The sequence below is a fragment of the Roseovarius sp. A-2 genome (assembly GCF_002072155.1).
Lineage (GTDB): Bacteria > Pseudomonadota > Alphaproteobacteria > Rhodobacterales > Rhodobacteraceae > Roseovarius.
This window is the reverse complement of sequence record NZ_BDIY01000024.1, coordinates 1-57671: the sequence shown is the minus strand read 5'-3', so window position 1 is coordinate 57671 and position 57671 is coordinate 1. Positions and strand designations below refer to the sequence as shown.

Sequence of the window (57671 nt, the reverse complement as noted above, 5' to 3'; positions counted from 1 at the left end):
TGGGGCTCCTGCTGGAGCTACATGACGAGGCGGTGCTGCCCAAGCGTTACCTGGAGATCGCGCTGGTCACCGTCTCGACCATCAACAAATGCGAGTATTGCATCGGCCATCACGCGCCGCGCGCCGTGTCGCATGGGCTGAGCGCGGCTGCGGTCGAGGATATTCTTGTCGACGAGCCGGAGGGGTTCGATGCGGTTGATCTGCTGGTGCGCGACTATGCCGTGCAGGTGACCAACAGCTTCAACTACATGAAGGACGCGATCTTCGACGAGATGAAACGGCATTTCACCGAGGAGCAGATCGTCGAACTGACCCTGCGCATCGCGCTGTGCGGCTTTTTCAACCGGTTCAACGATTCGCTTCAGATCGAGACCGAAGAGGGCGTCGGGCAAATGCTGGCCTGAAGGGTTGCGGCAGGGGAGGACCGGGATGACGGATCAGCTGGATGAGGGGCTATGGGCCTGGAAGCAGAGCGAGAATAACAACCGCATGATCGCGCGGCAGCAGGCCGCGCCCGCCGAAGGGCCGGTGCGGCTGGCCTATTTCGGCGGCTCGGCGTTCCGGATCACCACGCCCTCGGGGCTGACGCTGATGATCGACCCGTGGCGCAACCCGCCCTGGGGCACATGGAACTGGTATCTGTTCGATTTCCCAGAGGTCGAGGTGGACATCGGCCTCTCGACCCATGCCCATTTCGACCATGACGCCCTGCACCGACTGCACGCGAGCACGTTGCTCGACCGGCTTATCGGGCGCTATGAGTTCGCTGATGTTGCGATCACCGGCATAGCCGACAAGCATGTCTCGGACACCTCGCACGCGGATGTGGACTGGGCCGGGCTGACCCGCAAGCTCACCCCGATGGAGACGCTGCCGCCCGATAATTGGCGTTCGTTCGACAATACGCTCCTGCTGATTGAAACGGGGGGTTTGCGCATCCTGCATTGGGGTGACAACCGCCCCGACCCGTCACCGGAGATCTGGGAGCGCTTGGGGCATGTCGATGTGGCGCTCTTGCCTATCGACGGTTCGCAGCATGTGCTGGGATATGAGCAGATCGAGACGATCCGCGACCGGCTGCGGCCCCGGGTGATCGTGCCGCATCACTATTTCATCTGGAACGTGACGCATCGCGCTTCGACGCTGGGGCCGCCGAATGACTGGATGGCAGGGCAGGCGCGGCGACAATGGACGACGAGCGGCGAAGTCACCCTGCCGGCGGATTGGGTGGCGCAGCAGGACGGTCTGGCGCTCTGCTTTGGCGAGCATGTCTGCTTTGACCCGCCCGATCTGACGCAGGCCGCGGACCGGCAGGACAGGGCCTGACGGCCTTGCCGTCACCGCCGTGTCGACCAATCGTCACGGCCCGCGCATCATCGTTATCTGCATCGCGATGGCACAGGCATAGAATGCAAGCAGCGCCATGCTTTCTGCCCCGATTCGGGCCGGTCCGACCCGTTGACGCAGGACCAGTCCACCCAGCAGAGCCTGTTCGACTTTTTGCGATAGAGTCGGGGATTGGCGTTATGGGCATTGAATGGCCTGTTACGAACCTTGCCCGTGCAAGAGATGTGCCGCGAGGGTGGACAAAAATCAACGGCGGCACCTGGCCATCCACTCCATCCTGCCCCCTCAGATTGGATGCTTCACGCCTGTTTGCGCAACAGCCTATCACGCCGGTTGCGGTAGCGTTGCTGGTTGGGCGCGATTTCGGCGGCGCGGTCGAGCGCCGTGACGGCGGCATCCTCGTCGCCCATTCTGCGGCACACCTCGGCAAGGTAAGCATGCAGTTCTGCGGTACTGTCATCCATCGCCGAGGCCTGCTCGAAACGCGCACGCGCCGCCGCCATGTCGCCCGCCTGCTCGTGGATCTGCCCGGTCAGGAAATGCCAGAAGGCGTGATCGGGGGCGCTAGTGCGGCAGGCGTTCATCTCGGACAGCGCCGCCTCGTGATCGCCACGCAGCAGCAGGATTTCTGCCTGCCGCTTGCGCACAAGCGGATCGTCCGGGGTCAGCGCCACCGCCTCGGTATTGTGCGCAAACGCATCATCGAGCCGCCCCATCCGCGCCTCAAGCAGTGCGCAAAAGCTGAACGGTCCGGCCCCGGGCACGCAAGTTTCATGCGCCAGAAGGCGTTTCCGCATTGCTTCAAGTTCCTGCGTTGACTGCAACAACCGCCCGGTCTTGCCATCGAGCGGGAACCATGGCCATTCGATGGCGATAGTTGACAGATCCGCCGCCCGTCTGCGCAGGACCTTGCCCTGCTGTACCACGATATTGGTCTGCTGATAGCGCACCGGCAGCGCCATCAGCGTGGCCCGGTCAAAGGGCAGCGTCGCACCCGGCTTGAGCCGCCCGCGCTTGATCATGACCGACCCCAGAACAGTCACATCTGGCAGCATCGGCTTTTGCCAGAAGGCGCGCAGGAACGACCGCCGCGCGCCAAATCGCTTGCCCAATGCGCCCAGGATATGCGCCCTTATGGCAAGGCCGGAGATATAGTTCTCCTGCCATTGGTTCGGATTGGCGAGGGCGATCTCGACATAGGTGAGCGCCTCGTCCCATTTGCTGAGATATATCCCGTTGGTGGCGTGCATCAGCGCCATGAAGGCGTTGTCGGCACCTGCATCCAGAATGCTCTGCCCGATCTCCCATGCCTCGGCCTCGCGCCCGGTTTCTTGTAGCCGACGCGCGAGTTTCACATAAACATGCGCGGCCTCGCTTGGGGTGATGAAATTCTCCACCCCGGCGTTGAACCGGTTCACCAGATGCTCATAGGCGGCGTCGCGTTCCGCAAGGGTCATCACCTCGTGAAAGCATTTGCGCTCCTGTCCGCTCAGGCGGGCGGCGGCGCGGCTGAAGGCGCTGATCGGCGGGGCCACGATCTCAGAGGCGCGTGACATCGCGAAAAGTTCTAGAAAATCGCGCTGCACCGGCTTGCACCCCTCAAGATCAACCAGATCGGTGATGCTGCGCACTTGGCTGTGCGCGGTGGTAAAACGCGCGATGCTCTCGGCCTGATCGGAAAACACCAGCGCCCCGGCCCCGGCGTTCTTTTCCAGGTAGGCCGAGTAAAGCTCGTCCGGCTCGATCTTGGCGGGCCATTCCTTGTGCTTCCACGGGTCCTCGTTGAGAATGTCGCCGCGCCGGATGTGATAGGCCACGACGCGCCCACAGCCCTGCGCCATCGCCGTCTCGATCTCCCCGATATGGCGCTGCACGACCGGGTTGAAGGCGATGCGGCTGATGAATCCGCGAAAGCGGCCGCGCAGATCGCTGCCATCTTCCCACGGGAATTCCACGATCTCAAACCCTTCGTCGAGCAGGACATGCCCGCCCTCGGCCAGATGCTCCTCCAGCCGCGAGGGGGACTTGTCCTGGAGGAAGGACCAGAGCGGCTTGGTCAGGCTGTCCAGCGCCTCGAAGCTCTCGTTGTCGATGAAATGCCGGTTGATGAATTCCTGCGCAAAAAGATCCGACGGCGTGTCGAGTTTCGGGGCCATCGCCCCGCGCGGAAACCAGTTGATGCGAAAATCAGTGCCGTAATCTTCGGCGAGGCGGATGCTGTTGAGCATCATCAGCAGCCGGGCACCCAACTGATCCTTGCGCAGACCGATGAACCATCCGCGCTCGTTATTGCCCGCCCTCGCCATAAATCAACCTTTTCTACATCCTGGAAATTTTATACACTCAACGGAAACAGTCGCAAGCGCTCCCGCTGCCGGGCAGTGGCGAAGGAGTTGGTGAGTTCATGACAACGCGGCCGAAACTGTTGCTGAGTGCCTTTGCGGCGCGGCCTCGATCGTCGTTTCTGGAATGGCTGGCCTATCACCGGGCGATCGGGGCCTCCGATGTGCTGTTGTTCACGGATCGCAGACAATCAGGCAAGCAGCCGCTGTTCGACGCCCTTGTGGCGGCAGGGGTGCTGCGCTTGATACCGGTCGCGGTCGATCCCGACATGAAGGAAGAGATCCACAATTCGGCGATCCGTGCTGCGGCGGTCGAGGCCGGGCAAAGTGGTGGCTATGGGCTCTATCTCGGGGTGGATGAGTATTTCTGTATCCTGAACTCTTCAAAGAGCGTGCAATCGCTAATGCGATCCTCCGGCGGGGCGGATGTGCTCTCCGCCCCGCTTCAGATCGCGGGCATGACGGCGCAGCACGAGCCCGGCCCGATCCTCTTTGCCGCACGCCAGACCGCCGCCGTGACATCGGATGCCCCGTTGCGCAGCGTCGTCCGGCTTGGTCTTTTCGCCGCGCGCAACCCCGAGGTGCCGACCGGCCCCGCGCAGGGAAAGGCGGCGCTCAAATGGGTGAACGGCGACGGCACGCCGATGCCCGAGCCGCATAGCCGCGTGACTTGGGCGAACGATGCAGGCGCGCGCGGCACGTCCAAGGCGGCGATCCTGAAGATAGCCGCCCCAAGCGTCGAGGCGTATCTTCTGCATATCGGTACCCTGCCCGAGAAGCAGCGCCCCGATGCCGACACGGTGATCGCGTGGCTGGAGGTGCAGCGCGCGATCACGGGCGAAGGTCCGGACCTGACGCCGCGCCTGGCCGACACGGCGCGCGAACTCGCAACCCTGATGGCCCTGCCCGGCGTCGCCGAGGCGCAAGAGGCGCTCTGCGCCGGGGAACGCGAAACGCTGGAGCAGATGCGCACCGGCGACATGGCCCGAGTGCTGGGCGCAGTCGGCTCAACGGCCCCGCAACCCACGCCCAAAGCCAAAGCCCCGCCCGCTGTAACGCCCGTGGCGGAGACCGCCGAGGTCGCACCGGACGCGGAACCCGACTCGCGCCCCGACGCCCCCGCTGCCCTGCCGCCCTGGTTTGCCGAAATCCACACCGGCGGCGACACTGAAGGGTTCTACACCCGGCTCAAGAACCATGCCGTGGTCGGCATCCTGCGGGATCAGGCGCGGCTGGTGGTGAGTTTCGACAACCTCTCGAACGTCAATGATCTCTCGCCCGAGCGCGAGCCCTGGGCCTATAAATTCGTGCGCGACAATGGCTGGTCGCACATGGCCGTCATGGCGCGGCGCAAGGATTGGTTTCGCTGCCCGCAACTGATCGCCCATCTCGAAAAGCTGGCCGCCGACGGCTTCTTTGCCGGGTTCGACAAGGTCATCCTGACCGGCACCTCGATGGGCGGTTTCGCGGCCTTGGCCTTTGCGTCGCTGGCCCCGGGGGCGACCGTCATCAGCTTCAACCCGCAAACCACGCTCGACGAAGCGTTGGTGCCGTGGGAAAAACGCTTTGGCATGGGCCGCGCGCGCGATTGGTCGCTGGCCCATAGCGATTGCGCCTTCGAGATCGACGAGGTCGAAAAGGCCTTCGTGCTCTATGACCCGTTCTTCGAGCCCGACCGCCGCCATGTCGACCGGCTGGAGGGCGACAACGTGATCCGGCTCAAGACCTGGTGCTCTGGGCATTTCTCGCCGGTCTTCCTGCGCCGGGCGGGGCTGCTCAAGCCGCTGATGCAGCACGCGCTTGACGACACGCTGACGCCGGACGTCTTCTACAAGATGTATCGTGACCGCCGATTTTTGCCGTGGTATCGCAAGGCGCTGCAAACCAACCTGCAAGAGCGCGGCCATGACAAGCTGGCGCGCATCGTCAGCCCCGCCTTTCGCAAACTCAAGAGACAGGCCGCCGAATGACCAAGCCCGGAGCGATCACCGCCGCCCTGCCCATCCCCGCCCTCGGCGGCAGCCATGTCATCATGACGACCATGAAAAACGAGGGGCCTTTCCTGCTGGAATGGATCGCCTATAACCTGACCATCGGCTTCACCGGATTCGTGATCTTCACGAACAACTGCGATGATGGCACCGACCTCATGGCCGAGCGGCTGGAGGAACTGGGCTATTGTAGTCACCGGCCCAACGATGTCTCAGACGGATCGCCGCCGCAGCACAAGGCGCTGCGCCGGGCGGTGGCACACCCTTGGGTCGAGGGGGCCGAGTGGCTGATCTGTCTCGATGTGGACGAGTTCATCAACCTGCGCGAGGGGGTGCAGACGCTGAATGAGATGATCGCCACGATGGGAGATTGCGACGCGGTGTCGTTCGTGTGGAAACTGTTCGGCTGCGGCGGGGTCGAGGACTATGCCGACACCCCCGTGACCGATCAGTTCGTTCTCGCCGACAAGGAGGGCGACCCGGCCAACGGGCGCGCCATCGGCTTCAAGACGATGTTCCGCAACAATGGTCTCTTTCGCAAATACAATCCGCACCGCCCCAAGGGCGTGCCAGAAGGGCGCGAGGACGCGGTGCGCTGGTGCGATTGCGGCGGCAACATGCGTCCGATGGGGCAGATCGGCTGGCGTGCATGGCCGGGGTTCAGCAACCGTTATGCGCGGCTGCATCACTACTCGGTGCGCTCGCTCGACAGCTTCTTGGTCAAGCGCGACCGGGGCCGCACCAACCACATCGCCCGCGAGCAGACCGAGCATTACTGGTCCGACATGAACGTCAACCGCACAGAGGATCGCAGCATCCTGCCCCATGCCGAACGCGCGCGCCCGGTTCTCGACGCGCTCAAGGCCGATCCGGTTCTGGGCCGCCTGCACCAGGACGCCTGCGACTGGCACCGCGCCAAGATCGCCGAGTTGAAGGACCGCCCCGGCTGGGACGAATTCCTCCGGTGGTTGAAGGTCAACAAGATCGAGACAAAGGACGAGGTCACTGAGAAAGATTATTGACAAGAACCCCGGCCTGACCGCTTGATAAGAGGCCGGTTGACCATGCGCAACATAAGCGCGGCACCCGACGGGCAGCAGTCAGGAGGGCGCGAAGCGGTGCCTCCGGCATTTTACAGGACCATTCGCATGAACGCAGACACAATGCTTCATCCCAAGAAGAAACACCGCCTGCAAATCGCCGAAAAAGGCGGGCCGATGGGGGCCGTTGCACGGCTCTCGGAATATTCCGAGCGTCGCGGCGCGGTGCTCGATGTGGGCGTCAATCGCGGCACCATGGCGCTGCATCTGTGCCGCCTCTTTTGCGATATGCCGATCCACCTGATCGATCCGATCCCTGCGCAATGCGACTACGTGCGCGAGCGTTTCTCTCGGTTTCCGACGGTCGAGGTGCATCAGATGGCCCTCTCGCACGAGACCGGGCAGAGCGAGTTTCACCTTGCCGATCATGTCGGCAGTTCCTCGCTCTTCACCAATACCGGCGACGAGGCGGCGCAGCATTCCGGGCACTCCATCGCCGAGACGATCACTGTCGAGACCAACCGCCTCGACGACTGGTGCGCGGTACACGCGGTCGATCATATCGCCTGCATGAAACTCGACACGCAAGGCAGCGAATTCAACATCCTCACCGGCGCGCAGAACCTGCTGTCGCGTGACGCCATCGACATCATCATGCTCGAATGGTTCGCAATTCCGCATTATGACGGCGTGCCCCTGCTCGATGAAATCCTGACCCTGATGCGTGGGCATGGCTACCTGCTATACGACATTTTCCCGTCGCGGCGGCTCAAGAACGGGCAGTTACGCTTCGGCGATGCGGTGTTCATCTCCGAGACGTTCCGCAAGACCCGCCTGCCCGCCGCACAGGGCACCTGAGCCACGGCCCGCACTCACTGAACGGAAGGACGACGCATATCCGATGGGACGTTTTGTCATTGTCACCCCGATGAAGAACGAGGGGCCGTTCATACTGGAATGGGTCGCGCATAATCTGGCCATCGGCGTGGACGAGATGGCGATCTTCTCGAACGATTGCACCGATGGCTCGGATGCCCTGCTCGACCGGTTGCACGAGATGGGCAAGCTGCATCATGTCGACAACAGCTCCAGAAAGCCCGCGCCGCAGCGCCGCGCCTATCGCCGGTTTCTCAAGATGGATCTTGCTGGACCCGAGGATTGGGTGATCCCGATCGACGCCGATGAGTATATCAACGTCAAGACCGGCGACCACACGCTGCGCGCCCTGACCGATGCGGTGCCGCAGGCGCGCACGCTGTCGATAACATGGCGGCTCTTCGGGAATGCCGGGGTCAGATCTTACGAGGATACGTTCCTCACCGATCAGTTCCGCATGGCCGCCGCCGACATGACCCGCCGCCCGCCGCAGGCTTGGGGCCTGAAAACCATGTTCCGCCGCGATCTATGGGGCCATATCGGCGTGCACCGGCCTAAGCGGCCCACCGTCGAAACCTTTGCCGAAACGCAGTGGTATAACGGCTCGGGACAGCCCATGCCCGAGCGCTATATGGAGGGCAGCTGGCGCTCGGGGCCGGATTCGCTCGGCTACGATCTGGTGCAGCTCAATCACTACGCGCTCAAGTCCTGCGAATCCTATCTGGTGAAAAAGGCCCGCGGCCGCGCCCATCACGGCGGCGAGGCGCTTGGCCTCGACTACTGGAACAAGATGAACCACAACCGGATCGAGGATCGCAGCATCGACGGCATCCGCGCGCGCAAGGCCGAGGTCTATGACGAGTTGCTATCCGACCCTGAATTGCGCCGCCTGCACGACGCCTGCTGCGACAATCACCGCGCGCTGATCACAGAACTGCGCGAGCGTCCCGATTTCAGCGATCTGGTGCAGGGCCTCTTGCCCGAGACGGCGGGCTGATCCTCAGAACGGGTTGGCAAACGCGCCGATGATCTGGGTCAGGTCCTCGCGCGGCAGGGCCATCTTCTTCAACTCGAACCGGGCCATCCGTCCGCGCATCTCGACCGGTTTGGCAAAGCGTTCCACCGCGTGATAGCGCGGCCGGTCGCCGTAATCGTCGAACAACACCACGGTCTTGCGGGTGCAGCGCAGCATCACCGCGTAAAAGCACGCCTCGCGAAAACGCCCGTCGATGAGCACGGTATCGGGGGCCTGAAACTCGGGATGATCCCAGATACCGAGCGCGTATTCGTGGTAGCGCCGATAGCCGTTGCTATCCACCGGGCGGCCCCATTTTCCGGTCTTTCCGATCGGGGCATAGTGCAAGTGCACCGGCGACGGCGCGCCCGCCTCGTCGAGATAGGCCTGAAGGCGGCGTGTCCAGCGGCGGTCGTTCTCGACGGAAAAGACCGTCTTGCCGGGCATCTCCGAGGCCAGCACAGTCGAGCCGCCGCTGCCATATTCGAGAATGACCTTGGCATTGGCATAGGTCTCTCGCACCCAGTCGCCCACCTCGGGCGAAAACGTCAATTCGGGGCGTTCCAGAACCGTCTTGTCCATCACTTGCACTCCTTCACCATGTCGCTGGACCATCGCCCCGGCAGTGCGAGGGCGGGTTTGCGCGGGTTGTGCCGCCGGTCAAGCGGGTGCGGCAGCGCGCCTGCCGGGCGCAGGCCCTGCGCCCGGTCACGTCGCAACAGCGTCGCCTCGACCACGCGCGGGATCGGCTCGCCGTCGATCTCGACACTGCCCGACACGTTGTTGGGATGCAGATGCACCGTCACGAAATCCTCACGCAGCTTTTCGATCGCGGCGCGCGCCGGGCCCATGAAGCGCGGCTTGGTCAGGATCGAGGGAAGGTGGTGCCATTCGATCACGATCATCCGGAACCGGCGCAACAGATCACGCGGCGCGGCAGACAGCGTGGCATATTCCGCCCCCTCGATATCCATCTGCAACAGCAGATCGGCGTCGGGGTCGGGATCGGTCGCCGCGACCCAGGAGGCCAGCGTCATGACCTCGCCCTCATCCTTGTCACCAAGGAACTTCCGCACGAATTCAGCCCCCGGCACGTTCAGCGGGGGGTGCTCGACCGAGGCGTCGGCCATGAAGGACGCAATGCCGCGCTTGGCCATGTCCATCTCGAAGCTGGCCTGTTCGGACACGCCGGGGGAATAGCAGGCCGCGATGCCCCGCAGATCGTCAGGCAACAGGTAGCCGCCATCGCCGAAATCGCCCATCCGGATCAGCGGCGTGTCGGTCTCATGGGGGCGCATGAAGGCGTCGATCACCGCTGCCCCCTCCGCATCATGAACGGAACGGATAGCGGGGGCTTGGGTGCTCATGACGCGGGTCTCTGCTCTGGTAACGGCCTGTGGGTGGGTGCGGGACATGCCCTGCCACCTCTATTATCTGCTATTCACACGACAATAGCACATCCGCGGCGCATTGCAGCCCAGTAAATGCCGCCTCAGACCGCCTTGGCGCGCATGCCGCCCTCTGCCGCCCCGGTGGGCACCAGCGCGCGCACCAGTTTCTGCATCTCCAGTGCGCCCACCTGCTCGCCGTCGCGCATGACGCGGTAACACAGCCCGGTATTGCCCGCGGAAATCGCGATGACCGATTCCAGCGTGTCGTCCGGGCCGACCTCGCCCGCAAACTCACGGTCCTGTGCCTTGGCTTCCTCCATCACCGACCGCACCCGCAAAACCCGCGCGCGATTGATGTCGCTGATGAAATCCACGATGTAAGGGTCGTTGGGATGCAGCAAAATCTCCTGCGGCTCGCCCTGTTGCACGACCTGACCATCCTTTAGAATGACCAGGTGATCGGCCAGTTTCAGCGCCTCGTCGAGGTCGTGACTGATGAACACCACGGTTTTTTGCAGTTCCTCCTGCAACTCCAGCAGCAGGTCCTGCATGTCGGTCCGGATAAGTGGATCGAGCGCCGAGAACGCCTCGTCCATCAGCATGATGGGCGAGTCCGAGGCCAGCGCCCGGGCGATGCCGACCCGCTGCTGCATCCCCCCCGACAACTGATGCGGATACTGCCCACCCTGCCCGCCAAGGCCCACGCGATCCAGCCATTTGAGCGCATCGTCCTGATAGTCGGCCCGTGTCTCGCCCCGCACCGCGCGGGCCATGCCGGCGTTTTCCAGCACGGTGCGATGCGGCAGCAGCGCGAAATGCTGGAACACCATCGACATCTGCTCGCGCCGCAGGCGGCGCAGGTCACCCTCGCCGTAAGCCAGCACGTCCTCACCATCGAGCAGGATCTGCCCCGCCGTCGGTTCGATCAGCCGGTTGACGTGGCGGATGAGGGTGGATTTGCCCGAGCCTGACAGGCCCATGATTACGGTGATATCGCCGCCGCACATATCGACATTGATGTCTTGCAAACCCAGCACATGCCGGTGCTTTTCCATCAGCTCCGGCTTACCCATGCCAGCGCGCACGTGTTCGAGCGCGCCCCTGGGGTCCGACCCGAAGATCTTGTAGAGATTGCGGATCGAGATCTTGACCTGTTTTTCCATGCCTGCGGCCCCGTTCATGAGTTTCTCTGCACCGCACTGGCAGCATTGACGCGGGCCAGCGCCGCCTTGGTCACGCGGTCAAGGATCACCGCCAGAAGCACAATGCCAAGACCGGCGATCAGGCCGACGCCCAGTTCAAGATTGCGGATGCCGCGCAGGACCAGCACACCCAGACCGGGAGCCGACACCAGCGAGGCGATCACAACCATCGCAAGGCTCATCATGATGGTCTGGTTCACGCCTGCCATGATGTTGGGCAGCGCCAGCGGGATCTGCACCCCATATAGCTTTTGCCGGTCGGTCATGCCGAACGCCTCGGCAGCCTCGATCACCTCCTTGTCGACCAGCCGGATACCGAGATCCGTGAGGCGAATGACCGGCACGATGGCATAGAGGATGATGGCGATTCCGTAGAGTTTCGGCTCTGTCACCGAAAAGAGGAAGATCAACGGAATGAGATAGACAAATGGCGGCAGCGTCTGGAGCATGTCCAGCACGGGGATCGTCAGCCGTTGCATCGTGTCGCTGCGCGACATGGCGATACCGATGGGCACACCCAACAACACGCATAGAAACGCACAGACAAAGATGATCGCCAGCGTCTGCATGGCGAAATTATAATGGTCAATGAAGGCCAGAAACAGGATCGAAAAGGCGACAAACCCCACCAGCTTCATGGATTTCGAAGCAAAATAGACGACCGCCAGCAGGATCGGGATCATGATGAACCACGGCGTGTTCTGGAACGCGTAGAGTGCGCCCTCCAGAAACCAGCTCAGCGGTTGGGTGATCGGGTCGAGCAGCACCTTGAGCGAATCCTTGACGCCGAGAAAGCCGGTTTCGACCCCCTTGGTCAGGTCGCGGGTCCGGGCAATCGCCGGGCACGCCTCGTTCAGCGCATCGAGAGAGGGAAAAGGCAACTCCCGGATGGGGGTGCCCTCACCGCCGCCCGAGCCCTGGGCGAGCAGGTCGGCCATGCTCATCGGGCCGGTGGTCGCATCCTTGTCGCACCACTGTCGCAGGCCGAGCCCGTCAAAGATGAAATCATATGTCGCCATGTCGGCTCTCCCTGCGCAGGCCCTTTTTCGGGCCTTGTCGTGCCTATTGGGCTGACGGGGCCGTGCACGTCGCACGGCCCCCCCCCGAAGGTATCGTTTACTTGATGATGCCGCTCAGTTTCTCGGCAGCGGCGTCATTCACCCAGCCTTTCCAAGTGTCGCTGTTCTGCGTCAGGAAGTAGACGGCGGCCTCTTCTGCAGAGGCACTGTTGTCGGCCTGCCATGCCAGCAAGTTGCTCAGCTCCTGCGTGCCGAAGGAGATGTTGCCCACCAACTCGAACACCTCCGGGTTACGCTCTGCGAAATCCGAGGTGACGACGGTCAGAACCGGAGCCGCCGGGTAGGCGGATTTGCCGGGGGTGTCGCAATCCTGCGTCTGGTTGCAGTCGTGGATTTCGGCGATATGCGGCCCCATGTCGACGGCGACCATGTTATAGCGGCCCAGCACGGCGGTCGGACCCCAGTAATAGCCGAACCACGGCTCCTTGTTCTCGTAGGCCGAAGCCATCGCGGCGGGCAGCGTGTCGCCCGAGCCGTGATTGAACACCTCGATGCCGTGGCCCTGGAAATCGAACGCCTTGACGAGGTTGTCATTGGCGATCCGGCAGCCCCAGCCGTCGGGGCAGTTGTGAAAGCGACCGCCGACCAGTTCGGGATTGGCCAGAACGCCCTCGATAGTGGCCAGTTCGGGATGCTCTTCGACCAGGTAGTCGGGCACCCACCAGTTCTCGCTGCCGCCCTCAGAGAAGACATCGGCGGCCTTGACCACCTTACCCTCTTCCTCAAGCTTGAAATAGGCGGGAGCCGAGTTGACCCAAAGTTCGGGCACCACGTCAGGCTCGTTGTTTTCGGCCAGCGAGGTGATGGCAGTGGTGGTGGCCGAGGGCACCAGTGTCACGTCACAGCCATAGCCCTGTTCCATCAGGAATTCGGTGATCTTGGAGATGATCGAGCCCGAAGCCCAATTCATTTCCGCGACAGAGATTTCGCCGCATTCGGCATGGGCCGCGACGGGCGCGGTCAGCGCGCCGAAGGCCAGTGCAAGTGTCAGTTTTTTCATGGTAATTCTCCCGGTTGAGTGATCGTTGTCATGGTAGGTCGTCTGATCGGGGGTCAATCATTGTCATCCCCCGCAGCCCCCGCCCTGGCGCGCGAGGCGTCCGAGGGCGGGGCGGTGACGCGCAATGCCAAGGCATCGAGCGCCCGCCAGTCGGTGAGTGCGATGCCCTGCGCGGGCACGCTGTAAACTGTCGGTATCGCGTCGGTATCGCGTCGGTCCGGAGTGTCGATGCGCAGATCGGCGGGGGTCTCGTCCGGTTGCCCCGGGGGCAGGGTGAGCGGCCCTCCTGTGCCTGCCGGTCGAAGCGTGATTTCCGCGCCCGCCCATCCGATCCGCAGCGGCAGGTCGAGCCGGGTGGCTGCCCGCGCGACGAAGGGCAGGATGAGGCGCGGATGCGCGACGGTGTCGATGTGCAAGCCATCGGGGCCTGGTCCCTCGGGAAGCCCCGCGTGATCGGTAAGCGCCAGCCCCGCGCGCAGCGGGCAGAGCGGTCCAGAGGTGGCCTTCCAATGGCCGGTCGCGGGCAGGGGGCGGGCCAGCATGGCGCAGTCGCGCAGCCAGTTCAGTACGATAGACGGCCCGGCCAATCCCGCGCGCGTCAGCCAGACGGCGGCCCATCCCGCCTCTTCGGCCTCGCCCCAGCTCAGCCCGGACCCGCGCGCCGCCTTGACGCACAGCGCGTTGATTTCGGAGAGCGACAGGCAGACGCGTGCCGCGTCGTGGCCATCGCGAGAGGACGCACTGTGCGCTGGATCGTTGAAAGACATCATCACGGCGCATCCCCCGGGTTCAGGTCATTGGGATAGGGCGCGCCCTGAAACAGGTTGATGCGCACCCAGCGATCCGAGCGCGGGTCGAACCGCGTGGCCCCGAAGAACGCCAGCTTGCAGCGCAGAAGGTCGATGGGCAGCATGTTGGCCGCAATCAGGTTGTCGCGTATCTCGGCGAACGGGTGCCGCGCGGTGGCCTGCACGCGGCGCACCATCAGGCGATGCTCAGGGCGGGTCAGCAGGAACCGGGCCAGCGGGGTGTCCTCGCCTTCGTCCTGCAAGGCCTGCCAGAGCGCGGCGGCCTGCCGTCCGGTATCGAGCGGCAATTCGCGGCTTGCGCCCTCTTCCTCAAACCGCTCACCAAGGCGCGGCTCCAGCTTTTCCTCGGAGATGTACCAGAACCGCGCGCATTGCGCCGGATCGCTGTAATCGGTGTGGATGGCCCAATCGTAATACGCTTGCAGGATGCCGCGCAACGCGGCCACGGTCATCGCTCCGTCGATGCCGAATTGTGCCTCTTCATCGGCCTGCATGCATTGGCCCAAGCCGTCGATCAGAGGCCCGTGCGGCTCCAGCATCGCGGCAAGCAGTGCCTCCTGCGCCTCGAGCGGCAGATGCGTTTGCCCCCAGTGCCAGAGCGTGTCCCAGGGCTGCGGCGCGCTCACGTCCCAACCCTCTGCCACGAACCGCCCAAGCCGGTCCAGGCCATCGCGCAGATCGGTCAGCTTGGCCTGTTGGATGGGGTGCGCGCTCTGCCAGTCGGTGGCGTTCTGCACTGCCGCCGCCAGCGTCGCGCGAAAGCCTGCGAGCGTCATCTCATCCGCAGACGCCTGCGCCCGCACCCGCGCGTCTTCGCGCGCCATCATCCAGTTGTTGAGCAGCACCGGGTGCCGAACGAGAAAGGGCGCCATGCCGAGGCCGGTGGAATTGCCCACGCCAAGCCCCCGGCGCAGATCCTCGCGCAGGGGCACCGCAGCGTCGCCACCCCGGGCGCGCGCCAGATGCTCGACCAGATCGACGGTAAAGGTGCGGGTGAGCCAGACCGACAGCATCTCGGCCTGAAACGGCGCGCTCAGTGCAGGCCGCCCGGCGATCATTGCGCGGTCGGCCGCCCCGAATTTGCCCGAGCCGTAAACGGCCGTGGTCCGCATCAGATACCCCGTCTCGCGCAGCATCTGCGCATCGGGCTGCTGCCCCGCCGCCAACCTCTCGACGACGTGATCGAACAGCCGCACCGAGCGGTTGGCGCGGCTCAGCGATAGCTCTTTCGGGCTGACGCGCCCGGCCTCCTGCAGCGGCACATTGGCCTGCAATCCGGTCCAGATCATCGGCATCCGGCGTGCCATCGAAGAGTGCGAATGTCGCGTCCCAGGCGGTGGCGATCACCCGGTCGGAGCGTTGGTCGGCGGGCAGATCATGGGCAAAGGCCACAAGGCTCAGGCTGCCGCCGTCAAAGCGCATCCGGTAGACGGCGCGGCCCACGCCACGCGCGTCCATCTCCCAGACCGGGCGGTCGAACACCCAGCCCTCGGCCTCGACCCGGCGCAGCAATTGCCGCAGGAACGACAGCCGCGTCGGGTGGCTGCATCCCATCCGCGAGAGTCGCATGACCTCGCCGGGCGGGCGCCGGAACGCTGCCGCTTGCGGCATGGGGTTCCGGCTCTCGCAACTCACTGTGCGGCCTCGTTGTAGCGGGGCGCGCGGCTGCCGAAACTTTCGCCAAAGAAGCGCGACCAGTTGCCGCCCATGATGCCCGCCACCTCTGCTTGGCTCATGCCTATGACGCGCAAACCCTGCGCGATATTGTCGAAATCGCGATTGTCCCGAAACCAGTCGGGCATCGGCGGGAAGCCGGGCGTGGCGGCGCTGCCCTCGCCGAAATCGACGGTCTTGGTCCACCGGCCAGAGCGCATCCACGCGACCACGCTGTCGGGCTGATCCTGACACAGGTCCGAGCCGATGCCGAGCCGGTCGACGCCCATCCACTCGGCGGTGCGCGCAACCATCTCGCAGAATTCCGTCAGCGTGCAGTCGCCGCCGCCCTTAAGGTGATGCGGATAAAGCGAAAAGCCCAGCATCCCGCCGCTTTCCGCCAGCGCCTGCAACACCCGGTCGGATTTGTTGCGCCGGGCGGGGTGCCAGCGTGCCGGGTTGGCATGGGTGATCGCGATGGGGCGCGTCGAATGCTCGATAGTCTCAATGGTGGAGCGGTCGCCGGAGTGGCTCATATCCACCACCAGCCCCACCCGGTTCATCTCTGCCACTACCTCGCGGCCCATGCGCGTGAGGCCGGTATCCTCGGCCTCGTAACAGCCCGTCGCCAGCAGGGATTGATTGTTGTAGGTCAGCTGCATGAAGCGCAGGCCGAGCCGGTGCAGCACCTCGACAAGGCCGATATCGTCCTCCATGCAACTCGGGTTCTGTGAGCCGAAGAAGATCGCGGTGCGATTGGTGGCCTGCGCAAGCGCGATATCGTCGGCGGTGAAACCCTGAAAGATCAGGTCCGGGTATTGCTCGAACCAGCGGTTCCACGCCTCGATATTCAGCACCGTCTCGCGGAAATTCTCATGGTAGGTGATGGTGACATGCACCGCATCGACATTGCCCGCGCGCATTTGCCGAAAGATATCCCCGGACCAGTTGGCATATTGCAGGGCGTCGATGCGGGGTGTCGTCATGCGGGCGCCCCCGAGAAGATGTAGGAGGTCTTGACCGTGGTATAGAATTCTTCGGCGTAGCGGCCCTGTTCGCGGGGGCCATAGCTCGACGCGCCGCGCCCGCCGAAGGGGACGTGATAATCGGTGCCTGCCGTGGGTAGGTTGACCATCACGCAGCCTGCACGCGCGTTGCGGCGGAAATGTGTGGCGCGCGAAAGCGAGCGGGTCATGATCCCCGCCGTCAGGCCGAATTCGGTGTCGTTGGCCATGTGAAGCGCCTGCGAATAGCTGCCCGCCTTGAGGATGCAGGTGACGGGCGCGAACATCTCCTCGCGGTTGATGCGCATGGCGTTGTCGGTGCCCGCGAACACGGCAGGGGCCATGTAATAGCCGTCGGTTGCGCGCTCCAGCCGGGTTCCGCCGCAGAGCAGTTCCGCGCCCTCGGATTGGCCGATTTTGATATAGTCGAGGTTGCCGTTGAGTTGCCCCTCGCTGACGACGGGTCCGATCTGCGTGCCGTCCTCCAGCGCGTGGCCGACCTTGAGCGCCTGCGTCGCCGCGACCAGCTTCTCGACAAAGGCGTCGTGGATGCCGTCCATCACGATCAGCCGCGAGGCGGCAGTGCATTTTTGCCCGGTGCCACCAAAGGCCGCGTTCGCCGCGTGGGCCACGGCCAGATCGAGATCGCAATCGTCGCAGATCACCATCGGGTTTTTCGATCCCATTTCCATCTGGATCTTGGTCATGTTGACCATCGCCGCGGCCGCGATGCCACGCCCCACGGGGACCGAGCCTGTAAAGCTGATCGCGTCCACTGCCGGGCTCTCGACCAGTCGCTGCCCCACCTCGCGCCCCGGCCCCATGACGAGGTTGAACAGGCCCTCGGGCAGGTCCTGCTTTGCTATGATCCCGGTCAGCGCAACGGCGCTCGCGGGCGTCTGATTGGCGGGCTTCCAGATCACCGCGTTGCCGAAGGCCAACGCCGGCGCGATCTTCCACGCGGGCGTGGCGATGGGGAAATTCCACGGGCTGATGATCGCCACCACGCCCACCGGCTCGCGCCGCACGTCGATCTCGATATCCGGGCGCACGCTGTCGGCGGTCTCGCCCAGCTGGCGCAGCGCCTCGGCGGCGAAATAGGTAAAGAACTGCCCGGCGCGATAGGTTTCGCCCTTGCCCTCGGCCAGCGGCTTGCCCTCTTCGCGGGCAATCATTGTCCCGATTTCCTCAGCGCGGGCCATCAACTCGGTGCCAATGGCCATCAGCACATCGTGGCGCTTCTGCGGGTTGGTGGCACCCCATGTCGCTTGCGCCGTGCGCGCGGCGGCGAGGGCCGCGTCAAGCTGCGCCGCATCGGCCTGCGCATAGTGGCCGATCACGTCCGACAGGTCCGACGGATTGCGGTTCTCCACGGTGGCGGCCCCGTCTTGCCATTGGCCTGCGATGAAATTGCGCGTCTCGAGTGTCATGCCTGTCCTCTGTCCTTCGCCGCCGACCACCGCGCGGCGCGCAGGGTCGCGGTCAATCTCAGGCACGCAGCTTGTGAGGCGCAGTCAATTAAATCAATCGCAAATTTCTTTATAAGATTTCAATATATCTGAATTTCAACTCCGCCGGTAGCGGAACACGCCCGTGCCCGTGGCGATCAGGCTGCCGGTCTCATCGCACACCGTGGCTTCGGCGAAATAGGTGCTCTTGCCTCCCCCTGTGCGCCGTGCCTCTGCGATCAGCAGCGCCCCCTGCGCCTGCCCGAGGTAATTCACCGTGAGCGAAAGCGTCAGCGCCATCTGCGCCCGCTCCGGATCGCCGGTATAGCACCCGGCAAAGCCCATCGCGGTATCGAGCAGCGTCGCATGCATCCCGCCATGCGGCAGCCCCTGCCGGTTCATCAGCACGGGCGTCAGCGGCAATTCCACCCGCGCGAAATCCGCGCGCCATTCGGTCAGGCGATAGCCCAGATGGGTTTGCAGCGCCGAAGGTGCCTCCAGCAACGCAGGGTCGATCTTGTCGCTCATGTCTCATCCTTTGCTGTTCGCAGCCCCGCCCGCGCGAATTCCGGCACGTATTGGCCAAGCGCCAGACCGCGTGTGGGGTCCGAGGCGTTGCCGTCCATCGCGCGTTTCTTCACCCCCTGCAGGATCGCCGCCATGCGAAAATAGGTGAAGGCGAGGTAGAAATTGAATCCCTCAATGGGCGCAATCCCCCGCCGTTCGCAATAGCGCGCGATGAAATCCGCATCCGACCACAGGCCAAGGGCGGCACGATCCACCCCCGCCAGCCCGCGCCCCTCGGTCGTGGCGGGCATCGACCATTGCATGATAACAGCAGCGAGATCGGCATAGGGGTGGCCGATTGTCGATAACTCCCAGTCCAGCACGGCGACACACTCCGGGCCCTCGGGGGCAAACAGGAGATTGTCGAGCCGGTAGTCGCCATGCACCAGACAGCGTTGCCCGTCCTCGGGTGGCACATGCGCGTCCAGCCAGACGATCAGCGCCTCCATCTCCGGCTGAACCTCGGTGGCGGTCGCGTGGTACTGCGCCGTCCAGCGGTCGATCTGACGGCGATAGTAATTGCCCGAGGGCCCGTAATCCGTCAGCCTCGTCGTCGCCAGGTCGACGTCGTGAATGGCGGCCAGAACCCGGTTCATCTCATCGATCACGGCATGGCGCGCGCGCGGTTTCAGTCCCGGCAGCGACGGCGCATCAAAGGTCCGGCCTGGCACCGCGTCCATGATGTAAAAGGGCGATCCGATGACGCTCTCATCCTCGCAGAGCACATGCATCTGCGCGACCGGCACGCCTGTACCCGCCAACGCGCGCTGCACGCGAAACTCGCGCTCCACCGCATGGGCGGATTTGAGCAGCACCCCGGGCGGCTTGCGGCGCAGCACATAGTTGCGCGCGGGCGTCTTCAGCAAATAGGTCGGGTTCGACTGACCGCCGCTGAATTTCTCGGCCTTCACCTGCCCGTCAAAGCCCGGCAGATGCCCGGCCAGCCAGTCTGCGACGCGGGCGGTGTTCAATGCCTCGCTCATGCCCCCGCCTCGCGCAGATCGGGATGCACGTAATCGGCAAACTGCTCGCGCAGCGTCAGCTTTGACACTTTGCCCGTCGCGGTCAGCGGCAGTGCCTCGATCCACAGCAGGTCATCGGGCAATTGCCAGGCCGCGAAATGCGCCGCCATATGTTCCTGAACCTCGGCCAGATCAGGCCGTGCCTGCCCTGCGGCCACCGCCACCAGAACCGGGCGCTCATCCCATTTCGGATGCGGCACGGCGATCACCGCGCAAGCCCGGATACCCGGATGAGAGAGGGCGGCGTTTTCAAGGTCGATGGAGCTGATCCACTCACCCCCCGACTTCACCAGATCCTTGGCGCGGTCCCGGAGCATAAGACGCCCCTCGGGGCTGATCGAGGCCACATCGCCGGTGCCGAACCAGCCCTCGGCATCCATCGCGTCGCGTGTGGCCTGCGGATTCTCGAAATAGCCGCTGATCACGGTATTGCCCCGCACGTATAGCTCTCCGCTCGCCTGACCGTCATGCGGGATGCGGCGGCCCTCATCATCCACGATCTTGAACTCCACCCCGAAAAGCCGCTGCCCGGCCCAGCATTTCGCGGCGATGCGCTCGGACTGCGCGGCACCCTCCATCATGGCGGGCAGCATGCCATGCGTGCCGATCGGGCTCATCTCGGTCATGCCCCAGGCTTGCGCGACGTTGACACCGCGCGACTCAAAGGCCTCGATCATGACCTTGGGCGCGGCAGAGCCGCCGACCACCAGATCGCCAAAGCCCTCGGGCACCCTGTCCCGCGCCCTGATCTCATCGAGCAACCCAGCCCAGACGGTGGGCACGCCCCAGGCCGACCAGACCCGTTCCGCCTCCATGAGGCGAAACAGGCTCGGCCCGTCCAGATGCGGCCCCGGCATGACCAGCGTCATGCCGGTCAGCGGCGCGGTATAGGGCAGGCCCCAGGCGTTCACGTGAAAGAGCGGCACCACCGGCAGGATGCGCGCCCCGGCCCGGAAACTGCTGGTCTGACACAGCGGCACCTGCATCGCATGCAAGAGCGTCGAGCGATGCGAATAAAGCGCGCCCTTGGGGTTGCCGGTCGTGCCCGAGGTGTAGCACAGCCCCGAGGCGGTTTCCTCTGGAAATTCCGGCCAGTCATGGCTTTCGGGCTGGCCCTCCAGCAATTCCTCGTAGCAGAGCGCATCAAGCACTGTCTCGGGCATATTGGCGCGGCCGGTCATCAGCACGAACCGCAGCCCCTGCGGCAGATCCGGCAACAGCCCCTCGACCAGCGGCACGAAGGTCAGATCGAGAAACAGCACCCGGTCGCCCGCATGGCGGATGATATAGACCAGCTGTTCATGTGTGAGGCGCGGGTTGATCGTGTGACAGACCGCGCCCATCCCCGCCACCGCGTAATAAAGCTCGACATGCCGATACCCGTTCCACGCGAGCGTACCGACCCGGTCGCCCATGCCGACGCCCAGCCCGTCCAGCCCATGCGCCAGCTGTGCAGCGCGGGCCAGCGTCTGGCCGTAGCTTTGGCGGTGAATACCCCCCTCGACCTGCGCCGACACAATGCCCTGATCGCCATACGCCTCAGCCGCATGGGTCAGGATGTCGATGATCCGCAGGTCACGGTGCATGATCTGGCCCTGCATGCTGCTCTCCTCCCTCGCCCCTCGCCCGGCGACGGTGGCATGAAAGGCGCGAGGGATCAATCGCGTGCTCCGTCGCCCTCCGGTTTGACCCGAGGATCACCGGGAAGGGACGAGAGACCCTGTGTTCAAGCCGGAGGCTGACGGATAAAAAGATACGGCAACCGGGCCGCTCTTGACCTTCGCTGCCCTAGCGCGCATGTCCCCAACATCCAGTCCTGAGAGGAGCCACGCCATGACCGTCACCCGTTCCATCAAGATCGCGCCGTCGATCCTGTCGGCGGATTTCGCCAATTTCGGGGCCGAGATCCGGGCCATCGAGGATCAAGGCTGCGACTGGGTGCATGTCGATGTGATGGACGGTCATTTTGTGCCCAACCTTACCTTCGGCCCGCCGCTCTGCGCCGCCATCCGCCCGCATATCAAGACGGTGATGGACGTGCATCTGATGATCGCGCCGGTCGATCCTTATATCGACGCCTTCGCGCAGGCGGGCGCGGATGTTCTGACCGCGCATCTGGAGGCCGGGCCGCATACCCACCGCACATTGCAGGCCATTCGCGGCGCGGGCTGCAAGGCGGGGCTGGCGCTCAACCCCGGCACAGGGCTCGACGGGGTGGAGCATCTGCTCGACATGATCGACCTTGTCTGCGTGATGACCGTGAATCCCGGCTTTGGCGGGCAGAAATTCATCCACAGCCAGATCGACAAGGTAAAGCGTCTGCGCGCGATGATCGGTGATCGGCCCATCCATATCGAGATCGACGGCGGCATCACGCCCGAGACAGCCCCTTTGATGGCTGCCGCCGGGGCCGATGTGCTGGTGGCGGGATCGGCGGTGTTCAAGGGCGGTAGCGTTGATAACCCCGGCGTATACGGTGAGAACATCCGCAGCATCCGCACCGCCGCAGAGGCGGCCACTGGCGCGATGGCATGAACCGGGGCATGGCACGCGCGGTCATTTTCGACCTCGACGGCACGCTGATCGACAGCGCGCCCGACATTCACGCCGCCGCCAACACCCTGATGGAGCGACACGGCTTTGCCCCCTTTACGCCTGCCGAAACGCGCAGCTTTATCGGCAGCGGCGTGCCGCATTTCATCACCTGCTGCCTGCGCGCCCGCGACCGGGCCGGGGATGCGGCCCTGCGCGCGCAGCTGATCGCGGAATTCATCGAGCTTTACGAGACAGCGGTGACGCTGACGCAGGTCTATCCCGGCGTCGCGGACGCGCTGACGGTGCTGGCTTCCGAACCCTACGCGCTCGGCGTTTGCACCAACAAGCCGGTCGGCCCGGCGCGCGCGGTCCTGGCGCATCTAGGCTTGGCGGCGCATTTCCCGGTGGTGATCGGCGGCGACAGCCTGACCGTGCGCAAACCCGATCCCGCACCCCTGCGCGCAGTGGTGGCGGGGCTGGGCGCGCGCGACGTAGTCTATGTCGGCGACAGCGAGGTCGATGCGGAAACGGCAGCCCGCACGGGCCTGCCCTTCGCACTCTATACCCAAGGTTACCGCAAGGGTCCGGTCGCGGACATCGCCCATGACCGCGCCTTCGACGATTTCGCCGAATTGCCGGGGATCGTCGCTGACCTCTTGTCCTGAGCGTGGCCTCGCGCGCATACTGCGCCCATGCGCACCCGTCTTACCGATGCCTTTGACCTGACCCATCCGATAGTCTCGGCCCCGATGGCCTTTGCCGCCGGGGGGCGGCTTTCGGCTGCTGTCAGCCATGCCGGGGGGCTGGGCCTTATCGGCGGAGGTTATGGCGATGCCGACTGGCTGGACGGGGCCTTTGCCGAGGCCGGTAATGCGCGCGTCGGCTGTGGGTTCATCACCTGGAAAATGGCCGAGAGACCGGATGTTCTGGATCAGGTGCTTGCGCGCGATCCGGCGGCACTTTGCCTGTCATTTGGCGACCCGGCCCCCTTCGCAGGCCGTATCGCCGAGGCGGGCGTGCCGCTGATCTGCCAGGTGCAGACCCTGCGCGACGCGCAGCGCGCGGCGGAGTGTGGCGCGCGGGTGATTGTGGCACAGGGCTCCGAGGCCGGCGGCCATGGCGAACGGCGCGGCACGATCACGCTGGTGCCCGAGGTGGCAGACTGGCTGGCGGGCAACGCGCCTGATGTGCTGCTCTTGGCGGCAGGCGGCATCGCCGACGGGCGCGGGCTGGCGGCGGCCCTCATGCTGGGAGCCGATGGCGTGCTCATCGGCTCGCGGCTCTGGGCCTCGGAAGAGGCGCAGGTGAGCGAGGCGATGACCGGGGCCGCGATTGCCGCCAGCGGGGACGAAACCATCCGCTCTACCGTGATGGATGCCGCGCGAGGCCTGCGCTGGCCCGACCGCTACACCGCGCGAGTGCTGCGCAACCCGGTGACCGAGCGTTGGCACGATGATCCCGATGCCTTGCGCGCCGCCCCCTGCGCGCAGGCCGACTGGGCGACGGGCTGGGCGGCGGGCGATCCGTCCCGTGCCAACACCTTTGTCGGCGAGGCGACGGGGCTGATCAATGACCGCCCGCCGGTATCCGAGATCATCGAGGGTATGGTGGATCAGGCCGAAGCGCTGTTGCGGCAAGCGCCGGGGCTGGATTGAGGGTTGGGGAATATGAGTATTTTTGCCATAAAGAAACAGGCTGTCATGGTCATTTCGCGCGCTGGTCTACCTGTTGGGCGGGGGTGAGACGATGACGTTCAAGGACAGGCTGACCGATGAGATCGCGGCGCGCGAGGCGGATCTGGTGGCGCTCACGCAGGACCTGATCCGCATCCCGACGCTGAACCCGCCGGGCGTGAACTATCGCGAGATCTGCAACTATCTCGACCGGCGACTGACCAAGGCGGGATTTGCGACGGAAATGATCCGCGCCCATGGCGCACCCGGTGACAGCGACCGGCATCCGCGCTGGAACATCGTCGCGCGGCGCAAGGGCGCGCGCCCCGGTGCCTGCGTGCATTTCAATAGCCATATCGACGTGGTCGAGGTTGGCCATGGCTGGACTGTCGACGCCTTTGGCGGTGAGTTGCGCGACGGCAAGATCTACGGGCGCGGTGCCTGCGACATGAAGGGCGGGCTGGCGGCGAGCATCGTGGCGGTCGAGGCCTTTATTGCCATTTGCCCCGACCATGCCGGGGCCATTGAAATCAGCGGTACGGCGGATGAGGAATCGGGTGGCTTTGGTGGCGTGGCCTATCTGGCGGAACGCGGTTATTTCAGCCCCGACCGCGTCGATCATGTGATCATCCCCGAACCCCTGGGCAAGGACCGCATCTGTCTGGGTCACCGCGGCGTCTGGTGGGCCGAGATCGAGACCCATGGCGAGATCGCCCATGGCTCCATGCCGTTCCTGGGCGATTGCGCGATCCGCCACATGGGCGCCGTGATCGAGGCGATGGAGGCGCAGCTCTTCCCCGCGTTGGCCGCGCGGCGCACCGAGATGCCGGTGGTGCCCGAGGGCGCGCGGCAATCGACACTCAACATCAACTCGATCCATGGCGGCGAGCCGGAACAGGACGGGGATTACACCGGCCTGCCCTCGCCTTGCGTGCCCGACCGCTGCCGCATTGTGATCGACCGGCGGTTCCTGATCGAGGAGGATATCGGCACGGTCGAGGCGGAGGTGCGCGCCGTGCTCGAAGCCGTGCGCGACGGGCGGCCCGGCTTTGATTACACAATCCACGAATTGCACCGCGTCCTGCCCACCATGACCGAGCGCGACGCGCCGGTGGTCGCGGCTGTGGCACGGGCGGTCACGGAGGTGTTCGGTCACGCGGCTGATTATGTGGTCAGCCCCGGCACCTATGACCAGAAACATATCGACCGGATCGGGCGGCTGAAGAACTGCATCGCCTATGGCCCCGGCATCCTCGATCTGGCGCATAAGCCGGATGAATACGTGGGCGTCGAGGATATGGTGCAGTCGGCGCAGGTCATGGCCTTTGCGTTGCAAGACCTGTTGGGCGGATAGCCGGTTATGGCAGTTGCGATCGCGCGGGCGATCCTGTTTCATCGGCGCGTTCGAAAACAGTGAGGTATGACATGCGGCGGATCGGATTGGCGGGCGCGTTCTGGGCGTTGACAGCGGGTGGGGCAGCAGCAGCCTGCGGCGGCGATTTCAACACCTTCGTCGCGGATCTGCGCGAGGAGGCACGGGCGCGCGGCCATGACGCGGCGACGGTGCAGCGGTTCTTTTCTGGTGTCCGGCAGGATGCATCGGTGCTGCGTGCCGACCGGCGTCAAGGCGTGTTTCAGCTGCCCTTCACCGAGTTTGCCCGCCGCCTGATCAGCGCCGACCGGCTCAACCGCGGCCGACAGATGGCCGAGCGCTATGACAGCACCTTTGACCGGATCGAGCGTGACTATGGCATCAGCCGGGGTGTGTTGCTGGCCTTCTGGGCTTTCGAGACCGATTACGGCGCGGTGCAGGGCGATTTCAACACCCGCGACGCGCTGGTGACATTGGCGCATGACTGCCGCCGCCCCGAGATCTTCCGCCCGCAGATCTTCGCCGCGATCGAGCTTTTCGCGCGGGGCGATTTCGACCCCGCCCGCACCACCGGCGCCTGGGCCGGGGAAATCGGCATGGTGCAGATGCTGCCAGAGGACATCCTGGAGCATGGCACCGACGGCGATGGCGACGGGCATGTCCGATTGAAATCCTCGGCACCCGATGCGCTCTTGTCCGGGGCGTCGATGCTGGCCGGGCTGGGCTGGCGCGCGAATGAGCCGTGGTTGCAGGAGGTGGCGCTGCCGCAGGGCTTCGACTGGGCGCAATCGGGGCTGGAGGTGACACGCAGCGGTGCCGACTGGGCCGCCATGGGCCTGCGCCCGCGTCATGGCGAGATCGCGAACCTGCCCGCCAGCGTGATCCTGCCGCAGGGCAAGGGCGGGCCGACCTTTCTCGCTTATCCCAATTTCCGGGTCTATTTCGAATGGAACCAGAGCTTTACTTACGTGCTGACCGCCGCCTATTTCGCCAACCGGTTGGAGGGTGCGCCTGTGTTTGACGCGGGCCACCCCGCGCCGGGGCTTTCGGGTGAGGAGATGAAGGCGCTGCAACGCAAGCTCAAGGCGCGCGGCTATGATGTCGGCGGGGTGGACGGTATTCTCGGGGCCAATACGCGTGCTGCGGTGCGCGAGATGCAGGGCAAGCTGGGACTGCCGGTTGATGCTTGGCCAACACGCGACTTGCTGAACCGGCTGTGACAAATCAATAACAAAAACCTATCGCTTTGATCAGAAAACGCAACTTCCCCTAATGTCGTGGATTTGTTAGAACGATTCTACATTTTGCGGATAAGTTGAGGCATGCGCCCGCACCGCAGCAGCGAATACCGCAGACCCAACCTGAATTGGAGGACAAGATGGACGGCAACGATATGGGCAAATGCCCCGTTATGCATGGCGGGCTGACCGAGAGCGGCACGAGCGTCACCAGCTGGTGGCCCAATGCACTCAATCTCGACATTTTGCATCAGCATGACAGCAAGACCAATCCGATGGGGTCGGACTTCGACTATGCCGAAGAGGTCAAGAAGCTCGACTTCGACGCGGTCAAGGCCGATGTCACCGCGCTGATGACCGACAACCAGGATTGGTGGCCCGCCGATTGGGGGCACTACGGCGGCTTGATGATCCGCATGTCCTGGCACGCGGCGGGCACCTATCGGCTGGCTGACGGGCGTGGTGGTGCTGGCACCGGCAACGTCCGTTTTGCGCCGCTCAATTCCTGGCCCGACAACGGCAACCTCGACAAGGCGCGACGCCTGCTGTGGCCGGTCAAAAAGAAGTACGGCAACCGTCTGAGCTGGGCCGACCTCATCATCCTCGCGGGCACCGTGGCCTACGAATCGATGGGTCTCAAGACATACGGTTTCGCCTTTGGCCGCGCCGATATCTGGCACCCGGAGAAAGACACCTACTGGGGGGCCGAAAAGGAATGGCTCGCCCCGTCCGACAACCGCTATGGCGATGTGGCCAAGCCCGATACGATGGAAAACCCGCTCGCCGCCGTGCAGATGGGTCTGATCTACGTCAATCCCGAAGGCGTCAACGGGCAGCCCGACCCGCTCAAGACCGCCGCGCAGGTGCGCGAGACCTTTGCGCGCATGGCGATGGATGACGAGGAAACCGCGGCGCTGACCTGTGGCGGGCACACCGTTGGCAAGGCGCATGGCAACGGCGATGCAGCCACGCTCGGGGCCGAGCCCGAGGGCGCGGATGTCGAGACGCAGGGCCTTGGCTGGGTCAACCCCAACCTAGGCGGCAAGGCGACCAACGCGATTACCTCGGGGATCGAGGGTGCGTGGACGACCAATCCGACACAGTGGGACATGGGTTATTTCAAGCTGCTCTTCGGCTATGAATGGGAGCTGACCAAATCTCCTGCAGGCGCGTGGCAGTGGCAGCCCGTCGACATCAAGGAAGAGGACATGCCGGTCGACACCACCGATACCTCCAAGCGCGTGATGCCGATGATGACCGACGCCGACATGGCGATGAAGATGGACCCGACCTACCGCGCAATATGCGAGAAGTTCATGGCCGACGAAGCCTATTTCTCGGACACCTTCGCGCGGGCCTGGTTCAAGCTGACGCATCGCGACATGGGGCCCAAGGCGCGCTATATCGGCCCCGACGTTCCGGGCGAAGACCTGATCTGGCAGGACCCGATCCCGGCAGGTCCTACCGGCTATGATGTGGCGGCGGTCAAGGCCAGGATCGCCGACAGCGGGTTGAGCCTGTCGGACATGGTCAACACCGCATGGGACAGCGCACGCACCTATCGCGGCTCTGACATGCGCGGGGGTGCCAATGGCGCGCGTATCCGTCTGGCCCCGCAAAAGGACTGGGAAGGCAACGAGCCCGAGCGTCTGGCGCGTGTTCTGGGCGTGCTGGAGCCGATTGCCAACGAGAGCGGCGCAAGCCTTGCCGACGTGATTGTGCTGGCTGGGAATGTCGGTGTCGAGCAGGCGGCCAAGGCCGCCGGGTTCGACGTCGAGGTGCCGTTCCATCCCGGTCGCGGCGATGCCACGGCCGAGATGACCGATGCCGCATCCTTTGACGTGTTGGAGCCGCTGGCCGATGGCTTCCGCAACTGGGCCAAGCAGGACTATGTCGTCAGCCCCGAGGAAATGCTGCTCGACCGGGCGCAGCTGATGGGCCTCACGGCGCATGAGATGACCGCGCTGATCGGCGGCATGCGAGTGATGGGCACCAACCACGGCGGCACGGCGCATGGTGTCTTTACCGACGACGTCGGCGCGCTCTCGACCGATTTCTTCACCACGCTCACCGACATGGGCTACAAGTGGGAGCCTGCGGGCAGCGGCACCTACAACATCGTTGACCGCAAATCGGGCGAGACAAAACACACCGCGACCCGCGTCGATCTGGTGTTTGGCTCCAACTCGATCCTGCGGGCCTATGCCGAGGTCTATGCGCAAGACGACAATGCGGAGAAATTTGTGAAAGATTTCGTCGCCGCCTGGTCCAAGGTGATGGAGGCCGATCGCTTCGATCTGACCTGATCGGGCGTCACGCCACGATATGAGACGTCGCCGCGCGGCCCCGACACGGGCCGCGCGGTTTCTTTTTGGGGAACGTGGCGTTTGGCCTTGAGCCGACCTTGGTTCGACAGACCCGGCGCGGAACAAGGCCGGAGGCCGCCGCGCCATCGCCAGGCCGCCCCCACGGACTGGCGATTTGTCTAAGTTCGCGCGCCAATCAGAGTTATTCGGATTTGGCAGACATAAAGTGCCCTGAAACCGCGTAAGATCACCAGTCCGCGGCCTGGCAATGGCGCGGCTCACAGCAACGGCAGCTTCAGGCCATTTTCGCCCTGCTTCAGCTTTCGCGCCGGATCAGTTTCAGGATGGCGCGCACCGCGTGCTGAAATTCCACCACCTCACCCGAATGGCCGCGCGGCGGATGCTCTGGCAAATCGGTGTGCGGGGGAAAGAGCCTGACGCGATCCGGGAAATACCGCTGCCGCATCGCCGCGTTGCGCGCCTCCAGCGTGTCGTTGATCTGCTGGCGCTCGTCCGGTCTCAGCACGTCGCCACTGGCAAAGAGCATGGGGTCTTCGCTTTGCTGTAGAAGCCGCCCGATGCGGCGGCGCGCCTTCTTGTCAAATCCGGCGGCGCGCTCGTCGAAAAGGCCGAGCGCCTCGCTGGCGAGACGCGACAGCGACCGGTTCGCGGCGACGCGCGGCAGGGTCACAGCCTCGGGAGCGACACCGAGGGCCGATAAAAAATCGGGGATCACGTCCTGTCCCGCCATCTCGTCGCGCAGGTAGAGGCGGGGCAGGATCTCGGCCTCCGGTATTTGTGTCTCGATACGTTCGAAAAGCGTGTCGAGATTCATGTAATCGGGATCGCTTTCAATCTGCTCCAGACGCCGGGCCACAAAGGCATCGACCCCTCCGGTCTGCATCGCGTTCTTGGCGCGTTGCTTGTAATCGGCCTCGATGAAATCATCGAAGCGGCGGAGATAGAGAATCACGCGCACCGGTGCGTCGATGCGGCTGAGGAAACGGTGCTGGAGGGGGGGCAGGTCGCGACCGAAGAACATCTCGCTCGAGAGGATGCAGTGCTGCGCGCTGTGTCCGGCATATTCTGCGGCGAAATCCTCGGGCTCGTCCTGCGGCGCGTTCTGCCAGCCCCGGCTCATGTGAACCGCCATGGCGTTGTGGCAGATCAGCCGCGCGGCACCGGTGCCCCGGTCGCGGCCCGTGGTCATGTAGCGGATGCCGTGACCCTCCAGAAACCCCGGCTGCGCATGCAGATACCCCTGAAGCGCCGTAGTGCCGGTCTTGGGCATGCCGATATGAAGCCAGAGCATGGGTGTCTTCCTACTCCACCGTTACGGATTTTGCGAGGTTGCGCGGCTGGTCCACATCGGTGCCCTTGGCGATGGCGGTGTGATAGGCCAGCAGTTGCGCAGGCAGCGCGTAGAGGATGGGGGCCAGCACCGGGTCGATATCGGGCAGGGTGATCGTCCGCCATGTCTCCTCGCCAGCCGCCGTGACGCCCTTCGCGTCCGAGACCAGCAGAATTTGGCCGCTACGCGCCATCACCTCCTGCATGTTCGACACAGTCTTGTCGAAGAGCGCGTCACAGGGGGCCATCACGATCACCGGCAGGGTTTCGTCGATCAGCGCGATCGGTCCGTGCTTCAACTCGCCCGAGGCGTAGGCCTCGGCATGGATATAGCTGATTTCCTTGAGCTTGAGCGCCCCTTCGAGGGCCAGCGGATACATCATCCCCCGGCCCAGGAAAAGCGCGCTCTGCGCGCCCGACAGATCGCGCGCGGCGGCGCGGATGGCGGGGCCGGTCTCCATCGCGGTGTTGAGCGTGGCGGGCAGGGCGCGCAGTTTCGACAGCATGTCGGCCAGCGCATCGCTGCTCATCCGGCCACGCAGATGCGCCGCCTTGAGCGCGAGCAACAGCAGCACGGTCAACTGGCAGGTGAAGGCCTTGGTCGAGGCAACGCCGATCTCGGCACCGGCGAGGATCGGCAGCGCCAGATCGCTCTCTCGCGCGATTGAGCTTTCGGTGACGTTGACCAGCGACAGGATCGCATCGGCGCGCCCCTTGCAGTAATGCAGCGCCGCAAGGGTGTCGGCAGTCTCGCCCGATTGGCTGACAAAGAGCGCCACGGTGCCCGGCACCAGCGGCGGCTCACGGTAGCGGAACTCCGAGGCGATATCGACATCCACCGGCAGGCCCGCCAATTGCTCAAACCAGTATTTCGCGGTGAGGCAGGCATAGTAGGCGGTGCCGCAGGCCACGAGGCTCAATCGAGGAACCTCGGCCAGATCGGGCGCGCCCTCGGGCAGCACGATATCGCGCCCGTCCGTGCTGAGGTAGTGGGTGATCGCGGTGCCGATCACCGAGGGCTGCTCGGCGATCTCCTTGGCCATGAAATGCCGATGCCCGCCCTTGTTGACCTGCGCATCGAAACTGTCGATGGTCTTGACCGGGCGCGCGACCTCAGCGCCCGTCGCGTCGGTGATGGTCACGCCCTGCCGGGTCACGACCGCGATATCGCCCTCTTCGAGATAGGTGATGCGGTCGGTCATCGGCGCAAGTGCGATGGCATCCGAGCCCACGAACATCTCGCCCTTGCCATGGCCTACGGCGAGCGGGCTGCCCTTGCGCGCGGCGATCAACAGGTCGGGGTGCCCGTCGAACAGGAAACACAGCGCATAGGCCCCCTTCAGCCGCTCGACGGTGGCGCGCGCGGCGGCCTCCGGGCTCATGCCCTGCGTCATGTGGTGATGCGCGAGCAGCGCCACCGTCTCGGTGTCGGTATCGGTTTCGTGTCCGATACCGGCCTGCGAGAGTTCGGCACGCAGCTCGCGGTAATTCTCGATGATGCCGTTATGCACCACGGCAACCGGCCCGGCCTTGTGGGGATGGGCATTGGCCTCGGTTGGTGCGCCATGCGTGGCCCAGCGGGTGTGGCCGATACCGGCCTTGCCCGCGAGCGGATGATGCACCAGCAGATCGGACAGGTTCACCAGCTTGCCCACGGCGCGCCGCCGGTCGAGCCGCCCGTCGTTCAGCGTCGCGATCCCGGCGCTGTCATAGCCGCGATACTCAAGCCGCTTCAGCGCCTCGACCAGCGTCGGCGCCGCCTCATGATTGCCGAGAACCCCGATGATTCCGCACATTATCCGCGCTCCTTGTCCTGTCGTGCCTTCCTGGCCCGCAGCATCTCCATCAGCTTGCGCCCGAAACCGGGCTTGTCGACCTGTTTGGCGCGCGCGATGGCGAGCGCGCCGGGGGCCACATCCTGCGTGATGACCGAGCCGGAGCCGGTCATCGCCTCGTCGCCGACCGAGACCGGCGCCACCAGCATGGTGTTCGAGCCGATGAAGACCCGTTCGCCGATGCGGGTCTCGTGTTTCATCACACCGTCGTAATTGCAGGTGATGGTGCCAGCGCCGATATTACTGTCACGGCCCACCTGCGCGTCTCCCACATAGCTCAGGTGATTGACCTTGGCCCCCTCGCCGATCAGCGCGTTCTTGACCTCGACGAAATTGCCGATCCGGCTGTCTTCGCTCAACTCGGTGCCGGGGCGCAGTCGTGCATAGGGCCCCACCACCGCACCGCGCGCGACGTGACAGCCCTCGAGATGGCTGAAGGCGCGGATATGCGCGCCGGTCTCGACGGTGACGCCGGGGCCGAAGATCACATTCGGCTCGATCAGGCAGTCACGACCCAGATGGGTGTCATGGGCGAAAAAGACAGTCTCGGGCGCAATCAGTGTCACGCCGTTCTCCATTGCCCCGGCGCGCGCGCGGGCCTGAAAGGCGGCCTCGGCGTGGCCCAGATCCGCGCGGCTATTGATGCCCATGGTTTCGGCCTCGTCACAGGTGACGGCGGCGGCCGAGAGGCCACGCGCGCGGGCCAGCCCCACAATGTCGGTCAGGTAATACTCGCCCGAGGCATTGTCGTTGCCGACGGCCTCGATCAGGTCAAAGAGAAGCGGGGCAGGGACCATGACAACGCCGCTGTTGCACAGGGTGATCGCGCGTTCCGCCGGGCTTGCGTCCTTGAATTCCACGATCCGCTTGAGCGCGCCACCCTCGACCACCAGCCGCCCGTAGCGCCCCGGATCGGCGGCCTCGAACCCCAACACCACCACGTCATGCGCGGCGCGCGCGGCGGCCATCTTTTGCAGCGTCTCGGGGCGGATGAAGGGCGTGTCACCATAGAGGACGATGGCATCGCCGGTGAAGCCCGCCAATGCCTCCCGCGCCTGCGCCACGGCATGGGCGGTGCCCAACTGTTCCTCTTGCAAGACAACCTGCGCCGCCTCGTCATGCTCTTGCGCCGCTTCGGCCACTGCCCTTGCCTCGTGCCCTGCCACGATCACGGTATGGTCGGGGTCGAGTGCTGCACCGGCCTGCATCGCATGCACCAGCATCGGGGCATCGGCGATCCGGTGCAGAACCTTGGGCAGATCGGAGTTCATCCGCGTTCCCTTGCCCGCCGCCAGAATGATGAGTGCAATCGACATGAGGACTCCTCTGCGCTCTCAAGACGCATTCGTTGTATCGGGTCACCGCGCAGGTGCAAGAGTGCGCGCAATCACGATGCTTGACCAGTCATGTCGCGCGGTGGTGTCAGCGATAGGTCCGTGCGTCTATCGGGGTTTCGTCGATGCGCCGCAAGAGCCGGTCGAGCAGCGACTGTTCCGCGCGGTTGAGCACGGCGCGCGGGTTCCAGACCACATGCACATCCACCGCCGCCGTTTGATCATAGGGCGGCAATTGCCACAAGAGGCCGTCGCGCACATCGCGCTCGGCCACGTGCAGAGGCAAGGGGCCGATGCCGAGACCCGCGATGATCATGCGGCGCACCTCCTCCAGATGGCTCGACGTGGCGATGATCTGATCGCCCAGTTCGGCCTGCGCGCGCATCAGCGTCACCGGCTTGAGCGCGTCCTGCAGGCGGTCGGTCTCGAAGCTGACGGCGCTTTGGCCCGCCAGATCGGCGCGGGTGAGGTCGCGGCGGCCAAAGAGGGCGTGTGGCGGGCCGCAAAACAGGCCGAAGAATTCGCGGTAGAGGCGCAGATATTCCAGCTTGGGATTGCGCTGATGCACGAGGCAGATGGCGAAGGAGGCCGAGCGCGCCGAGACTGTCTCGATCGCCTGCGCCGAGGAATGCACCTCGATCGTGAGCGTCGCGCGCGGATTCTCGGTGTGGAACTCGGCCAGCACCTGATCAAAAAGCGGGCAGATGACATGGCTTGCCAGAGACAGCCGCACATGCCCTGTCACCTCGTCGGTCATGTTGCGCATCAGGGTCGAGAGACGCAGGATCGAGCCTTGGATATCCAGCGCCTCGCGATAGAGCACCTCGCCGGCCTCGGTCAGCTCGAACCGCCCCGGCGAACGGTGGATGAGACGTTTTCCCACCCGATCCTCAAGCCTTTTCAAGGCGGTAGAGACCGACGGCTGGGTCAGGCGCAACCGGTTTGCGGCGTCTGTGACCGACCGTGATTGCGCCAGTACGACGAAGGTGCGCAAGAGGTTCCAATCCATCTCGCGCATGATCCGTTCAGGGCTGTCGCGGCTATCCATAGATCTCATCTATTGTCATAATTCTTCTTATCTATTTGATTAATGATGGACCGCTTTGCACCCTCTGGGCAAGCCCGCATTCGACGGGCAGCGCAGGAAAGGGAGACGCATGTCGGTCGAAGCCCGCGAGGCAAGACAGCCGTGGATATTGCTTTCACCCGCCCTCGGGGCGGTACTTTTCCTGCTGATAATCCCGCTGATGTTCATCGTGGTCTATTCGTTCTGGCTGCGCTCGGCCATGGGGGCGGATCAGGTCGGGTTCTTCCTCGACAATTGGGAAAAGGCGCTGAGCGACCGGTTTTATCGCGACATATTGCTCAACACGCTGAAAATCGCGGCGATCACCACCGTGATCTGCGGGCTGATGGGCTATCCGGCGGCGTATTTCATCGCGCGGTCCAAGGGCAACAAGATGATCCTGCTGCTCTTGCTGATGCTGCCGTTCTGGATCAGTTACATTATCCGCACGATGAGCTGGATCAACATTCTCGGCACCTCGGGCGCGCTCAATACCTTGCTCCTGTCGCTCGGGATCATCAGCGAGCCGATGCAGATGCTCTATAACGAGGCGACGGTGATCCTCGGGCTCGTGCATTTCCTGCTGCCGTTCATGGTGCTGAATGTCTATGTCAGCCTTGAGGGTATCGATACCAATCTCGAAGACGCCGCCACCTCGCTTGGTGCCACACGGTGGGAGGCGTTTCGCCAAGTGACCCTGCCGCTGTCGCTGCCCGGTCTGGCGGCGGGCGGATTGCTGTGCTTCGTGCTGGGCGCGGGCACCTATATCACCCCGGTGATTCTTGGTGGACCGCGTGACGCGATGTTCGCCAACCTGGTGTTCGAGGCGATCATCACGCAGCTCAACTGGCCGCTCGGCTCGGCGCTGTCGCTCTTGCTGCTGGCGGTGCTGGGCGTACTGGTGGGCATCTACAATCGTTATCTCGGCATGGCGCAACTCGCCAAGGGGCTCGGGTGATGGGCTGGCAGGCGATTCGCATCTGGACCGTTCTGGTCTATGGTTTCATGTTCCTGCCGGTGGCGGTGGTGGTGCTGCTGTCGTTCAACGCCAATCAGTTCGGCAGTTTCCCGATGACCGGCATGTCGCTGCGCTGGTTCGAGGAATTGTGGAATAATGATGCTGTGATGCGCGCCTTTCGCACCTCGATCGTGCTTGGGCTGATGACAGCGGTGATCTCGACCACCTTGGGTATCCTCGCGAGCCTTGCGCTGGTGCGCTACAAGATCCCCGGGCGCAACACGATCACCACGCTGCTGATCGCGCCCATCCTGGTGCCAGAGGTGGTGCTGGCGGTGGCGCTATTGCTGTTTCTCAACTGGCTCGGCCTCGGCAAGAGCTTTGCGCTGCTGCTGGCGGGCCACGTGATCTTTACCCTGCCCTTCGTGATCCTCGTGGTGCAGGCGCGTCTGGTGTCAATCAAGCGCGACGTGGAGGAGGCGGCGCTCAGCCTCGGGGCCTCGCCGGTGCAGACGTTTTTCGCGGTCACGCTGCCGTTGATGCTGCCCGCCGTTGCCGCTGGCGCGCTCTTTGCCTTCACCATCAGTTTCGATGACATTACCGGCACGCTGTTCTGGAAGCCGGGCGGGGTGGAGACCGTGCCGACGCAGATCTTTTCGATGCTGCGCAATTCAATCAGCCCGGAAATCAACGCGCTCGGCACGGTGATGATCGTGATGACCGTGGGCCTGCCGCTGGTTGGCGCGGCGGTGGCCCGCAAACTCGCCATGAAAAGCGGCAGTTAAGAACCGCATTAACCCTCAACAAGGAGATATGAAAAATGGACAATAGCAAACGATATGAACGCCTGCTTGAGCGTTATCGCAACGGCGATCTGGATCGGCGCAATTTTCTGGGGCTGATCGGGGCGGCGGGCCTCGCCTATGGCGTGCAGACGCCCTTTGCCAAGCTGGCCCATGCGCAGGACGTCAAGCAGGTGCGCTTTGATGGCTGGGGCGGTGTCGTGTCCGAGGCGTTTCGCGAGCATGCTTTTGATCCCTATACCGCCAAGACTGGTATCAATGTCGTCGATGGCACGTTCGCGGGCAGCGATGAATATATGGCACAGGTCCGCTCCAGCCAGGAGGGCGAATATAACATCGCGCATCTCTCGGGCGTGTTCGATTATGCCCGCTATGTGAATTTCGGCCTGACGGTGGAATTGAACCTCGACAACATCCCCAACATGTCGCTGGTGATGGATGCGCTGACCAATGCATTCCGGGGCGTGACGCCGGATTACCTCTCGGCGGTGCCCTATGACTATGGCACGACGGGGCTGGCCTATAACCGCAAGTATATCTCCGACGAGGAGATGAAGGAGAAAGGTGCCAGCATCCTGATCGACGAAGCCTATAAGGGCAAGATCGGTGGTTGGGGCGAGTGGCGCACCCGCATCTGGTACGGCGCGCTCCAGACGGGTCAGGACCCGAACAACATTCAGGATATGGAGGCCGTCTGGGACGCAATCCGCAGCCACCGCGATCTGGCGCTGAAATACTGGTCGTCGGGCGCGGAACTGATGAGCCTGCTGGCCGAAGAGGAAATCTACGTGACCGAAGGCTGGTCGGGCCGTATCGCCGCCTTGCAACAGCAAGGCCATGATATCGGCTATTACGACGCGCCGGGCAGCTTTGCGTGGCAGGAATGCCTGCATGTTCTCAAGGGCAGCCCCGTCGAGGCCTGCGAGGAACTGCTGAACTTCATGCTGGCGCCCGAGACCTCCATCGCCGTGGCCGAGGGGCAGAACTATCCGCCCGCGCTTGACGGCACCAAGGTCGATCTCGGTGACAAGATTCCGACCCTGCCGGCCTATGATCCCACGGGCACGCTCGCATCGCTCACCTTTGCCGATCCGAAATACTGGAACGGCAATGAGGCGGAATGGTCCGAGACCTTCAGCCGCGTGCAGCGCGGCTACTGAGCGATCCGGTTCTCAAGGAGTGCCAAGGCCGTTCGAACGGTCTTGGTCACGCAATTTCGAAATTGCGTGCCCGCCGCCTCGCGCGGCCTCGCAACATAGGAGACCGCGATGAGCGCCGTCACCCTACAAGACATCGTCAAGCGCTTCGGCACATTCACCGCCGTGCATCGCACCACGCTGGAGATCCCAGAGGGCGCGTTCGTCACGCTGCTGGGGCCCTCGGGCTGTGGCAAGACCACGAACCTGCGGATGATCGCCGGGCTGCTCGACCCGAGTGAGGGGGAAATCCTGATCGGTGGCCGTAGCGTCAACGACGTGCCCATTCACAAGCGCAACCTTGGCCTCGTCTTTCAGAACTACGCGCTCTTCCCGCACAAGACCGTGGCCGAGAACGTGGCCTTTGGCCTGAAATACCGCGACGTTCCAAAATCCGAGATCCCGGCCAAGGTGCAGGCGGCGCTCGATCTGGTGCAACTGCCTAATGTCGGGGACCGCTATCCCAAGGAACTGTCAGGCGGGCAGCAACAGCGCATCGCGCTTGCCCGTGCCATCGTGATCGAGCCGGACGTGCTGCTTCTGGACGAGCCGCTCTCCGCGCTTGACGCGAACCTGCGCGAGGATATGCGGGTGGAATTGAAGCGCATTCAGGAGCGTATCGGCGTGACGACTGTCTTTGTCACCCATGACCAGTCCGAAGCGCTGGCCATGTCCGATCTGATTGTGGTGATGTCAGGGGGCCGGGTGGAACAGGTGGGCAAGCCCGAAGAAGTCTACAACACCCCCGCTTCGGAATTCGTCGCCAATTTTCTCGGGGCCTCCAATATAATGGCGGCGACCTGCACCGATCACGGTGCCGCCGTCGTGCTCGAAGAGCCTACCTTTGGCCGTGTGCAGGTGCCCGCTGCCAAGGCTCCAAACCTCACCGGCACCGGCGCGGCCAAGCTGGTGGTGCGTGCCGAGAAACTGTTGCTGTCAAAAGCCCAGGCCCCCGAGGGCGTGATTTCGGTTCCCGCCACCGTCGAAACAGTGGATTATCAGGGACAGGCGGTGCGCTATTTCGTCCGCGCGGGCGAGGCGCAGCTGCAAGCCATCAACATGATCGACGAACGCCCCTTTGCGGCGGGCGATGCGGTCCATCTGCATCTGCGCCCGCAGGATTGCGCGGCGCTTCCGGGATAAGACAATGAACGTGAAACCCTCTCATCTTTTCTATCAGGGGCGCGAGCGCAAGCCGGTGCTAGATCAGGCGCGCGGCGTCTACATGTGGGACGTGGACGGCAAACGCTATCTGGACGGATCATCCGGCGCGATGGTGTGCAATATCGGCCATTCCAACGAGAATGTGCTGGAGGCGATGCGCCGTCAGATGGAGAAATCCACTTTTGGCTACCGCCTGCATTTCGAGACCGAGGCATCCGAGAAACTCGCCGCCAAGACCGCCGCCTTGTGCCCCGAGGGCCTTAACCGCGTGTTCTTTGTCTCGGGCGGGTCCGAGGCGGTGGAATCGGCGCTGAAGCTGGCGCGGCAATATGCACTGGCGATCGGTGAGGGTCGCCGCTGGAAGATCATCAGCCGCGCGCCTTCCTATCACGGCTGCACGCTTGGCGCGCTCGCCATCACGTCCTATGCACCGCTGACCGATCCCTTTGCGCCGATGATGCAGGCGATGCCCAAGGTGCCCGCGCCCCGCGCCTATCTTGACGGGCTTGACCCCGAGGACGAGGCGACGGGCCATCATTACGCCGATATGCTGGAGGCCAAGATTGTGGAGGAAGGGCCTGAGAGCGTGCTGGCCTTTGTCGTGGAGCCTATCGGTGGTGCCTCGACCGGGGCGTTGGTGCCGCCGCGCGGCTATATGGAGCGGGTGCAGGAGATTTGTCGCCGGTATGGCGTGCTGCTGATCCTTGATGAGGTAATGACCGGCGCGGGGCGCACGGGCAGGTTCCTTGCCTCCGAGCATTGGAACCTTTCCCCCGACATCATCGTCATGTCCAAGGGGTTCGCCGCCGGTTATGTGCCGCTTGGCGCGATGGCCGCGCATGAGCGACTGGTTGAGGCCGTGCTCGATGCAGGCGGCTTTCTGCATGGCTATACCTATGCCGGAAACCCGCTGGCCTGCGCCGCCGGTCTGGCCGTGATCGACGAGATCGAGCGGCAGGATCTGGTGGGCAATGCCGCGCGCTTGGGCGTGAAACTCAAGGAACGGCTGGAGGGGCTGATGCAGCGCTATGCCATCATCGGCGACGTGCGCGGCAAGGGGCTGCTCACCGCGTTCGAATTCATGGCTGATCGGGGCAGCAAGGCCCCGCTGCCCAAGCACCTGAATGCCTTCAACCGCTTCGTGCAGATCGCTTATGACAAGGGGCTGATCGTCTATTCGCGGCGCACCCGCGACGGGGTGGAGGGCGATCATATCATCGTCGCCCCGCCGATGATCGCGACCGAGACGCATCTCGACGAGATCATCGAGATGCTCGATGCCTCGCTGTCGCAGTTCACCAAGGCAATCCGCCCGGCGCTGGAGCGGGCGGTGTGATGCGCGAGATCATCATCACCTGCGCGCTCACCGGTTCGATCCACACGCCCAGCATGTCACCGCATCTGCCGGTGACCGCGGATGAGATCGCAACGGCAGGTGTCGAGGCGGCAGAGGCGGGCGCGTCGATCCTGCATCTGCACGCGCGCGACCCCGAGACCGGCCGCCCTTCTGCCGACCCCACGCATTTCCGCGCCTTCCTGCCGCGCCTCAAACAGGGCTGCGATGCAGTGCTGAACATCTCGACCGGGGGCAGTGCGGTGATGAGCCTCGATGAGCGCCTTGCTGCGCCTAAAGAGGCCGCGCCGGAAATGGCCTCGCTCAACATGGGCACGATGAATTTCGCCCTCTACCCGATGGCCGGGCGGATCACCGACTGGCAGCATGACTGGGAAAAGCCGTTTCTCGAAGCCTCCGACGATCTGGTGTTCAAGAACACCCCGCGCGACATTGCCCGCATCCTGACGGAATTGGGGCAGGAGCGCGGCGCGCGGTTTGAATTCGAATGCTACGATCTGGGGCATCTCTACATGCTGCGCCATTTCGCCGATCGGGGCCTGATCGAGGCGCCGTTCTTCATCCAGTTCGTCTTTGGCGTGCTGGGGGGCATGGGGCCGGACCCCGAAAACCTGAGCCACATGGTGCGGATCGCCGACAAGCTGTTCGGTGACGATTACATGTTCTCGGTGCTGGCTGCGGGCCGTCACCAGATGCCGATGGCGGCGCAGGCGGCGGCAATGGGCGGGCATGTGCGCGTGGGGCTGGAGGACAGTCTGACGATTGCGCGCGGCACGCTCGCGCGGTCCAATGCCGAGCAGGTGGAGAAAGTGCGCGGTATTGTCGAGGCCATGGGGCGCGAGGTGGTGGATGCGGATGGTGCGCGCCGCCTCTTGCGTCTCAAGGGCGCGGACCGGACGGCGATCTGAGCCATGGGGACGGAGTATCGCGCGGTCACGACAGAGGCGGATATGGTTCTTCTGGACCGGGCCTTGCGGTCCCTCAGCCATGATCTGGGGGATCAGCATATGGCCGGTCTGGATGCCTTGCGCGCCGGGCTGATGGGGGATACGCCAGCGGCTTACGGACTTCTGGCGGTGAAGCATGACCTGATCGGCGCGGCGCTCTATAGCCCGGTGTTTTCCACCGCGCAGGGGGCGGCGGGGGTCTATGTCTCGGATCTCTGGGTCGATGCGGCGACGCGCGGGCAGGGGGCGGGGCGGTGCCTTCTGGCCGAGGTGGCGCGCCGGGCTGAGGTGCAATGGGGTGCGGCATGGATGACGCTGGCGGTCTATGGCCACAGCACCGCGTCGCGCCGGTTCTACGAGCGCCTGGGCTTTGCGCCGCAGGACCAAGTGACACAGATGCGCCTGCCAAGGGCAGGCCTCGACAGACTGAAGGGAGAGGGCAGATGAAGGCCATTTTCGACGACCGCCAGTGGAAGCATGACCCCCAGCATTTCATGGCAAATGGCGTCATTCAGCCCAGCCCCGAACAACCCGAACGCATCGCCCGGCTAACCGAGGGTGCGCGCGCGGCGGGGTGCGAGATTGTCGCCCCGAATGATGCCGGGCTCGGCCCCATCGCCGCGCTCCATTCGCCGGAGTATGTAACCTTTCTGCGCAATATCCACGCCCGCTGGCAGCGGATCGAGGGCGGCGGGCCCGAGGTGATCCCCAACATCCACCCCGCCACGCGCGGCGATGGCTACCCCAAATCCGCTGTAGGGCAGGCGGGCTATCATCAGGCCGATACTGCCTGTCCCATCGGCGCGGGCACGTGGGAGGCCGCCTATTGGTCGGCGCAGGTGGCGGTGACGGGGGCCGATCTTGTCGCATCGGGTGAGCGCGCCGCCTATGCGCTCTGTCGCCCGCCGGGGCATCATGCCTTCGGCGATCTTGCGGGGGGCTTCTGCTTTCTCAACAATTCCGCGATCGCGGCTGAACGGTTGCGTATGGACGGGCTGCGCACCGCCATCCTCGATGTGGACGTGCATCACGGCAACGGCACGCAGGGCATCTTCTACAACCGCGACGATGTGCTGACCGTGTCGATTCATGCCGATCCCGAACGGTTCTACCCGTTCTTCTGGGGTCATGCGGCGGAGCGCGGCGCGGGGCGCGGCATGGGCTACAACCTCAACCTGCCGCTGCCGCGAAAGACCGGCGATGACGATTACCTGCGCACGCTCGACCGCGCACTGGAGCGGATCGTCAATTTCGGCGCTGACGCGGTGGTGGTCGCGCTCGGCCTCGATGCCTATGAGGGCGATCCGTTTCAGGGACTGGCTATCACCACGCCGGGGTTTGGGCGCATCGGCGGGGCGATAGCAAACCTCGGGTTGCCCACGCTTTTCGTGCAGGAAGGCGGGTATCTCTGCAAGGAATTGGGCCAGAACCTGACCGCGACGCTGACCGGTTTTGAGCGGGTGCTGTCATGAGCGATATCATCATTATCGGCGGCGGCATCGCGGGCGTAAGTGCGGCGGCCGAATGCGCCCGCGCCGGGGCACGCGTGACCGTGTTGGAGAGCGAGCCGCAGATCGGCTACCACGCGACCGGGCGCTCGGCGGCGATCTTTATCCGCAATTACGGCAACGCGACGCTGAGGGCATTGAATGCCGTGGCCGAGCCGATTTTCGAGCAGCCCGGCGAGATCAGCGACAAACCGATCCTCAGCCCGCGCGGCGAGTTGATGGTCGCCTCGGAGGAGGAGCTGCCCAAGCTTGATGCCTATCTCGACGGCGCGGTAGGGGTGGAGCGGTTGACAGGCCGTGAGGCTGCCGAGATCGTCCCCATCCTGCGCCCCGAGCGCATTGCAGGCGCGATGATCGAGCGCGACGCGCGCGGCATCGACGTGGATCTGCTGTTGCAGGGCTATGCAAGGATGCTTCGGGCGCGCGGGGGGCAGATCGTCACCGGCGCGCAGGTGCAGGCGCTCCGGCATGAGGCGGGGCAATGGCACGTGGACGCAGCGCAGGGCAGCTTTGCCGCGCCCGTCATAGTCAACGCAGCGGGCGCATGGGCCGACGAGGTTGCCGCGATGGCCGGTCTGCCGCGTCTCGGCCTGCAACCCTATCGCCGCTCCGCCGCGATCATTCCTGCCCCCGAGGGGCACGAAACTGAGCATTGGCCGATCTTCGGGTCCATCGCCGAGACCTGGTACGCCAAGCCCGAGGCGGGCAAGCTGATGGTGTCGCCCGCCGACGAAGACCCGGTCGAGCCGCACGACGCCTGGCCCGAGGACATGGTGCTTGCCGAGGGCCTCCACCGGTTCGAGCAGGCGGTGACGCATGAGGTGACACGGCTGGAACACAGCTGGGCGGGCTTGCGCACCTTCGCGCCCGACCGCACGCCGGTGGCGGGTTTCGATCCGCGCGCCGATGGGTTTTTCTGGCTGGCGGGGCAGGGCGGTTATGGCGTTCAGACCGCGCCCGCGCTATCGCAGTTCAGCGCAGCACTTCTGACCGGGGCCGTGCCCGTGCTCGACGCGGCAACTCGCGCCGCACTCGCGCCCGACCGTATTTTCTGATCCAACCGAAAGGACCCGCCCATGAGCGATATCACTCGTCACCACACTGGCCAGCGCATGAGCCAGATCGTCACCCATAACGGCACCGTTTATCTGGCCGGGCAGGTCGGTAATCCGGGCGACAGCGTCGCCGACCAGACCCGCACTTGCCTCGAGAAGGTCGAGACACTGCTAGCCGAGGCCGGGTCGGATTCCACGCGCATCCTGCAATGCGTGATCTGGCTGGCCGATATGGCCGATTTCGCTGAGATGAACAGCGTCTGGGATGCCTGGGTGCCCGAAGGTCATGCCCCTGCCCGTGCCTGCGGCGAGGCGAAGCTCGCCACGCCCGAGTATAAGGTGGAACTGATCGTGACGGCGGCAAAGGGATAGGTGGCGGCGGGAGAACTGCCTTCCCGTCCCACGTTCAGGACGCACGTCTTCCGCGTCTGGCCGTCTCGCACGGATCGCAATGGGCATTCAGCTCCTTGCGATTGCAAGGCAGTGAAGCGATACCAACCTATGTTTGGGTAAAGTGGTGCCCAGGAGAGAATTATCGGCGGCGGAGACGCGATTTCCGCCGCCCTGAAAAAGCTCCCACTTCTTCGGCACTTGGAGCTTAATCGGGTCGAGAAACCAAGGATGACCCGCGGCTCCGTTGTGTGGCAAACTGTGGAGCAAAATTTCTATGAGCGTATCCAGCGAAACGTCGTCCTCATCGGCGGCACCGGGACCGGCAAATCCCACCTTGCCGTGAGCATCGCCCGGGCGTGCATCCGGCGCGGCAAACGGGGGCGCTTCTTCAACGTCGTGGACCTGGTGAACAAGCTGGATGCCGAAGCTCGTGCCGACCGACAGGGACGTACCGCAGATCTGCTATGTCGCCACAACTTCCTGATCCTCGACGAGCTCGGCTATCTCCCGTTTGCCCAGACCGGCGGCCAGTTGCTGTTCCACCTCGTCAGTCGCCTCTACGAGCGCACGTCCATCATCGTGACGACCAACCTCGACTTCGGTGAATGGCCATCGGTCTTTGGTGACGCGAAGATGACGACAGCGTTACTTGATCGCCTTACCCACCACTGCGACATCGTCGAAACCGGCAACAAGAGCTGGCGCTTCAAGACCAGGGAGTAACCCAGGCCCCGCTGGCCCGACGCGGCTGCGCTGTGTGATGGCTACACCGCATCGGGCCAGCTACCCCTGCGCAAAATAAGGGGGTCATTTTTGGGCGCCGATAGGGGCTCAGGATTGCATGCCGATTGACACGCGCCGGGACGATCTGGTCAGCATGCGGACACTATTTTGCAGGGCTTCAGCGGCATCCTTCAGGTCGATGGCTATGCTGGCTATAACCGTTTGCTCAAACGACCGACGCAAGATGTGACACCGGCATATTGCTGGGCTCACGCCCGTCGCAAACCACATGAGGTTACTCAGTCCAGCACGGCCCCGATTGCGCAGGAAGGTCTGATCCAAATCCAGGCGCTCTATCGCATCGAAAAAGACCTGCGCGGCCTGAGCGCAGATCAACGCTGTGCTGCGAAGCAGGACCGATCAAAACCCATCATCGACGCTTTCGAGCTTTGGCTCGCCCAACACCGGGCCCGCGTCTCAACGAAATCGCTAACCGGTGAAGCCCTGAAATACATCGCCAAATACTGGAACGGCCTTTGTCTATTCCTCGACGACGGGCGCATCGAACTGGACAACAATCCCGTCGAACGCACCATCCGACCCATCGCCCTAAACCGTAAAATGCGCTCTTCGCAGGACACGATGCTGGTGCATAAAACTGGGCCGTCACCGCCTCCCTGATCGAGACCTGCAAACTCAACGGGATCGAGCCGCATGGCTATCTGTCCGGTGTCCTGACAGCCATTGCTGGCGGGCACAAACAAGCTGATATCAAACAACTGCTGCCCTGGAACTACGACAAGCCCGTGTGAACGGCGCGCCGCTTACGATGATCGGCGTGCACATGCGTCTAGATAATCCAGTCGAGCGTCAGCCCACGCCGCGCGACCTCTGCGATCATGGCATCGGCGTGATCATAGGTGATGCGGCCCGCTGCATAGTCAAAATCCAGGACGCTGTCGACGATTAGCTATATCGTAAATGATCGGTGCCGGATCCTTTACGATATAGCTAATCGTGTTGGTGCCCGCGTCGAAATGGGCTGAGACGTCTGGTTTGATCGACAGGTCAATAGGATAGGTCATGTGCACTCCTTTGGCTGGACCCGCCAGGCTTGTCCCGGACCCCCTGGGTAGTGCCCCACCGGGTGGTGTAAGAGGCCGCACGCGGAGCCTTTTGGCGTAGCGTAGCGTGCGGCCGGGCTGGCGGCCACCGCGCTTCTTAGTAGTCTGAGGTTGTTCAAAGACCGATGACAACGAAGGAGAGCACGATGACCGAGACCATGATTGACCTTCCGAGCGTGATCGCCAAGAGCGATGATGCCGATTTTCTGCGCGAGCTGATCCAGGATGCTGCACAGCGTCTGATGGACATCGAAGTGGCTGCTGTCTGCGGTGCCGGGCACGGCGAGCGCAGCCCGGACCGGGAGAACCAGCGCAACGGCTACCGACCGCGGCAATGGGATACCCGGGCAGGCACCATCGGCCTGAACATCCCCAAGCTGCGCAAGGGCAGCTATTTCCCTACGTTCCTGGAGCCGCGCCGGACAGCCGAGAAGGCGCTGATGGCCGTGATACAGGAAGCCTATATCCAAGGGATTTCCACCCGCGCGGTAGATGACCTGGTGCGTGCCATGGGGCTTACGGGCACCTCCAAGAGCCAAGTCTCGCGGCTGTGCGAAGAGATCGATGAGCGGGTGCAGGCGTTCCTCAACCGGCCGCTGGAGGGGGACTGGCCGTTTCTCTGGCTCGACGCCACCTACGTGAAGCTGCGCGAGGGCGGGCGGATCGTCTCGATGGCGGTGATAGTGGCCGTGGCGGTCAATACAGACGGACGCCGGGAGATCCTTGGGATCACCGTCTTGCCGTCCGAGGCCGAGACCTTCTGGGCCGATTTCCTGCGCTCACTCACCCGCCGCGGCCTGCGGGGCGTGCATATGGTGATCAGCGACGCCCATGAGGGCCTCAAAGCCGCCGCCCGCAAGGTCCTGGGGGTCGGCTGGCAGCGCTGCCGTGTGCATTTCCAGCGCAACCTGCTGGCCCGCGTGGACAAGACCAACAAGCCGGTGGTCAGCGCGGTGGTGAAGACCGTCTTCGCCGAGAAAGACCGCGACCAGGCCCATGCCCGCTGGCGCGAGGTTGCCGACAATCTGCGCGAGCGGTTCCGGGATGTTGCCGAGCTGATGGACGAGGCCGAGCACGACGTGCTGGCCTATACGGCCTTCGACGAGAGCCTGCGCTCGAAGCTGCACAGCACCAACCCGCTGGAGCGCGTCAACAAGGAGATCAAGCGGCGCACCAATGTCGTCGGGATCTTCCCCAACCGTGACGCCGTGATCCGGCTCGTCGGCGCGCTGATGCTGGAGCAGAACGACGAATGGGCCGTCTCCCGCCGCTACATGCCGGTGGAAAAGCTGACCGCCATATGCAACGATGATGGTGAGACGGCGATGATTGCCGCTCAGTGAACGAGCAACACCAGCTATGAAGAAGCAGGTGGACGCCAGTTCCTACACCACTCCTCGGGGCACTACCACCCCCTGCGCCTAGTGCGTGAGAACCTGCTCCAGGAATGTGCGCGTCCGGTCGCTTTTCGGCGATGTAAAAAACGTCTCGGGTTCGGCCTCCTCGATGATTTCACCGGCATCCATGAACAGAGCCCGGTCTGCGACCTTGCGGGCAAAACCCATCTCGTGGGTGACGCAGATCATGGTCATGCCTTCCTCGGCCAGCGTGACCATAACGTCGAGCACCTCACCGATCATTTCCGGGTCAAGTGCCGAGGTCGGCTCATCAAACAACAGGATCTCGGGCTTCATGCAAAGCGCTCGGGCGATCGCCACACGCTGTTGCTGGCCGCCGGAGAGCTGTCCGGGGTACTTTTGCGCCTGATTGCCGATTTGCACCTTGTTGAGGAATTGCATGGCGATCTCTTCCGCTTCTGCCTGCGAAGTCTTGCGGGCCAGCATCGGGGCCAAAGTGCAGTTCTCCAGAATACTTAGGTGCGGGAAGAGATTGAAATGCTGAAAGCACATGCCGACCTCGCGACGCATTGCCTCGATATTCGGCGCATCAGCATTGATTGTTTCGCCGTTGATCAGGATCTCGCCTGACTGGTGTTCTTCCAACTGGTTGATCGTTCGGATCATCGTGGATTTGCCCGAGCCCGACGGCCCACAAACAACGATCTTCTCGCCCTTGGCAACCGTGAGATTAACATCCTTCAGCGCGTGGTACTCCCCGTACCACTTGTTCACGTTTTTCATCTCGACTGCTGCGGTCATTGGAACGCTCCTTCAGTTGCTGTGCTTTTCAGCAGCGGTGACGATGATCTCGACTTTCAAGGCTTCGCGGGCGAGCCGGGCTTCTCCGCAGGCGCGCGCCGGGGCGTGGCCTGCTGGCACCCAAGCGTCCCAGACAGCGTTCATTTCGGCAAAATGGGTCATATCCGACAGCCAGACGATAGCTTGCAGGATATGTTCACGGTCCGAACCGGCCTCTTTCAACAAAGCGTCGATGCGCGACAGGCAATCTGTCGTCTGTTCGGTCACGCTGTCACCTGCCCCGACCTGACCACACAGATAGATCGTGCCGTTGTGCTTGACGATCTTGCTCATCCGATCACCAGTGTGAATGCGTTCGATCATACGGGCTCTCCGATCATATTGTGCGCCTTGAGCGCAGCGGAAATTTCGTCGAGAATGGCCGGATCGTCGATTGCGGCCGGCATTTTGAAGCTCTCACCATCGGCGATCTTCTGTACCGTGCCCCGAAGCACCTTGCCGGAGCGGGTCTTGGGCAGACGCTTGACCTCGATTGCATGTTTGAACGCGGCAACGGCGCCGATCTTGGCGCGGATCAGTTGCACCAGCTCACGTTCCAACTCGCTCTCATCGCGATTGGCCCCGTTGTTGGTCACGAACAGCCCCAGCGGCATCTGCCCTTTGAGCGCGTCCGCCTTGCCCACGACAGCACATTCGGCAATGTCCGGGTGACTCCCGATCACCTCTTCCATTGCCCCGGTCGACAGGCGGTGCCCGGCGACATTGATGATGTCATCAGTGCGCGCCATGATGAAGACATAGCCGTCTTCGTCGATGATACCCGCGTCGGATGTCGCGTAATAACCCGGGTATTCGGCCATATAGGACGAAATGAACCGATCCGGGGCATTCCACAAAGTCGGAAAGCCCGCAGGTGGCAATGGCAGCTTGCAGACGATATTGCCAAGTGTGCCGGGCGCGACTGCATTGCCCGCGTCATCCAGCACACGAATGTCATAGCCCGGCATCGGCTTGCCGGTAGAGCCTAACTTGACCGGGAACGCCCCCAGCCCCACAGGATTGCCGGACATTGCCCAACCGGTTTCGGTTTGCCACCAGTGATCAATCACCGGACGGTCCAGTTTTTCCTGCGCCCATTCGATGGTCGCCGGGTCTGAGCGTTCGCCGGCCAGAAACAGTGTGCGGAACTTGCTGAAGTCGTATTCGCCAATCAGCGTACCCTTGGGATCCTCTTTCTTGATCGCGCGAAGCGCCGTCGGCGCGGCGAACAGCGCCGCGACCCCGTGATCCTGAATAACGCGCCAGAACGTTCCTGCATCGGGCGTGCCGACCGGCTTGCCCTCAAAGACAACCGTTGCCGCGCCGTGCAGCAGAGGACCGTAGCAGATCCATGAATGACCGACGACCCAGCCCACATCCGAGGCGGCCCAAAAGACTTCTCCGGGTTTGATATCGTAGTGATGCTCCATCGTCCATTTCAACGCCACCATATGCCCGCCGTTGTCGCGCACGACGCCCTTGGGTTGGCCGGTGGTGCCCGAAGTGTAGAGGATATAAAGTGGATCGGTCGCATCGACGGGCACGCATTCGGTGCCTTCTCCTCTTGCCAGAGCGGTCTCGACCGCCTCTGCATAATCCACGTCGCGCACTGGTGTCAGATCGCAGAGTTGCGTATCGCGTTGCAGTATCACGCAATGATCGGGTTTGTTTTCCGACAGGTCTATGGCCTCGTCCAGCAGCGGTTTGTAGGCAATCACCCGCCCCGGCTCGATCCCGCAGGACGCTGAAATCACCACCTTGGGCGCTGCATCGTCGATCCGTGTCGCCAGTTCCTGCGGGGCGAACCCGCCGAAAACGACCGAGTGGATCGCGCCAAGCCGGGCGCAGGCCAACATGGCAAAGATCGCCTCCGGTACCATTGGCATGTAGATCACCACGCGGTCTCCTTTGGTCACACCCAGACCGCGCAGAACGGATGCCAACGCGCTGACCTGATCCTGAAGCTCGCCGAATGTGTAGCGCGCTACCTGCCCGGTAACCGGGCTGTCATAAACAACGGCCAAACGATCGCCATTCCCCGCCACGACATGCCGGTCGACACAGTTGTAACACGTGTTGCAAGTCGCCCCGTCAAACCAACGGCCATAGACGCCACTGGCGGGGTTAAAGACAGATTTGGCGGGCGTGAACCAGTCGATCTGTTCTGCGGCCTGTTGCCAGAACCCCACCGGGTCGGCCCGCCATGATGCGTAAGTTTCGGCGTATCGGGACATGTTTGGTACTCTCAGCAGGTATAATTGAGGCCCAGACGGCCTCCGTCGACATAGATGGTCTCGCCGGTGATATAGCTGGCCTTTTTCGAGCACAGGAACGCGACCACGTCACCAATCTCCCGCGCCTCGCCAGCGCGGCCCAAGGGCGTGCGGGACATCGCGGCTTTGAACGCCTCGGGGTTGGCGTTCACACCCGCCATCATTTCAGTGTCGATGGAACCGGGGCCAACCGCGTTGACGCGGATGTTGTTCTTGGCCAATGCCAGTGACGCCACCTTGGTCAGCTGCATCACACCGCCCTTGGAGGCGCAATAGGCCGGGATCGCGGGGATCGCGACCTGCGCATTGATCGAGGACATGTTGACAATCGCGCCGGCGATCTTGTGTTCGACCATCACGCGGGCGGCCAGTTGCGTGGCCACAAAGACACCGCGCAGGTTGATGTCGATCACTCGCTCGAAGGTTTCCAGCTCGTAGCTGAGAAAGTCACCGGGCATGGCAACGCCTGCATTGTTGACCAGAGCATGAAGTGGGCCATGATCGGCCGCAATCTGCGCGAACATCGCCTCGATCTGGGCAACGTTGCCCATGTCGCAGGCAATCGCGGCTTTGGCGCCGAGCGTCTTTCCGGCGGCGGCCAGACCTTCAGCGTTGATGTCGGACAGGATCACGTCATAGCCATCCTCAGACAGCGCCTCGGCGCAGGCATATCCGATGCCCTGGGCCGCACCGGTGATCAGCGCGAGTGGTTTTTGTGTCATGGTATTATTCCCCGAATCCGTAATCTTGTTTCGCTTGGTCGGGCGTGATCAGCCCGGCACGTATGTCATTCTCGAGCTGGGCGCGGTCACGGTCGCCGGGTGCGCCATAGCCACCACCACCGGGCAAGCTTAGTTTCAGGCGTTGGCCGTTCCTGACCAGTTGGCGACCCTTGCTACGCAGCTTGGTCCCGTCGGCCAGTTCCACACGACCCGCTGCACCCGCAGCGCCTCCGTCGCGACCCCGTGCGGGGTTTTCGACCCGGTCGAACATGGCGTTGAAGTAGAAATCATAACCGTCGCGCGGTTCGATTTCGATGGTCTGGCCCAGACCGCCGCGCAAGGCGCCGGCCCCGCCCGAGCCGCTCCGCAAATCCTTGCGCCAGACGGTGATCGGGCCGACATGTTCGGTGGCTTCGACGCTCATGGTCGAGACGCCCGAGGGGAACGCCGTCGCCGACAAACCGTCAAATTTAGGCCGCGCGCCGGTGCCACCCGAGTTGAACATCAGCACCTCGCGGTTCGGCAAGCCGCTGTCGGGGTCGCTGGCGCGGGCGGAAATCTGAATATTCCACAGCGCACTTGCGCCCTCCGCCGGAACGGTATTTGGCAGCGCCTGATGCAGAGCACCCAGCACGACATCCGGCACAAGGTGGCCCAGAACGTGGCGCACCGAGACCGGCGCGGGGCGTTTGGCCGCGAGAATACAGCCCTCGGGCGCAGTGATCTCGAACGGTTCCAGAGACCCGGTATTGTTCGGCACCTGCGGGGCGATCGCGCATTTCAGACCGTAGCAGGCGTAGGCGCGAGTGTAGACCTCGGGGCAGTTGACACCAAAGCGGCTCATGCCCGATGTGCCATCGAAATCTGCCTTGATCTTGTCGCCAGCCACATCGAGCCTCACCATCATCGTGACCGGATCGTCATAGCCATCCACTTGCATGGTGTGGCGGAAGGTGCCGTCGGGAACCTTTGCGATGGCCTCATGTGTCGCCTTGCGGCTGGTCTCGATGATGAAATCCGCCAGGCCGTCAAGGTCGGTAATCCCGAACTCGCCCATCATGACCTGCAAGCGCCGGTCGCCGGCCTCGTTGCAGGCGGCCAGCGAATACATGTCGCCGACCACCTGATCGGGCTCGCGCACATTGGCGCGCACAAGACGGATCAGGTCGCGGGCAACTTCACCGCGCTCGGCGAACTTCATGATCGGGATCAGCAGGCCCTCTTCAAAGACCTCGTTGGCATCGGGGCCAAAGCCGCGCCCGCCGATATCGACCACATGCGCCGTGCTGGCAAAAAAGCCAATGTGCCGACCATCGCGGAACGTCGGCGAGACGACGGTGATGTCGTGCAGGTGGCCGGTGCCCATCCAAGGATCATTGGTGATGAAAACATCGCCCTCAAAGATGTTCTGCGCACCGATTTCGCGTACGAAATGCGTCACACTTTCGGCCATCGCGTTCACATGGCCGGGCGTGCCGGTAACGGCCTGTGCCATCATCCGCCCCTGCCGGTCGAAAAGCCCAGCAGACAGATCACCCGCCTCGCGCACCGAAGTGGAGAACGCGGTGCGGATTAGCGTCGTTGCCTGTTCTTCCACCACCGCGATCAGGCGGTTCCACATGATCTGGTAGTCAATCGCTGTCGGGGTCATTGGCTGTCTCCCTTGCGGATCAGGCGCAGGCTTCCGTCGCCCTGGCCGACGGCCCGGTAGGCCGATGTAACGATGGTTGTGGTTTCATTTTCAACGATGACCGCAGGGCCGTCCACGGACTGGCCCGGCGTCATGGCGCTGCGCTCGACCTCTTGCGCATCGACCGATTTGCGCAGGGCGGCGTCAAAGAATTGGCGGCTGCGGTTCGGTGTGACCGCCGTGCCGCTGGCATGGCGTATGACCGGGGCAGTGTCGGGAAGAACCGACGCCACGACCAGTGACCAGTTGGTGATTTCGATGCCGAGGCCTTCGATCACCCGGCCAAACAGGGCGCGGTATGCAGCCTCAAAGGCGGCCAATAACCCGGTGCGGTCGTCGTCTGCGAACGTCTTGTAAGGCAGCACGACGGGGATTTCCCAGCCTTGCCCGGAATAGCGCATGAACGCGGTCAAACGAGTTGTTGTTTCGGCGTCCCCGGCACCGGCGCTGACAAAGGCTGTCGCCTCCTCTTCAAGCTCGACCAGTGCGGCGTTCACCGACGCCGCGTCAAACCCGTCGAGCCGCTGGAAGAGGCCTCGCGTCGCCTCGTAGCTGAACGGAGCTTTCAGAAAACCGATGGCCGATCCGACACCGGCACCCGGCGGGATGATCAACTCCTTGATGCCCAGCTTTTCGCACAGCCGGCAGGCATGCAGCGGCGCGCCGCCGCCAAAGCCGACCATGGTGAAATGCTCGATGTCGCGGCCATTCTCGACGGTGTGCACACGCGCCGCATTGGCCATGTTTTCGTCGACCATCTCGGTGACGCCAAAGGCCGCATCGGAGGCGCTCATGTCAAGGTGCGAGGCCAGTTTTGCGGTGACGGCGGCTTCCGACGCCTCTGTCGACAGGGGAATGGCACCGCCCGCAAAATTGTCGGGATCAAGCCGCCCCAGAAGCAGGTTGGCATCGGTCACCGTCGGCTCTTCGCCGCCTTTGCCGTAACACGCCGGTCCAGGCTCTGACCCGGCGGAGCGTGGGCCAACCTGAATGCGGCCCAACTGGTCAATCGAAGCGATCGAGCCACCACCCGCACCGATCTCGACCATTTCTACCACAGGGGTAGACACTGTCATGCCCGAACCCTTCTTGAACCGATAGGTGCGCGCCACCTCGAATGTGTTGGCAGTCTTGGGTTCGCCGTCCTCGATCAAACAGATCTTGGCCGTGGTGCCGCCCATGTCGAAGGACAACACAGAGCCCAGCCTGTGCCCGCGCGCAAAATCGGCGGCAAAGATCGCCCCGCCAGCAGGGCCGGATTCGAGCAGGCGGACGGGTTGTTCCGCCGCCACATCGACCGAGATCAAACCGCCGCCGGAATGCAGCATGAACACCGGCGCATCGACGCCCGACTCGCTCAGCCGATCCACCAGACGACCAAGGTAGTCGGCCACCTGCGGCTGGACATAGGCGTTTGCGATCACCGTATTGAAACGCGGCAGTTCGCGCATTTGCGGCGAAATCACCGACGAAATCGAGATCGACAGATCGGGTGCAGCGGCACGCAGCGCCTCGGCCATTTGTTTCTCGTGCGCGTCATTGGCATAGGAGTGCATGAGACCGATGGCGACGGCCTCGAAATCCCCGGCCAGCACGGTCTGTACCATCCGGTCGACTTCCGCCTGATCCAGCGGCAGCAGCACTTCGCCATTCGGACCCATGCGCTCGTTCAAGGTGAAACGATGCTCGCGCGGGACCAAAGGTTTGGGCAGGGTCAGGTTCAGATCATATTGTTCGAACCGGTTTTCCGAACGCATCTCGATAACATCGCGAAAGCCCTCGGTGGTGATGAAGGCCAGCCTCGCCCCGCGCCGTTCGATCAGTGCGTTGGTCACCAATGTGGTGCCGTGGATCACCTGGCCGATTTCCGAAAGCGCCAAACCGGCCTTTTGTGCGGCTATACTGATGCCGTCAAGGATGGCCTGCTCTGGCTGGGCGTAATTGGTCAGCACCTTGCAGGTGGCAAGACCGCCCGCATGGTCAAGGGCCACGTCAGTAAACGTGCCCCCGATATCTACGCCGACTCGGTTCGTGGGAATGCTCATGGGTCAGATTGCCTTGAATATTTGTTTGGCGGTAAACGCGGATTGATAGAGCCGCGACATTATGGGAGCCGAGGGAACCGTTGCAAGGTCGGTCATCGGCAGCGGCAGGTCGGCAGGGTCCAGGCCGGTCAAGAGCCCCGCCATCGCCTCGCCAAAGATGGTCCCGGTGGTGATACCGCGACCGTTGTAGCCAATCGGCGTGAAGAGGTTCGCCTCTAGCTGGTGGATGCGCGGCAGGTGATCGGGCGTCATCGCGATCTGGCCGGTCCAGGCTTCGTCGAACTCGACCGGGCCAAGCTTTGGGAAAATTCGCGCGATCTGCTTTTTTGCCCAGCGGTGTGACAACCCGTTGTCCTTGGTGCCGACTACCTTGCCCATCGAGCCGATCAGCAAGCGATCAAAGGCGTCGCGGCGGATGTTGAACATGATCTGTCCGGTGTCCCACAGCCCCTGCTTGCCCGGCAGGATGTAATCCGCCTCTGGCCCGAGCGGTTTCGTGGCCAACTGAAAGTAGTGAATCATCGTAAAGGTGCGGTTGAGGCCAGGCCAAAGCGCGTCGGTATAGGCGTTCGTTCCCAAGATCACGGCCTTGGCCGTCAGGGTGCCGCTGTCGGTTTCCACCCTCCATAAGTCGTCGTCGCGGCGCAGCCGCGTTGCCCGCACGCCTGTGCTGATCTTTGCCCCTGCGCCCAGTGCCGCGCGCGCCAGCCCCCGGCAATAGCCCATCGGGTTGATCGTGCCGCAGCGGCGATCAACCAAGCCACCGTGGAAATGCCTGGTGCCGATCATCTCGGAGACTTCGTCGCGGCCGAGCAGGTCCACCGGCTCACCCAGGCGCTGCCATTCGTTATGGCGTTCCTGAAGATCGGCGTAACCGCTTGGCCCGTGGGCCGCGTGAATCGTACCGGTTCGCGTCACTTCACAGCGGATCTGGTGCTTTTCGATCAGCGAAAAGACATACTCCGGACCTTTGCCGAATTTCTTGATGAATCGTGGTCCATAGGTCGGGCCAAGCGACTCTTTCACTTTCTGCGGCGGCAACCAGAGGGCTGCGTTGACCAACCCGACATTGCGGCCTGATCCGCCATAGCCAATCTGCTCTGCCTCGATGACATGGGCCGAGAGGCCCTTCTCGGCACAGTGCAATGCCGTCGAAAGGCCGGTGAACCCAGCCCCGACAATGGCGACGTCAACCTGCTCTTCCGAATCGAGCGGCGCAGTGTAGTCGGATTCCTGGGCCGAGGCGTCCCATAACGAAATGGCTTTGGATGCAGTCATGTGTGGTGTCTCCAGTACGAATAGCCGCGACAGCTTCGCCTCAAAGGTTGCACGACTCAATCTTATGTGTCAATATACGAAATGATTGTTCTATATACCAATACAGGAGAAATCATGAAACCGCTCACTATTTCCTCTGCCAAGATGGTGGAAAGCGCACGCGCGCGTATCGAAGAGATCGAATCCGCGGACCTCATTGCTATGCTGGAAGATCCCAATGTCGTGGTGGTCGATATCCGCGACGTGCGCGAACGCCAGCGCAGCGGCTATATCCCCGGAAGCTTTCATGCGCCGCGCGGGATGATCGAGTTCTGGGTTGATCCTGACAGCCCCTACTTCAAAGATATCTTTGCCCAGGAGGATAAGAAGTTCGTCTTTCACTGTGCCTCGGGCTGGCGTTCGGCGATCACCACCGCCACGCTTCAGGACATGGGGTTTGACGCTGCGCACCTCAAAGAGGGCTTTTCCACCTGGGAAAAACACGGCGGCCCGATCGAATTCCCTGAGAAACAGCCGTAAGCGAGTTAGCCGCGGCCCAGCTTTGCCGAGACGGAGCGGGCCGCGTGCGACACAAGCCCGCCATATCTCTCCACGCCGCCCTCAGGCAGGTTTATATCGGGCAGGGAAATACCCAGGGCGGCGATCGGTTCGCCGCTTGGCAGCGTGATCGCCGCGCCGAAACTCAGGATTCTCTCGCGAAATTCGCCGGTATCATAGGCATAGCCGCGTGCAAGCGTCGTCACGATGTCGGCTTCAAGCGCGGCGGCGTCCGTAAGTGTCTTGTCGGTATGGCGGGTCAACGCCCCGCTGATTTGATCGCGCAATTTGTCGAAATCTGCGGCCAGAATGGCTTTGCCGGTCCCGACACAATGCAGCGGGGCAGTGCCGCCAATTGCATTCCACGACCGGATCGGTTTCTGGCTGTCGATCTTGTCGATATAGACCACCGACAAGTTTTCCCGCACTGCCAGATAAATCGCCTCGCCGGTCTCTTGCGACAGGAACGTCAGTTCGGGCGCGGCCATGTCCCGCAGGTTCAGGTTTTCGACCGAGGCCCGCCCGACGCGCCAGGTCTTCAGCGTCGCGGCATAGGTCTTGTCGGGCAGGTGTTGGACATAGCCCAGCGTCACCAATGTTTGCAAAAGCCGGAACGTGTTGGACTTGGTCAGGCCCAATTCCTTTGACAGTTCCGTAACACCCTTGCCCTGCAGCGATCCGGCAAGGTTTTCAAGGATGGTCAACCCCTTCGACAGAGTAGAATCAACCTTCGGTTCGCTCGGCGCCTGTGAATTCATCTTGTCCCCGTCCATTTTACCCATTGATATCAGCTACGGTTCTGGTTCGAAAGTCGGTGGTTCATGCGCCTTGACCGGCGGAGGCGATCCGTCGAAACGCTGGAGTTGCACTAGCGCAGAATGCGCCGCCGGGCTTTGCGTCAGTGAGGATGTACGCAGATCATGCGTCAGGACATTAGGGTTTCCGTGGCGGTCGCGGGCCTGCGGCGCGGTAAAGTCGGGATCGTACCAGGCTCCGGTCCACAGAAATACACTGCCGCTTTGGATCTCATCCGTAATGCGCGCGCCGGCCAGACAGCGGCCACGGTCGTTGAACATCTCCAGGTATTGCCAAGTTGTTGGCATCAGCTTGCGAAGCTTGGCAAAGGCAGGATCATGCCACCATTTCCGCGGTGTAATCTGCCCAGAGGCTGAAAGCATCGGAGCGGGCGTGGCGGTATGAAGTTGCGT

General features: G+C 63.5%; 50 protein-coding genes and 3 pseudogenes (1 of these 53 running past the window's edge). 26 read left to right on the top strand and 27 right to left on the bottom strand.

Going from position 1 to position 57671, the window contains the following annotated elements:
- A protein-coding gene (locus tag BHD06_RS19290; protein WP_080458603.1) for a carboxymuconolactone decarboxylase family protein crosses the window boundary here: on the top strand, positions 1–404 show its 3' portion. 142 nt of this gene lie to the left of the window's left edge; the window shows 404 of its 546 coding nt (coding positions 143–546); its start codon lies off the left edge, out of view; it ends in the stop codon at positions 402–404.
- A 25-nt stretch (positions 405–429) separates the two neighbouring features.
- Positions 430–1326, top strand: coding sequence for an MBL fold metallo-hydrolase (locus BHD06_RS19285; protein WP_080458602.1), 897 nt, complete (start codon positions 430–432; stop codon positions 1324–1326).
- 320 nt (positions 1327–1646) lie between these two features.
- On the opposite strand, the gene BHD06_RS19280 is transcribed toward BHD06_RS19285, so the two are convergent.
- A complete protein-coding gene (locus BHD06_RS19280) occupies positions 1647–3653 on the bottom strand; it encodes a lipopolysaccharide assembly protein LapB (protein ID WP_080458601.1) in 2007 nt (668 codons plus the stop codon).
- A 98-nt stretch (positions 3654–3751) separates the two neighbouring features.
- Here BHD06_RS19280 and BHD06_RS19275 point away from each other — a divergent pair, with 98 nt between their 5' ends.
- The 4 genes from BHD06_RS19275 to BHD06_RS19260 all read left to right on the top strand — a co-directional run bounded on the left by BHD06_RS19275 (position 3752) and on the right by BHD06_RS19260 (position 8593).
- Entirely contained in the window at positions 3752–5659 is a 1908-nt protein-coding gene (locus BHD06_RS19275; protein ID WP_080458600.1) for a hypothetical protein, read from the top strand.
- Positions 5656–6702 (top strand): glycosyltransferase family 2 protein, encoded by a 1047-nt coding sequence (locus tag BHD06_RS19270; protein ID WP_254892488.1) that lies wholly within the window; start codon positions 5656–5658, stop codon positions 6700–6702. Before BHD06_RS19275 ends, BHD06_RS19270 begins: the two co-directional genes overlap by 4 nt.
- 126 nt (positions 6703–6828) lie before the next feature.
- The gene (locus BHD06_RS19265; RefSeq protein WP_176214413.1) at positions 6829–7578 is read left to right on the top strand and encodes an FkbM family methyltransferase; all 750 of its coding nucleotides are present in this window, start codon (positions 6829–6831) and stop codon (positions 7576–7578) included.
- A 43-nt stretch (positions 7579–7621) separates the two neighbouring features.
- Positions 7622–8593: a glycosyltransferase family 2 protein gene (locus BHD06_RS19260; RefSeq protein WP_254892487.1), complete on the top strand. Its 972-nt coding sequence runs from the start codon at positions 7622–7624 to the stop codon at positions 8591–8593.
- Between the two features lie 3 nt (positions 8594–8596).
- Here BHD06_RS19260 and BHD06_RS19255 read toward each other — a convergent pair whose 3' ends face one another.
- The 12 genes from BHD06_RS19255 to BHD06_RS19200 all read right to left on the bottom strand — a co-directional run bounded on the left by BHD06_RS19255 (position 8597) and on the right by BHD06_RS19200 (position 21387).
- A complete protein-coding gene (locus BHD06_RS19255; protein WP_217805696.1) occupies positions 8597–9193 on the bottom strand; it encodes a hypothetical protein in 597 nt (198 codons plus the stop codon).
- The gene (locus BHD06_RS19250) at positions 9193–9978 is read right to left on the bottom strand and encodes an FkbM family methyltransferase (protein WP_176214412.1); all 786 of its coding nucleotides are present in this window, start codon (positions 9976–9978) and stop codon (positions 9193–9195) included. Before BHD06_RS19250 ends, BHD06_RS19255 begins: the two co-directional genes overlap by 1 nt.
- A gap of 125 nt (positions 9979–10103) precedes the next feature.
- Positions 10104–11165 (bottom strand): ATP-binding cassette domain-containing protein, encoded by a 1062-nt coding sequence (locus BHD06_RS19245; RefSeq protein WP_080458613.1) that lies wholly within the window; start codon positions 11163–11165, stop codon positions 10104–10106.
- A gap of 14 nt (positions 11166–11179) precedes the next feature.
- A complete protein-coding gene (locus BHD06_RS19240) occupies positions 11180–12223 on the bottom strand; it encodes a proline/glycine betaine ABC transporter permease (RefSeq protein ID WP_080458597.1) in 1044 nt (347 codons plus the stop codon).
- Between the two features lie 97 nt (positions 12224–12320).
- Positions 12321–13283, bottom strand: a complete 963-nt coding sequence (locus BHD06_RS19235; RefSeq protein ID WP_080458596.1) for an ABC transporter substrate-binding protein — start codon at positions 13281–13283, stop codon at positions 12321–12323.
- A 53-nt stretch (positions 13284–13336) separates the two neighbouring features.
- Entirely contained in the window at positions 13337–14053 is a 717-nt protein-coding gene (locus tag BHD06_RS19230) for a DUF3726 domain-containing protein (RefSeq protein ID WP_080458595.1), read from the bottom strand.
- Complete coding sequence (locus BHD06_RS19225) at positions 14053–15399, bottom strand: hypothetical protein (RefSeq protein ID WP_307718136.1); 1347 nt, start codon at positions 15397–15399, stop codon at positions 14053–14055. Before BHD06_RS19225 ends, BHD06_RS19230 begins: the two co-directional genes overlap by 1 nt.
- A 324-nt stretch (positions 15400–15723) precedes the next feature.
- A complete protein-coding gene (locus BHD06_RS19220; RefSeq protein ID WP_080458594.1) occupies positions 15724–16731 on the bottom strand; it encodes a membrane dipeptidase in 1008 nt (335 codons plus the stop codon).
- Entirely contained in the window at positions 16728–18179 is a 1452-nt protein-coding gene (locus BHD06_RS19215) for an aldehyde dehydrogenase family protein (protein ID WP_080458593.1), read from the bottom strand. Before BHD06_RS19215 ends, BHD06_RS19220 begins: the two co-directional genes overlap by 4 nt.
- A gap of 135 nt (positions 18180–18314) precedes the next feature.
- The gene (locus BHD06_RS19210) at positions 18315–18725 is read right to left on the bottom strand and encodes a PaaI family thioesterase (RefSeq protein ID WP_080458592.1); all 411 of its coding nucleotides are present in this window, start codon (positions 18723–18725) and stop codon (positions 18315–18317) included.
- Complete coding sequence (locus BHD06_RS19205; RefSeq protein WP_080458591.1) at positions 18722–19747, bottom strand: phosphotransferase family protein; 1026 nt, start codon at positions 19745–19747, stop codon at positions 18722–18724. Before BHD06_RS19205 ends, BHD06_RS19210 begins: the two co-directional genes overlap by 4 nt.
- On the bottom strand, positions 19744–21387 hold the full coding sequence (locus BHD06_RS19200; RefSeq protein ID WP_080458590.1) for a long-chain fatty acid--CoA ligase: 1644 nt from the start codon (positions 21385–21387) through the stop codon (positions 19744–19746). Before BHD06_RS19200 ends, BHD06_RS19205 begins: the two co-directional genes overlap by 4 nt.
- Positions 21388–21619: 232 nt before the next feature.
- Between BHD06_RS19200 and rpe the strand changes: the two genes are divergently transcribed.
- The 6 genes from rpe (at position 21620) to katG (ending at position 28910) form a co-directional block, all read left to right on the top strand.
- Complete coding sequence (gene rpe, locus BHD06_RS19195) at positions 21620–22321, top strand: ribulose-phosphate 3-epimerase (RefSeq protein ID WP_080458589.1); 702 nt, start codon at positions 21620–21622, stop codon at positions 22319–22321.
- A gap of 8 nt (positions 22322–22329) precedes the next feature.
- Positions 22330–22986, top strand: coding sequence for a phosphoglycolate phosphatase (gene gph, locus BHD06_RS19190; protein ID WP_080458588.1), 657 nt, complete (start codon positions 22330–22332; stop codon positions 22984–22986).
- A 27-nt stretch (positions 22987–23013) separates the two neighbouring features.
- On the top strand, positions 23014–23976 hold the full coding sequence (locus BHD06_RS19185; RefSeq protein ID WP_080458587.1) for a nitronate monooxygenase family protein: 963 nt from the start codon (positions 23014–23016) through the stop codon (positions 23974–23976).
- Positions 23977–24067: 91 nt separating this feature from the next.
- Complete coding sequence (locus BHD06_RS19180) at positions 24068–25348, top strand: acetylornithine deacetylase/succinyl-diaminopimelate desuccinylase family protein (RefSeq protein WP_080458586.1); 1281 nt, start codon at positions 24068–24070, stop codon at positions 25346–25348.
- A 71-nt stretch (positions 25349–25419) separates the two neighbouring features.
- Positions 25420–26586, top strand: coding sequence for a lytic murein transglycosylase (locus tag BHD06_RS19175; RefSeq protein ID WP_080458585.1), 1167 nt, complete (start codon positions 25420–25422; stop codon positions 26584–26586).
- A 158-nt stretch (positions 26587–26744) separates the two neighbouring features.
- Positions 26745–28910 carry a catalase/peroxidase HPI gene (katG, locus tag BHD06_RS19170; protein WP_080458584.1) on the top strand — a complete coding sequence of 722 codons (2166 nt, stop codon included), beginning with the start codon at positions 26745–26747 and terminating at the stop codon, positions 28908–28910.
- A gap of 316 nt (positions 28911–29226) precedes the next feature.
- Here katG and BHD06_RS19165 read toward each other — a convergent pair whose 3' ends face one another.
- The 4 genes from BHD06_RS19165 to BHD06_RS19150 form a co-directional block, all read right to left on the bottom strand.
- Complete coding sequence (locus BHD06_RS19165; RefSeq protein WP_080458583.1) at positions 29227–30222, bottom strand: hypothetical protein; 996 nt, start codon at positions 30220–30222, stop codon at positions 29227–29229.
- A gap of 10 nt (positions 30223–30232) precedes the next feature.
- The gene (gene glmS, locus BHD06_RS19160) at positions 30233–32056 is read right to left on the bottom strand and encodes a glutamine--fructose-6-phosphate transaminase (isomerizing) (protein WP_080458582.1); all 1824 of its coding nucleotides are present in this window, start codon (positions 32054–32056) and stop codon (positions 30233–30235) included.
- Positions 32056–33411 (bottom strand): bifunctional UDP-N-acetylglucosamine diphosphorylase/glucosamine-1-phosphate N-acetyltransferase GlmU, encoded by a 1356-nt coding sequence (gene glmU, locus BHD06_RS19155; protein WP_080458581.1) that lies wholly within the window; start codon positions 33409–33411, stop codon positions 32056–32058. The genes glmS and glmU overlap by 1 nt, the downstream gene beginning before the upstream one ends.
- Before the next feature lie 106 nt (positions 33412–33517).
- Positions 33518–34477: a LysR family transcriptional regulator gene (locus BHD06_RS19150; RefSeq protein WP_080458580.1), complete on the bottom strand. Its 960-nt coding sequence runs from the start codon at positions 34475–34477 to the stop codon at positions 33518–33520.
- Positions 34478–34586: 109 nt separating this feature from the next.
- Here BHD06_RS19150 and BHD06_RS19145 point away from each other — a divergent pair, with 109 nt between their 5' ends.
- The 12 genes and pseudogenes from BHD06_RS19145 to BHD06_RS19090 form a co-directional block, all read left to right on the top strand.
- The gene (locus BHD06_RS19145) at positions 34587–35453 is read left to right on the top strand and encodes an ABC transporter permease (protein WP_080458579.1); all 867 of its coding nucleotides are present in this window, start codon (positions 34587–34589) and stop codon (positions 35451–35453) included.
- Positions 35453–36238, top strand: a complete 786-nt coding sequence (locus BHD06_RS19140) for an ABC transporter permease (protein ID WP_080458578.1) — start codon at positions 35453–35455, stop codon at positions 36236–36238. Before BHD06_RS19145 ends, BHD06_RS19140 begins: the two co-directional genes overlap by 1 nt.
- A gap of 35 nt (positions 36239–36273) precedes the next feature.
- Positions 36274–37416: a PotD/PotF family extracellular solute-binding protein gene (locus BHD06_RS19135; RefSeq protein ID WP_080458577.1), complete on the top strand. Its 1143-nt coding sequence runs from the start codon at positions 36274–36276 to the stop codon at positions 37414–37416.
- Positions 37417–37524: 108 nt separating this feature from the next.
- Positions 37525–38595 (top strand): ABC transporter ATP-binding protein, encoded by a 1071-nt coding sequence (locus tag BHD06_RS19130; protein ID WP_080458576.1) that lies wholly within the window; start codon positions 37525–37527, stop codon positions 38593–38595.
- Positions 38596–38599: 4 nt separating this feature from the next.
- The gene (locus BHD06_RS19125) at positions 38600–39952 is read left to right on the top strand and encodes an aspartate aminotransferase family protein (protein ID WP_080458575.1); all 1353 of its coding nucleotides are present in this window, start codon (positions 38600–38602) and stop codon (positions 39950–39952) included.
- Entirely contained in the window at positions 39952–40878 is a 927-nt protein-coding gene (locus tag BHD06_RS19120; protein ID WP_080458574.1) for a 3-keto-5-aminohexanoate cleavage protein, read from the top strand. The genes BHD06_RS19125 and BHD06_RS19120 overlap by 1 nt, the downstream gene beginning before the upstream one ends.
- A gap of 3 nt (positions 40879–40881) precedes the next feature.
- Positions 40882–41364 (top strand): GNAT family N-acetyltransferase, encoded by a 483-nt coding sequence (locus tag BHD06_RS19115; RefSeq protein WP_080458573.1) that lies wholly within the window; start codon positions 40882–40884, stop codon positions 41362–41364.
- Complete coding sequence (locus BHD06_RS19110) at positions 41361–42389, top strand: histone deacetylase family protein (RefSeq protein ID WP_080458572.1); 1029 nt, start codon at positions 41361–41363, stop codon at positions 42387–42389. Before BHD06_RS19115 ends, BHD06_RS19110 begins: the two co-directional genes overlap by 4 nt.
- Entirely contained in the window at positions 42386–43480 is a 1095-nt protein-coding gene (locus BHD06_RS19105; protein WP_080458571.1) for an FAD-binding oxidoreductase, read from the top strand. The genes BHD06_RS19110 and BHD06_RS19105 overlap by 4 nt, the downstream gene beginning before the upstream one ends.
- 21 nt (positions 43481–43501) lie before the next feature.
- A complete protein-coding gene (locus BHD06_RS19100) occupies positions 43502–43852 on the top strand; it encodes a RidA family protein (RefSeq protein WP_080458570.1) in 351 nt (116 codons plus the stop codon).
- Between the two features lie 306 nt (positions 43853–44158).
- Positions 44159–44596: pseudogene (istB, locus tag BHD06_RS19095) on the top strand (IS21-like element ISPkr1 family helper ATPase IstB); the annotation flags it as partial.
- Between the two features lie 129 nt (positions 44597–44725).
- A pseudogene (locus tag BHD06_RS19090) lies at positions 44726–45408 on the top strand (IS66 family transposase); the annotation flags it as partial.
- A 41-nt stretch (positions 45409–45449) separates the two neighbouring features.
- Here BHD06_RS19090 and BHD06_RS24485 read toward each other — a convergent pair.
- Positions 45450–45681 (bottom strand): annotated as a pseudogene (locus BHD06_RS24485) (MBL fold metallo-hydrolase); the annotation flags it as partial.
- Positions 45682–45845: 164 nt separating this feature from the next.
- Here BHD06_RS24485 and BHD06_RS19080 point away from each other — a divergent pair.
- The gene (locus tag BHD06_RS19080; RefSeq protein ID WP_139784805.1) at positions 45846–47063 is read left to right on the top strand and encodes an IS256 family transposase; all 1218 of its coding nucleotides are present in this window, start codon (positions 45846–45848) and stop codon (positions 47061–47063) included.
- Positions 47064–47141: 78 nt separating this feature from the next.
- Here BHD06_RS19080 and BHD06_RS19075 read toward each other — a convergent pair whose 3' ends face one another.
- The 7 genes from BHD06_RS19075 to BHD06_RS19045 are packed head-to-tail and all read right to left on the bottom strand — an operon-like array spanning position 47142 to position 55926.
- Positions 47142–47879, bottom strand: coding sequence for an amino acid ABC transporter ATP-binding protein (locus BHD06_RS19075; RefSeq protein WP_080458567.1), 738 nt, complete (start codon positions 47877–47879; stop codon positions 47142–47144).
- 12 nt (positions 47880–47891) lie between these two features.
- Positions 47892–48242, bottom strand: coding sequence for a RidA family protein (locus BHD06_RS19070; protein ID WP_080458566.1), 351 nt, complete (start codon positions 48240–48242; stop codon positions 47892–47894).
- Positions 48239–50152, bottom strand: coding sequence for a propionyl-CoA synthetase (locus BHD06_RS19065; protein WP_080458565.1), 1914 nt, complete (start codon positions 50150–50152; stop codon positions 48239–48241). The genes BHD06_RS19070 and BHD06_RS19065 overlap by 4 nt, the downstream gene beginning before the upstream one ends.
- An 11-nt stretch (positions 50153–50163) precedes the next feature.
- Positions 50164–50913, bottom strand: a complete 750-nt coding sequence (locus BHD06_RS19060) for an SDR family NAD(P)-dependent oxidoreductase (RefSeq protein ID WP_080458564.1) — start codon at positions 50911–50913, stop codon at positions 50164–50166.
- 4 nt (positions 50914–50917) lie between these two features.
- On the bottom strand, positions 50918–52564 hold the full coding sequence (locus BHD06_RS19055; RefSeq protein ID WP_080458563.1) for a hydantoinase B/oxoprolinase family protein: 1647 nt from the start codon (positions 52562–52564) through the stop codon (positions 50918–50920).
- Positions 52561–54648: a hydantoinase/oxoprolinase family protein gene (locus BHD06_RS19050; protein ID WP_080458562.1), complete on the bottom strand. Its 2088-nt coding sequence runs from the start codon at positions 54646–54648 to the stop codon at positions 52561–52563. Before BHD06_RS19050 ends, BHD06_RS19055 begins: the two co-directional genes overlap by 4 nt.
- Positions 54649–54651: 3 nt before the next feature.
- Positions 54652–55926 carry an FAD-binding oxidoreductase gene (locus BHD06_RS19045; protein ID WP_080458561.1) on the bottom strand — a complete coding sequence of 425 codons (1275 nt, stop codon included), beginning with the start codon at positions 55924–55926 and terminating at the stop codon, positions 54652–54654.
- Positions 55927–56040: 114 nt separating this feature from the next.
- Between BHD06_RS19045 and BHD06_RS19040 the strand changes: the two genes are divergently transcribed.
- Entirely contained in the window at positions 56041–56445 is a 405-nt protein-coding gene (locus BHD06_RS19040) for a rhodanese-like domain-containing protein (RefSeq protein ID WP_080458560.1), read from the top strand.
- 5 nt (positions 56446–56450) lie between these two features.
- Here BHD06_RS19040 and BHD06_RS19035 read toward each other — a convergent pair whose 3' ends face one another.
- A complete protein-coding gene (locus tag BHD06_RS19035) occupies positions 56451–57221 on the bottom strand; it encodes an IclR family transcriptional regulator (RefSeq protein ID WP_080458612.1) in 771 nt (256 codons plus the stop codon).
- Positions 57222–57254: 33 nt separating this feature from the next.
- The coding region (locus BHD06_RS19030; protein WP_303245698.1) for a molybdopterin dinucleotide binding domain-containing protein at positions 57255–57671 on the bottom strand (417 nt) is incomplete at its 5' end.

Coding starts and splice junctions, on each gene's coding strand:
- BHD06_RS19060 (WP_080458564.1), bottom strand. CDS start 50,913: ATGACACAAAAACCACTCGCGCTGATCACCGGTGCGGCCCAGGGCATC.
- BHD06_RS19220 (WP_080458594.1), bottom strand. CDS start 16,731: ATGACGACACCCCGCATCGACGCCCTGCAATATGCCAACTGGTCCGGG.
- BHD06_RS19175 (WP_080458585.1), top strand. CDS start 25,420: ATGCGGCGGATCGGATTGGCGGGCGCGTTCTGGGCGTTGACAGCGGGT.
- BHD06_RS19250 (WP_176214412.1), bottom strand. CDS start 9,978: ATGAGCACCCAAGCCCCCGCTATCCGTTCCGTTCATGATGCGGAGGGG.
- BHD06_RS19150 (WP_080458580.1), bottom strand. CDS start 34,477: ATGGATAGCCGCGACAGCCCTGAACGGATCATGCGCGAGATGGATTGG.
- BHD06_RS19080 (WP_139784805.1), top strand. CDS start 45,846: ATGACAACGAAGGAGAGCACGATGACCGAGACCATGATTGACCTTCCG.
- BHD06_RS19285 (WP_080458602.1), top strand. CDS start 430: ATGACGGATCAGCTGGATGAGGGGCTATGGGCCTGGAAGCAGAGCGAG.
- BHD06_RS19145 (WP_080458579.1), top strand. CDS start 34,587: ATGTCGGTCGAAGCCCGCGAGGCAAGACAGCCGTGGATATTGCTTTCA.
- BHD06_RS19235 (WP_080458596.1), bottom strand. CDS start 13,283: ATGAAAAAACTGACACTTGCACTGGCCTTCGGCGCGCTGACCGCGCCC.
- BHD06_RS19140 (WP_080458578.1), top strand. CDS start 35,453: ATGGGCTGGCAGGCGATTCGCATCTGGACCGTTCTGGTCTATGGTTTC.
- BHD06_RS19050 (WP_080458562.1), bottom strand. CDS start 54,648: ATGAGCATTCCCACGAACCGAGTCGGCGTAGATATCGGGGGCACGTTT.
- BHD06_RS19240 (WP_080458597.1), bottom strand. CDS start 12,223: ATGGCGACATATGATTTCATCTTTGACGGGCTCGGCCTGCGACAGTGG.
- rpe (WP_080458589.1), top strand. CDS start 21,620: ATGACCGTCACCCGTTCCATCAAGATCGCGCCGTCGATCCTGTCGGCG.
- BHD06_RS19200 (WP_080458590.1), bottom strand. CDS start 21,387: ATGCAGGGCCAGATCATGCACCGTGACCTGCGGATCATCGACATCCTG.
- BHD06_RS19065 (WP_080458565.1), bottom strand. CDS start 50,152: ATGTCCCGATACGCCGAAACTTACGCATCATGGCGGGCCGACCCGGTG.
- katG (WP_080458584.1), top strand. CDS start 26,745: ATGGACGGCAACGATATGGGCAAATGCCCCGTTATGCATGGCGGGCTG.
- BHD06_RS19260 (WP_254892487.1), top strand. CDS start 7,622: ATGGGACGTTTTGTCATTGTCACCCCGATGAAGAACGAGGGGCCGTTC.
- BHD06_RS19245 (WP_080458613.1), bottom strand. CDS start 11,165: ATGGAAAAACAGGTCAAGATCTCGATCCGCAATCTCTACAAGATCTTC.
- BHD06_RS19075 (WP_080458567.1), bottom strand. CDS start 47,879: ATGACCGCAGCAGTCGAGATGAAAAACGTGAACAAGTGGTACGGGGAG.
- BHD06_RS19130 (WP_080458576.1), top strand. CDS start 37,525: ATGAGCGCCGTCACCCTACAAGACATCGTCAAGCGCTTCGGCACATTC.
- BHD06_RS19040 (WP_080458560.1), top strand. CDS start 56,041: ATGAAACCGCTCACTATTTCCTCTGCCAAGATGGTGGAAAGCGCACGC.
- BHD06_RS19180 (WP_080458586.1), top strand. CDS start 24,068: ATGACGTTCAAGGACAGGCTGACCGATGAGATCGCGGCGCGCGAGGCG.
- BHD06_RS19125 (WP_080458575.1), top strand. CDS start 38,600: ATGAACGTGAAACCCTCTCATCTTTTCTATCAGGGGCGCGAGCGCAAG.
- BHD06_RS19135 (WP_080458577.1), top strand. CDS start 36,274: ATGGACAATAGCAAACGATATGAACGCCTGCTTGAGCGTTATCGCAAC.
- BHD06_RS19055 (WP_080458563.1), bottom strand. CDS start 52,564: ATGACCCCGACAGCGATTGACTACCAGATCATGTGGAACCGCCTGATC.
- BHD06_RS19280 (WP_080458601.1), bottom strand. CDS start 3,653: ATGGCGAGGGCGGGCAATAACGAGCGCGGATGGTTCATCGGTCTGCGC.
- BHD06_RS19035 (WP_080458612.1), bottom strand. CDS start 57,221: ATGAATTCACAGGCGCCGAGCGAACCGAAGGTTGATTCTACTCTGTCG.
- BHD06_RS19265 (WP_176214413.1), top strand. CDS start 6,829: ATGAACGCAGACACAATGCTTCATCCCAAGAAGAAACACCGCCTGCAA.
- BHD06_RS19110 (WP_080458572.1), top strand. CDS start 41,361: ATGAAGGCCATTTTCGACGACCGCCAGTGGAAGCATGACCCCCAGCAT.
- glmU (WP_080458581.1), bottom strand. CDS start 33,411: ATGTCGATTGCACTCATCATTCTGGCGGCGGGCAAGGGAACGCGGATG.
- gph (WP_080458588.1), top strand. CDS start 22,330: ATGGCACGCGCGGTCATTTTCGACCTCGACGGCACGCTGATCGACAGC.
- BHD06_RS19045 (WP_080458561.1), bottom strand. CDS start 55,926: ATGACTGCATCCAAAGCCATTTCGTTATGGGACGCCTCGGCCCAGGAA.
- BHD06_RS19210 (WP_080458592.1), bottom strand. CDS start 18,725: ATGAGCGACAAGATCGACCCTGCGTTGCTGGAGGCACCTTCGGCGCTG.
- BHD06_RS19115 (WP_080458573.1), top strand. CDS start 40,882: ATGGGGACGGAGTATCGCGCGGTCACGACAGAGGCGGATATGGTTCTT.
- BHD06_RS19205 (WP_080458591.1), bottom strand. CDS start 19,747: ATGAGCGAGGCATTGAACACCGCCCGCGTCGCAGACTGGCTGGCCGGG.
- BHD06_RS19185 (WP_080458587.1), top strand. CDS start 23,014: ATGCGCACCCGTCTTACCGATGCCTTTGACCTGACCCATCCGATAGTC.
- BHD06_RS19105 (WP_080458571.1), top strand. CDS start 42,386: ATGAGCGATATCATCATTATCGGCGGCGGCATCGCGGGCGTAAGTGCG.
- BHD06_RS19070 (WP_080458566.1), bottom strand. CDS start 48,242: ATGATCGAACGCATTCACACTGGTGATCGGATGAGCAAGATCGTCAAG.
- BHD06_RS19225 (WP_307718136.1), bottom strand. CDS start 15,399: ATGGCACGCCGGATGCCGATGATCTGGACCGGATTGCAGGCCAATGTG.
- BHD06_RS19215 (WP_080458593.1), bottom strand. CDS start 18,179: ATGACACTCGAGACGCGCAATTTCATCGCAGGCCAATGGCAAGACGGG.
- BHD06_RS19275 (WP_080458600.1), top strand. CDS start 3,752: ATGACAACGCGGCCGAAACTGTTGCTGAGTGCCTTTGCGGCGCGGCCT.
- BHD06_RS19100 (WP_080458570.1), top strand. CDS start 43,502: ATGAGCGATATCACTCGTCACCACACTGGCCAGCGCATGAGCCAGATC.
- BHD06_RS19120 (WP_080458574.1), top strand. CDS start 39,952: ATGCGCGAGATCATCATCACCTGCGCGCTCACCGGTTCGATCCACACG.
- BHD06_RS19255 (WP_217805696.1), bottom strand. CDS start 9,193: ATGGACAAGACGGTTCTGGAACGCCCCGAATTGACGTTTTCGCCCGAG.
- BHD06_RS19270 (WP_254892488.1), top strand. CDS start 5,656: ATGACCAAGCCCGGAGCGATCACCGCCGCCCTGCCCATCCCCGCCCTC.
- BHD06_RS19165 (WP_080458583.1), bottom strand. CDS start 30,222: ATGCTCTGGCTTCATATCGGCATGCCCAAGACCGGCACTACGGCGCTT.
- BHD06_RS19230 (WP_080458595.1), bottom strand. CDS start 14,053: ATGATGTCTTTCAACGATCCAGCGCACAGTGCGTCCTCTCGCGATGGC.
- glmS (WP_080458582.1), bottom strand. CDS start 32,056: ATGTGCGGAATCATCGGGGTTCTCGGCAATCATGAGGCGGCGCCGACG.